At 58.1% G+C, this 57,671-nt stretch carries 42 protein-coding genes and 3 pseudogenes (2 of these 45 running past the window's edge); 16 read left to right on the forward strand and 29 right to left on the reverse strand.

Annotated features, from left to right (window positions below; translation table 11 throughout):
* Together AC13QE_RS22170 and AC13QE_RS22175 are read right to left on the reverse strand one after the other, a co-directional pair.
* On the reverse strand, nt 1–669 hold the 5' portion of the coding sequence (locus AC13QE_RS22170; RefSeq protein WP_488485263.1) for an acetyl-CoA hydrolase/transferase family protein. Its footprint begins 666 nt before the window's first position; the window shows 669 of its 1,335 coding nt (coding positions 1–669); the start codon lies at nt 667–669; the stop codon falls past the left edge of the window.
* Between the two features lie 269 nt (nt 670–938).
* A complete protein-coding gene (locus AC13QE_RS22175; RefSeq protein ID WP_488485264.1) occupies nt 939–2,414 on the reverse strand; it encodes a multicopper oxidase family protein in 1,476 nt (491 codons plus the stop codon).
* A 322-nt stretch (nt 2,415–2,736) separates the two neighbouring features.
* On the opposite strand from AC13QE_RS22175, the gene cueR reads away from it, so the two are divergent.
* Nucleotides 2,737–3,186: a Cu(I)-responsive transcriptional regulator gene (cueR, locus tag AC13QE_RS22180; protein ID WP_488485265.1), complete on the forward strand. Its 450-nt coding sequence runs from the start codon at nt 2,737–2,739 to the stop codon at nt 3,184–3,186.
* Nucleotides 3,187–3,261: 75 nt separating this feature from the next.
* Here the strand turns inward: cueR and AC13QE_RS22185 are convergent, their stop codons facing one another.
* A complete protein-coding gene (locus AC13QE_RS22185; protein ID WP_488485266.1) occupies nt 3,262–4,170 on the reverse strand; it encodes a LysR family transcriptional regulator in 909 nt (302 codons plus the stop codon).
* Nucleotides 4,171–4,337: 167 nt separating this feature from the next.
* Here AC13QE_RS22185 and AC13QE_RS22190 point away from each other — a divergent pair, with 167 nt between their 5' ends.
* Nucleotides 4,338–5,162: an aldo/keto reductase gene (locus tag AC13QE_RS22190; RefSeq protein ID WP_488485267.1), complete on the forward strand. Its 825-nt coding sequence runs from the start codon at nt 4,338–4,340 to the stop codon at nt 5,160–5,162.
* 11 nt (nt 5,163–5,173) lie between these two features.
* Nucleotides 5,174–6,385 (forward strand): MFS transporter, encoded by a 1,212-nt coding sequence (locus AC13QE_RS22195; RefSeq protein WP_488485268.1) that lies wholly within the window; start codon nt 5,174–5,176, stop codon nt 6,383–6,385.
* 114 nt (nt 6,386–6,499) lie between these two features.
* Here AC13QE_RS22195 and AC13QE_RS22200 read toward each other — a convergent pair whose 3' ends face one another.
* On the reverse strand, nt 6,500–7,414 hold the full coding sequence (locus AC13QE_RS22200; RefSeq protein WP_488485269.1) for a hypothetical protein: 915 nt from the start codon (nt 7,412–7,414) through the stop codon (nt 6,500–6,502).
* Nucleotides 7,415–7,707: 293 nt separating this feature from the next.
* Between AC13QE_RS22200 and AC13QE_RS22205 the strand changes: the two genes are divergently transcribed.
* On the forward strand, nt 7,708–8,859 hold the full coding sequence (locus AC13QE_RS22205) for an MFS transporter (protein WP_488485270.1): 1,152 nt from the start codon (nt 7,708–7,710) through the stop codon (nt 8,857–8,859).
* A 156-nt stretch (nt 8,860–9,015) separates the two neighbouring features.
* Here the strand turns inward: AC13QE_RS22205 and AC13QE_RS22210 are convergent, their stop codons facing one another.
* Both AC13QE_RS22210 and AC13QE_RS22215 read right to left on the reverse strand, forming a co-directional pair.
* The gene (locus AC13QE_RS22210) at nt 9,016–10,302 is read right to left on the reverse strand and encodes an epoxide hydrolase family protein (protein ID WP_015343914.1); all 1,287 of its coding nucleotides are present in this window, start codon (nt 10,300–10,302) and stop codon (nt 9,016–9,018) included.
* Nucleotides 10,303–10,778: 476 nt separating this feature from the next.
* Nucleotides 10,779–11,288 carry a cytochrome P460 family protein gene (locus AC13QE_RS22215; protein WP_488485271.1) on the reverse strand — a complete coding sequence of 170 codons (510 nt, stop codon included), beginning with the start codon at nt 11,286–11,288 and terminating at the stop codon, nt 10,779–10,781.
* Between the two features lie 196 nt (nt 11,289–11,484).
* Here AC13QE_RS22215 and AC13QE_RS22220 point away from each other — a divergent pair, with 196 nt between their 5' ends.
* Nucleotides 11,485–12,234, forward strand: a complete 750-nt coding sequence (locus tag AC13QE_RS22220) for a 2OG-Fe(II) oxygenase (RefSeq protein WP_488485272.1) — start codon at nt 11,485–11,487, stop codon at nt 12,232–12,234.
* Between the two features lie 109 nt (nt 12,235–12,343).
* Here AC13QE_RS22220 and AC13QE_RS22225 read toward each other — a convergent pair whose 3' ends face one another.
* A complete protein-coding gene (locus tag AC13QE_RS22225) occupies nt 12,344–13,105 on the reverse strand; it encodes a helix-turn-helix domain-containing protein (protein ID WP_132720279.1) in 762 nt (253 codons plus the stop codon).
* Between the two features lie 170 nt (nt 13,106–13,275).
* On the opposite strand from AC13QE_RS22225, the gene AC13QE_RS22230 reads away from it, so the two are divergent.
* Nucleotides 13,276–15,534: a marine proteobacterial sortase target protein gene (locus AC13QE_RS22230; protein ID WP_488485273.1), complete on the forward strand. Its 2,259-nt coding sequence runs from the start codon at nt 13,276–13,278 to the stop codon at nt 15,532–15,534.
* Entirely contained in the window at nt 15,531–16,151 is a 621-nt protein-coding gene (locus AC13QE_RS22235; RefSeq protein ID WP_488485274.1) for a class GN sortase, read from the forward strand. The genes AC13QE_RS22230 and AC13QE_RS22235 overlap by 4 nt, the downstream gene beginning before the upstream one ends.
* 28 nt (nt 16,152–16,179) lie before the next feature.
* Here the strand turns inward: AC13QE_RS22235 and AC13QE_RS22240 are convergent, their stop codons facing one another.
* Nucleotides 16,180–17,151 carry a nitrilase family protein gene (locus tag AC13QE_RS22240; RefSeq protein WP_488485275.1) on the reverse strand — a complete coding sequence of 324 codons (972 nt, stop codon included), beginning with the start codon at nt 17,149–17,151 and terminating at the stop codon, nt 16,180–16,182.
* A gap of 90 nt (nt 17,152–17,241) precedes the next feature.
* Here AC13QE_RS22240 and AC13QE_RS22245 point away from each other — a divergent pair, with 90 nt between their 5' ends.
* The 4 genes from AC13QE_RS22245 (at nt 17,242) to repC (ending at nt 22,684) form a co-directional block, all read left to right on the forward strand.
* Nucleotides 17,242–18,147: a LysR family transcriptional regulator gene (locus tag AC13QE_RS22245; RefSeq protein WP_488485276.1), complete on the forward strand. Its 906-nt coding sequence runs from the start codon at nt 17,242–17,244 to the stop codon at nt 18,145–18,147.
* 872 nt (nt 18,148–19,019) lie between these two features.
* Nucleotides 19,020–20,243 carry a plasmid partitioning protein RepA gene (gene repA / locus AC13QE_RS22250; protein ID WP_112611006.1) on the forward strand — a complete coding sequence of 408 codons (1,224 nt, stop codon included), beginning with the start codon at nt 19,020–19,022 and terminating at the stop codon, nt 20,241–20,243.
* Nucleotides 20,240–21,274, forward strand: a complete 1,035-nt coding sequence (repB, locus tag AC13QE_RS22255) for a plasmid partitioning protein RepB (protein WP_488485277.1) — start codon at nt 20,240–20,242, stop codon at nt 21,272–21,274. The genes repA and repB overlap by 4 nt, the downstream gene beginning before the upstream one ends.
* Before the next feature lie 186 nt (nt 21,275–21,460).
* Complete coding sequence (gene repC / locus AC13QE_RS22260) at nt 21,461–22,684, forward strand: plasmid replication protein RepC (RefSeq protein WP_488485278.1); 1,224 nt, start codon at nt 21,461–21,463, stop codon at nt 22,682–22,684.
* A 184-nt stretch (nt 22,685–22,868) separates the two neighbouring features.
* Here repC and AC13QE_RS22265 read toward each other — a convergent pair whose 3' ends face one another.
* From AC13QE_RS22265 to AC13QE_RS22280, 4 genes are all read right to left on the reverse strand, one after another.
* A complete protein-coding gene (locus tag AC13QE_RS22265) occupies nt 22,869–23,039 on the reverse strand; it encodes a hypothetical protein (protein ID WP_165915294.1) in 171 nt (56 codons plus the stop codon).
* 564 nt (nt 23,040–23,603) lie between these two features.
* Complete coding sequence (locus AC13QE_RS22270) at nt 23,604–24,101, reverse strand: HIT family protein (protein ID WP_488485279.1); 498 nt, start codon at nt 24,099–24,101, stop codon at nt 23,604–23,606.
* Between the two features lie 639 nt (nt 24,102–24,740).
* A complete protein-coding gene (locus tag AC13QE_RS22275) occupies nt 24,741–26,462 on the reverse strand; it encodes a peptidoglycan D,D-transpeptidase FtsI family protein (protein WP_488485280.1) in 1,722 nt (573 codons plus the stop codon).
* A gap of 282 nt (nt 26,463–26,744) precedes the next feature.
* Entirely contained in the window at nt 26,745–27,980 is a 1,236-nt protein-coding gene (locus AC13QE_RS22280) for an MFS transporter (RefSeq protein ID WP_488485281.1), read from the reverse strand.
* 296 nt (nt 27,981–28,276) lie between these two features.
* Here AC13QE_RS22280 and AC13QE_RS22285 point away from each other — a divergent pair.
* A pseudogene (locus tag AC13QE_RS22285) lies at nt 28,277–28,609 on the forward strand (transporter substrate-binding protein); the annotation flags it as partial.
* On the opposite strand, the pseudogene AC13QE_RS22290 reads toward AC13QE_RS22285, so the two are convergent.
* The 4 genes and pseudogenes from AC13QE_RS22290 to treY form a co-directional block, all read right to left on the reverse strand.
* Nucleotides 28,600–28,917, reverse strand: a pseudogene (locus AC13QE_RS22290) (helix-turn-helix domain-containing protein); the annotation flags it as partial. The pseudogenes AC13QE_RS22285 and AC13QE_RS22290 overlap by 10 nt on opposite strands.
* A gap of 451 nt (nt 28,918–29,368) precedes the next feature.
* A complete protein-coding gene (locus tag AC13QE_RS22295) occupies nt 29,369–29,611 on the reverse strand; it encodes a hypothetical protein (RefSeq protein ID WP_488485388.1) in 243 nt (80 codons plus the stop codon).
* Between the two features lie 78 nt (nt 29,612–29,689).
* Complete coding sequence (glgX, locus tag AC13QE_RS22300) at nt 29,690–31,759, reverse strand: glycogen debranching protein GlgX (protein WP_488485282.1); 2,070 nt, start codon at nt 31,757–31,759, stop codon at nt 29,690–29,692.
* A gap of 96 nt (nt 31,760–31,855) precedes the next feature.
* The gene (gene treY / locus AC13QE_RS22305) at nt 31,856–34,330 is read right to left on the reverse strand and encodes a malto-oligosyltrehalose synthase (protein WP_488485283.1); all 2,475 of its coding nucleotides are present in this window, start codon (nt 34,328–34,330) and stop codon (nt 31,856–31,858) included.
* Nucleotides 34,331–34,421: 91 nt separating this feature from the next.
* On the opposite strand from treY, the gene treZ reads away from it, so the two are divergent.
* Nucleotides 34,422–36,221 carry a malto-oligosyltrehalose trehalohydrolase gene (treZ, locus tag AC13QE_RS22310; protein ID WP_488485284.1) on the forward strand — a complete coding sequence of 600 codons (1,800 nt, stop codon included), beginning with the start codon at nt 34,422–34,424 and terminating at the stop codon, nt 36,219–36,221.
* A gap of 64 nt (nt 36,222–36,285) precedes the next feature.
* On the opposite strand, the gene AC13QE_RS22315 is transcribed toward treZ, so the two are convergent.
* The 11 genes from AC13QE_RS22315 to AC13QE_RS22365 form a co-directional block, all read right to left on the reverse strand.
* A complete protein-coding gene (locus AC13QE_RS22315) occupies nt 36,286–36,636 on the reverse strand; it encodes a response regulator (RefSeq protein WP_488485389.1) in 351 nt (116 codons plus the stop codon).
* A 127-nt stretch (nt 36,637–36,763) separates the two neighbouring features.
* Nucleotides 36,764–38,995, reverse strand: a complete 2,232-nt coding sequence (gene glgB / locus AC13QE_RS22320) for a 1,4-alpha-glucan branching protein GlgB (protein WP_488485285.1) — start codon at nt 38,993–38,995, stop codon at nt 36,764–36,766.
* Nucleotides 38,992–42,285: a maltose alpha-D-glucosyltransferase gene (gene treS / locus AC13QE_RS22325; protein ID WP_488485286.1), complete on the reverse strand. Its 3,294-nt coding sequence runs from the start codon at nt 42,283–42,285 to the stop codon at nt 38,992–38,994. Before treS ends, glgB begins: the two co-directional genes overlap by 4 nt.
* Before the next feature lies 1 nt (nt 42,286).
* A complete protein-coding gene (locus AC13QE_RS22330; protein WP_488485287.1) occupies nt 42,287–45,505 on the reverse strand; it encodes an alpha-1,4-glucan--maltose-1-phosphate maltosyltransferase in 3,219 nt (1,072 codons plus the stop codon).
* A 526-nt stretch (nt 45,506–46,031) separates the two neighbouring features.
* On the reverse strand, nt 46,032–46,856 hold the full coding sequence (locus tag AC13QE_RS22335) for a transporter substrate-binding domain-containing protein (protein ID WP_488485390.1): 825 nt from the start codon (nt 46,854–46,856) through the stop codon (nt 46,032–46,034).
* A gap of 67 nt (nt 46,857–46,923) precedes the next feature.
* Complete coding sequence (locus AC13QE_RS22340; RefSeq protein ID WP_488485288.1) at nt 46,924–47,691, reverse strand: ABC transporter ATP-binding protein; 768 nt, start codon at nt 47,689–47,691, stop codon at nt 46,924–46,926.
* On the reverse strand, nt 47,688–48,428 hold the full coding sequence (locus AC13QE_RS22345) for an ABC transporter permease (protein WP_488485289.1): 741 nt from the start codon (nt 48,426–48,428) through the stop codon (nt 47,688–47,690). The genes AC13QE_RS22340 and AC13QE_RS22345 overlap by 4 nt, the downstream gene beginning before the upstream one ends.
* A complete protein-coding gene (locus AC13QE_RS22350) occupies nt 48,428–49,147 on the reverse strand; it encodes an ABC transporter permease (protein ID WP_488485290.1) in 720 nt (239 codons plus the stop codon). Before AC13QE_RS22350 ends, AC13QE_RS22345 begins: the two co-directional genes overlap by 1 nt.
* 81 nt (nt 49,148–49,228) lie before the next feature.
* Nucleotides 49,229–50,083 carry a transporter substrate-binding domain-containing protein gene (locus AC13QE_RS22355; protein WP_488485291.1) on the reverse strand — a complete coding sequence of 285 codons (855 nt, stop codon included), beginning with the start codon at nt 50,081–50,083 and terminating at the stop codon, nt 49,229–49,231.
* Nucleotides 50,084–50,140: 57 nt separating this feature from the next.
* Entirely contained in the window at nt 50,141–51,817 is a 1,677-nt protein-coding gene (locus tag AC13QE_RS22360; RefSeq protein WP_488485292.1) for a M28 family metallopeptidase, read from the reverse strand.
* A complete protein-coding gene (locus tag AC13QE_RS22365) occupies nt 51,810–53,234 on the reverse strand; it encodes a M20 family metallopeptidase (RefSeq protein ID WP_488485293.1) in 1,425 nt (474 codons plus the stop codon). Before AC13QE_RS22365 ends, AC13QE_RS22360 begins: the two co-directional genes overlap by 8 nt.
* 178 nt (nt 53,235–53,412) lie before the next feature.
* On the opposite strand from AC13QE_RS22365, the gene AC13QE_RS22370 reads away from it, so the two are divergent.
* Complete coding sequence (locus AC13QE_RS22370) at nt 53,413–54,054, forward strand: GntR family transcriptional regulator (protein WP_488485294.1); 642 nt, start codon at nt 53,413–53,415, stop codon at nt 54,052–54,054.
* Between the two features lie 212 nt (nt 54,055–54,266).
* Here AC13QE_RS22370 and AC13QE_RS22375 read toward each other — a convergent pair.
* Both AC13QE_RS22375 and AC13QE_RS22380 read right to left on the reverse strand, forming a co-directional pair.
* Nucleotides 54,267–54,565, reverse strand: a pseudogene (locus AC13QE_RS22375) (type II toxin-antitoxin system RelE/ParE family toxin).
* Entirely contained in the window at nt 54,562–54,870 is a 309-nt protein-coding gene (locus tag AC13QE_RS22380) for a type II toxin-antitoxin system RelB/DinJ family antitoxin (RefSeq protein WP_488485295.1), read from the reverse strand. The pseudogene AC13QE_RS22375 and the gene AC13QE_RS22380 overlap by 4 nt, the downstream one beginning before the upstream one ends.
* Nucleotides 54,871–55,321: 451 nt before the next feature.
* On the opposite strand from AC13QE_RS22380, the gene AC13QE_RS22385 reads away from it, so the two are divergent.
* Together AC13QE_RS22385 and AC13QE_RS22390 are read left to right on the forward strand one after the other, a co-directional pair.
* Nucleotides 55,322–56,554: an HlyD family secretion protein gene (locus AC13QE_RS22385; protein WP_488485296.1), complete on the forward strand. Its 1,233-nt coding sequence runs from the start codon at nt 55,322–55,324 to the stop codon at nt 56,552–56,554.
* Nucleotides 56,536–57,671, forward strand: the 5' portion of a protein-coding gene (locus AC13QE_RS22390) for a glycosyltransferase family 2 protein (protein ID WP_488485297.1). The gene runs 859 nt beyond the window's last position; only the first 1,136 of its 1,995 coding nucleotides appear in the window; the start codon lies at nt 56,536–56,538; the stop codon falls past the right edge of the window. The genes AC13QE_RS22385 and AC13QE_RS22390 overlap by 19 nt, the downstream gene beginning before the upstream one ends.

The raw sequence follows: 57,671 nt of genomic DNA on the forward strand, positions 1-57,671 counted from the left end.
GCAATCACCATCATCCACAAGTCCGGCGATGATAGCACCGATCGCATCATCGACTTGCGAACGAGGCGCGGCAGCAAGCGCCGGAAGGCTTGCGTCATTCTCGACAAGTGCCGTGACGCTTGAGACCGGGATCATGCAATTGCCCCGCACATAGGGCATGCTGGGATTGACTTCGAGGATCAGCCGAGCGCCGGGCTTGCGGGCGACTGCCAGGGCATAATCCGTGCTAGCGCCAAGGCTGAAATTTCCGTCCGCATCCATGGGCGAGACGGTAGCGATCAATGTGTCCACGCCGACATGCTCAACAAGCGAGCGCGGCACCTGGCTGAAATGGCATGGTACGATTTCGGCGGCAGGCAGCATCTCCGCCATTCGCCGCTTATCCAAGGCACGATCTACCGCTCCATGAAAATAACTCATGGGAATGATGCGGTCGCGTAGGTCGAAGTCGAGCACGCTGGAACCGGCGACACCCGTGCAAAGCAGGTAATAAAGCCGGACATTGTCCACCACGCCGGCCCGCGCACGTTCGGCCAGCGCCGCAAGGATGGCAGGCGGCTGGCCGGCGGCGATTGGCATGGCGATCTTCGCACCGGACGGTATTAAGGCAACGGCCTCCTGTGCAGAGCGCACGCGTTCGCGGTATTGCGTCTGATGATTAGCGGCCATCGAGTCCTCCCCTTGAATGCCACCGTCAGCACAATTTGGCATCCACCGCGGGATCGTGGCCGGCCCTCCTCCGAGGCCGCCGCGAGCGCTTGCTGCAGTGGAACTGCGCTTACATAAAAGCGCCTAACCTGCTGTTTGCGCAAGACCCGAACATCGCATTCACACCGGCAAAGGTGAAACCGGCCGCGACCTCATCGAACACAAGTTCCGAGGCCAAGGATGAAGGGAAGGACAATTTTCTCTCCACGCTTCGATGGATGATGGAGGTGTCAGGCCCTGACGTCGACTGTACCCATCATGCCGAGATCTTCATGCTCGAGGATGTGGCAGTGATACATGCGCCGCCCCGGCAAATCCTGCCGCAGCAGGACGCGCACCGTCTCGCTGGCGGCAACGTTCACAGTGTCTTTCCAGGCCTGGTAGGATGGCTTGGTGACCGCGCCATTCTTTTCACGTTCGACAATTTGGAACTGCGTCCCATGCACATGAAACGGATGGTCCATATCCGCCTGATTGACGATCTCCCATAACTCGACCTGACCGACCTTCGAGACCTCATCAATGCGGTTCATATCGAAACTCGCGCCGTTGATGAGGAACTTCATCTCCATGCCTTCCATGAATTCCGTCAACACAAAACGACGCGTGACTGCCGGTTCCGCGAGGCGGTCAATTGTGCGCAGCGTCGCGGGAAGCGGTGGCACGTTGGGTGCAGCCTCCTCTGAAACATTGGCGGTCAGCAGGGTGATGCCGGCCGCTTCAGGCTTGCCAGGCCCCATCCACCCGCGCTCATAGCCAAGCGTGACAAGCTTTGCCGCTCCCGGCCTATCGAAGGAGATGATGAGCTCAACGCGCTCGGCGGGCGCAAGCAGCAAATCGTCGATGCCGACGGGAGCCTCGATAAGGCCGCCATCCGTTCCAGTAAGCACCATGGCGGCATTCTCGAAGGCCAGCCGCAGGAAGCGCGCATTTGTTGCGTTGAAGAGGCGCAGGCGACGCTTCTCCCCTTTCCTCACGATCAAGACCGGATTTTTCTGGCCGTTGACCAGCACATGATCGCCGACGCGCCCGTTCATCACATCGATCATGTTGCTCGCCGGCATGCTTCCATCTTCAGCGATCCGAAGATCGGTGAACATCAAAACAGTATCGCCATATTCCGTAGGGATCGGGTCATCCTTGGGTTTCACCAGAAAGATGCCTGCGAGCCCGCGATAGACCTGCGCGGCGGTGAGGCCATGTGGATGGGGATGGAACCAATAGGATGCGGCGCTGCCTTGCGGCAGATCGAAAGCATAGAGGCGCTCGCTACCCGAGGCGACGGATTCCATGGGATTGCCATCCTGATCGGCCGGCACCGGCATCCCATGCCAATGAACCGTCGTCGGTTCATCGGGAATGCCGTTCCTGAAGCTGATCTCGACCCTGTCGCCCTCACGCGCCTCGATCACCGGATTTCCGCCATTATAGAGGAGCGTGGGCGTGTCGAGCCTGTCTGCGAAGCGAACCAACCCCGGTTCGGCGACAAGCCTTGCCTTGAATAGACCCGCTTCGCCGGCCTCGTTCGTCAGACGCGGCAGCTCCCGCAAAGGCTGTCCTTCCGGCAAGACAGGCTTACCGCTGGTCATCGGCATGTCATGAGCGCCGTTTGCGCCCATATGTCCCATGTCATGCATCATCTGGGCCGCGGCCGGCCCCGAAATCGCAAGGCCTGCCAGCCCTGTCAGAAAATTACGTCGATGCATCGATTGCTTCCTCTTACTCAACGATATCCTCATAGGGCCGCTCACTACCGTGAATGCATCCGGACTAGTCTCAATCCCGGCGTCTGGATCGACAGACTGATTGCCTTGGTGGCGGATCTGGCGCCGCCGCCGCAGGTCATGTTTTCAAGTCTCAGCTCCATGAGAATTCTCATCTATTTCGATCTCACGGTGTTCAAAGTGGAGGTTCCAACCATGGTAAGGTCAAGTGTCCTGCAGCGGAAAATATGCTATTGACCTTCCCATGGTTGGAAGGCCCAGCTTTCATCGGCAACATCAGGCGGTGCCTGTCAGGAGAACATTGATGAATATCGGACAGGCGGCGAAAGCATCGGGCGTATCGGCCAAGATGATCCGCTATTACGAAGAAACCGGCCTTATTCCGGCGGCCGGCAGAACGGCATCGGGCTATCGCGACTATTCGGATACCGACGTGCACATGCTGCGTTTCATCCGCCGGGCGCGCGATCTCGGCTTTGCCGTTGCCGAAATCGGCGAGCTTTTGGGGCTCTGGCGCGACGAAAGCCGCCAGAGCGCTGAGGTTAAGCGCCTCGCTCAGGGTCATATCACGGCACTGAAGAAAAAGATCGCGGACCTGCAGGATATGGAGCACACACTCACCATGCTCGTTAACTCCTGCCAGGGCGACCATCGTCCGCATTGCCCGATCCTGCAGCGGCTCGAGACCGATCGGGAGGACGAAAATCTGTCGATCCTGCCTCGCACCGGCGCCATACCGCGGCCGCTGCAGTGACCCCTGCCCGCCGACGTCTTGGTGGCGGGTTGCCAACGTAAAGCTTGGTGAGGATAAATTCCCCGCAGCGGCCGCTCAGGCGCCCCCGTCCAGAAATTGCCGGAGACGCGGCACGACGAAATCGAGGAAGACGCGCACGCGCTGCGGCATGCGCGCGCCGCCGAGAAAGACCGCATGGATTTGCTCCTCGTCCGGCTCGACGACATCGGCAAGCACCTCGATAAGACGGCCGGCCGCAATGTCGGCCCGTACGTGATAGTCGCCCATGCGGGCAAGCCCCACACCCGCCAGCGCCATGCGCCGGACGGTTTCGCCATTATTGGCAAGCAGCGAGCTCGTCATGGCGCGATCGACGATGCGGCCGCTTTCCCTGATCGGCCAGACGGGTGCAAGACGGCGGAAATTGAAGCCCAGGCAATTGTGCCGCGAGAGATCATCGACACCCAGCGGTATTCCATGGCGATCGAGGTAGCTGGGCGCTGCGACGATCTTGCGGCGGGCAATACCGATGCGGCGGGCAATCATGCCTGAAGCCGGCAAAGCCCCAACCCGAAAAGCAACGTCGGTGCGGTCGAGATAAAGATCGACAATTTCATCGGACAGCGACAGATCGACGACAACATTGGGGTAGGTCCGCCAAAATTCCGGCAAGAGCGGCTCGAGGCCGAGCACCCCCAGGGCAACGGCAATATTGACCCGCACCGTGCCGCCGGTCGTCGTCGCACCCTGTGCCAGCTCCTGTTCGACCTCGTCGAGATCATGCAGCAGGGCTTGGCTGCGCTCATAATAGATCTGGCCCTCCGGGGTCAGCGACAGCCGCCGGGTGGAACGCTCGACGAGCCGCACGCCGAGCCTGCCTTCGATGCGGGAGATCAACTTGCTGACGGTCGAAGGCGTCATGCGCAGCAGGCGCGCCGCTTCCGAAAAGCTACCGGCTTCCACCACACGAAGAAATACCTGCATTTCGCCTGCGCGATTATCCATGGAACACCGATCTTTGATTTAGTTTCACAAATAATGTGAAAACTTAGCCAATTCTCAAGCGAGAACGCGCTCTCTATTTCATAGGCGGAAGAGATTGCGCCATCAAGTCCGGTGCTCGATCCATTCACGGCGGCCGAAGCCGCCGAGGCTTTCAAAAGGAGTTTTCGATGCTTACCGTTACCGCCCATGGCGCAACAATTCCCGCGCTCGGCTTCGGCGTCTTCCGCATGTCGGACGCAGAAGTAGAGCGGGTCATCCCGGCCGCACTGGAGGCCGGTTTCCGCCATTTCGACACCGCACAGATCTATCAGAACGAGGCGGCACTCGGCCGGGCTCTTGCAGCCGCCGGCGCTAAGCGCGATGATCTATTCCTGACGACGAAGGTCTGGGTCGACAATTATAGTCAGGACAGGTTCGCCGCCTCGGTCGACGAGAGCCTCGACAAGCTGAACACCGACCGCGTCGATCTCCTGCTGCTGCATTGGCCGGGCGACAAGGTGCCGGTCGCGGAGCAGATCGAAATGTTGAGCGCTGTCAAAGCCGCCGGCAAAACCCGCTTCGTCGGCGTCAGCAACCAGAATATCGCCCAGATGCGGGAATCGGTCAGACTTTCCAGCACGCCGATCGTCACCAATCAGGTCGAGATCCATCCCTATCTGCCCCAGCACGCGCTCGTTGCGGCTGCAAAAGCAAGCGATCTTGCGATCACCGCCTACTACGGCATGGCCGACGGTGCGGTGCCGAAGGATCCGGTGCTGCAGCGGATCGGCGCCAGATATGGCAAGAGCGCCGCACAGGTCGGTCTTCGCTGGCTGATCCAGCAAGGCCACATCGCTTTGTCCAAGACGGCCAATCCGGAGCGCGTCAAGGAGAATATCGCGATTTTCGATTTCAGCCTCGATGAACAAGACATGGCGGCCATCGCCGATCTCGCACGCCCGGATGGCCGGATCGTCAGCCCGCCCGGTCTCGCGCCCGAATGGGACGCCTAAGGAGCTTCAACATGGACACCAAGATTTCGACGGCCCAAAAGGCCCAAACATCCTCTCACGCCCGATGGGCGCTTCTCGCCCTTGCGATCGGCGCCTTCGGCATCGGCACGACCGAGTTTTCGCCGATGGGACTTCTCCCGGTCATCGCCAAGGGGGTCGACGTCTCGATCCCAACAGCAGGCCTCCTCATCAGCGCCTATGCGATCGGCGTCATGGTCGGCGCCCCCTTCATGACGCTCGCCTTCAGCCGCTTCGGCAAGCGCACGGCACTGATGCTGCTGATGAGCATCTTTACGATCGGAAATCTCATGTCGGCGATGGCGCCAGGCTACTTCACGCTGCTGCTCGCCCGACTCGTCACCAGCCTTAACCATGGCGCCTTCTTCGGCCTGGGCGCGGTGGTGGCGGCTAGCGTCGTGCCGAAGGAAAAGCAGGCAAGCGCCGTTGCCGCCATGTTCATGGGGCTGACGATCGCCAATATCGGCGGCGTGCCGGCCGCCACCTGGGTCGGTCAAGCGATCGGCTGGCGCATGGCTTTTGCAGGAACAGCGCTGATCGGCATAGCCGCCATTGCAGCGCTATGGTTCGCCCTGCCGAAAGGCGAGCGCGGCGCCATGCCTGATATCAGGCGGGAACTTGCCGTACTTACTCACCCCACCGTGCTGCTTGCGATGGCAACCACCGTCATGGGCGCAGGCGCGATGTTCTCGCTATATACCTATGTCGCTCCGGCTCTCACCGAACTTACCGGTGCATCCAATAGCTTCGTGACCCTCGGGTTGGTCCTCATCGGCGTCGGCTTCACGATCGGCAACTGGCTGGGTGGCCGACTGGCCGACTGGTCGCTTGATGGCGCAACCAAGATCTTCCTTGGCCTGCTAGCCGCGATCATGTTCGTGCTGCCGCTGGCAATGACCAGCCACATCGGGGCGGCCATCGGTCTTCTCGTCTGGGGCGGCGCAGCGTTTGCGATCGTTCCGCCGGTACAGATGCGCGTCATGGAAGCGGCAGCCGAAGCGCCTGGTCTTGCCTCCTCCATCAATGTCGGGGCGTTCAACCTCGGCAATGCCTTGGGTGCCGCGGCCGGTGCCGCCGTGATCAGCCTTGGCTTCGGCTATGCAGCGGTTGCGATCGCCGGAGGGCTGCTCGCCGCCGCCGGCCTGGTACTGGTGTTGATCGGCACGCGCAGATCATCGTCGCTGCCGGCAAATTGCAGTGCCTGATCATCCGCCGACGGCCCCTAAAGGCGTCAGGGTTTCCTGATGCCCTATCAACAGAGATCGAGCCGTCTACGGTCCATCGCCGCAGACGGCTCGATTCAATCGAAACAGCCATGCTCAAGGCAGCTTGATTTCGAGCGTGATCATATAATTGCTGTAGTTGGGAGGAGCCGGCGGGGGATTAGGATTAGTGGCCGAGAAGATCGAATAATCGGTTATGCGCGGAGGCGTGGATGGCGGCTTCACGTCCGGTCTCCAAGACGCCTTGATGGTTATCTTGTCCGTGGCACGATAGGAAAGATCAAGCTCGCGGCTCCTGCTTGCACCATCCCGGGAATGCTTGCCCGCCAAGGACCATTTTTCCCATGATGCCGCCACGGTCTCGGTCGTCTCGGTGCCCTTGCGCTCATAGCTGCCGCTCAGCGAGGAATTTTTATCCTTGGTCGACAATTTATAAAGCTGATCCCGGACCTTGCCGTTGAAATCGGTGGTTATCGTGGCGCTGCCTTCGATATTACCATCAGACGACCGTGCGTTGACGTCGAAAATGATCGTCTTGTTGCCGACGTAGACGCCGACGTTCGGATTGAGCCCATTCGTCTTGAAGCCGATGTCGCTCTTCGCCTTTGAATCCAGAACGATCGGACGCTCGGGCGACTGGAAGTATTTTCCAAGCAAATCCTGCTGAGGCTTGGTCGGCCCAACGGGCTTACCCATCGGGTCGAAGGCACCCATGACCGTGCAGCGCTGCCCGCTCACCCAGCTATTGACGGCAAAGATCAAATGTCCGTCATCACCGATTGCGGCGATGCCCTGATGCAGGCTGTTCCTTAGATTATAGCGACCGCAGCAGGACAGTGCGTTGTCGCTCACCGCTTCGAAGGACCGGCCGGAAAAAAGCACGCCGGACGGCAGTCCCGATGCCGCACTACTCCCGAGGATGGGGCAGCTGGAGAGCGGTATCAGCCTGTAGCTGTTCAAATCCGTTTGCGGCGTCTGGCCCGTCGGCCTGGTGAGCGGTGCTAATCCCATATCTGATCTGCCGTTTCTTGATCCGTTGACGAAGGATGAAATTCCCAAATCGCCATGCCGCTGAGAGGCAGCGGGCAATACGATTTATGCGTGTCCAACGGGGGGAGTTAGGTCGGCGACCTTATTTGTCCAGACGGTCGATTTTGTTTCTGGCGGCATGAGGCCGGGCTGACGAAATCGGCTTGTGGCCCTAACCGTCTGATCATTTGATACAGGCTCGTATTGCCAGCACTAGTTGCTTTCGGATAGATCCTCTCCATCTCATCTGTGTTCAGATTCTCCGGAGCATAAAAATGCGTCTTGAACCGCAGCAGCGAGTTTATGTCTGCTTCTTCCTCTTTGCGGTATCGATGGGCGCAATGCTGTCGCGCCTTCCCGACCTGCAGGACGCCTTGCAGATCGACAAATCGGAGCTCGGTCTGACACTGATCGGCGCAGCTATCGGAGCGCTGATATCGCTCACCTTCGCCTCCCCGATCGTTGCGCGTCTGGGCGCGCGCAAGACGGCATTCATCACCGTGCTCGGCACGTCGGCATCCCTGGCGCTCGTGCCCTGGATGGGCGTTGCTCTGCTTGTCTTTGCCATCCTGCTTTGTGAAGGGCTGCTCGCCGGAGCGCTTGAAATCAATCTCAATGTCGAGATCGATCGCATCGAGGCGCAGCTTGGCCGGGGCGTGATGAACCGCGCCCATGGTTTCTGGAGCCTCGGCTTTTTCGTCACCGCCCTCGCATCGTCGGCCATCCGCCAGGCCGGCATTTCGATGCAGCTGCACCTTGCCCTGACATTTACCTTCGTGCTGATCATGGGTTCGCTTGTCATTGCCGGCATGCGCAATGCGCCCGCCCGCCCGGCACAGGATCATCCGGAGGCCGGGCATGTCGCGCTCCCGACGGTCGGCCTGCTGCCTCTCTGTGTCATTGGCATTGCTGCCTTCCTGGTCGAGGGCGCGGGCATCGACTGGTCGGCGATCTATATGCGCGACGTCTTTCATGTCGAGCCGTTCGTCGGCGGTCTCGGATTGACGCTGTTCACCTTCTTCATGGCGCTGGCAAGATTGTTTGCGGACCGGTTCGTCGATCACTTCGGCTCCCGCTCCGTTGCACTCTCCCTACTGCTTCTTTCAACTGCCGGTCTCTGCGCCGTCTGGCTGGCGCCTCACCCCAATGTGGCGCTGCTCGGCTTCGCCTTCATGGGCGCCGGCTGCAGCGCGGTCTATCCGCTGGCGGTTTCGGCGGCCGCCCAACGCACTGACCGTCCGGCCCATGTCAACGTTGCAGCCCTCGGACAAATGTCCTTCGTCGTCTTCTTCCTTGCTCCACCGCTGCTTGGATTCGTTGCCGAACATGCGGGGATTCGCACGGCCTACCTTGTCTGCATCCCGGTCATCCTCGCCGCCCTGATGGGCATCGGCTCGCTTTCGGCCCGTCGCAACGCCTTCGCGTAGGGACTCTGCGATCCGGCAAAAGTCTCCTGCATTAAATTCGCCGGGATCCATTATTCGTTGTGAGGGGGAATCCTGTACGCTTCCCCCTCTTCCGCAGTCGAGCGTGGGGCATCGCTCGCCTGCAGCGCTTTCACCGAGTCAGAAGCCTAGGCTCGCTTAACGCAGCGAGCGGAATGCCGCCCTGACTTCGTTGGTGAAAATCGCCGGCTGCTCCCAGGCCGCAAAATGCCCGCCATTCTCGGTTTTGTTGAAGTAGATCAGATTGCCGAAGGCACGCTCCGTCCACGACTTGGGTGCCTGATAGATTTCTCCCGGAAAGACACTAACCGCGACGGGCACGGAAGGGATCCTTTCGAGAGCGTTGAAATTGTTGGTGTGGTCTTCCCAATAGATCTGGGCTGCCGAGGTACCCGTCTCCGTGAACCAATAAAGAGAAATGTCATCCAACATCTCGTCCCGAGTGAGAACCTTTTCGGGCTGCTTGTTGCTATACGTCCACTCGGCAAACTTGTCGTACATCCACGCGGCCATTCCGATCGGTGAATCGACGAGCGAGTAACCGATCGTCTGCGGACGCGTAACCATCATTTGCGCGTAGGCAGCACTGTCTCGGTAGAAAATCGCGAGCTTGTCGAAGCAAGCGCGTTCGTCCGCAGTGAGACCTGCGGGCGCCGGGGCACCTGCAGCCAAGATCGGCACGATTTCTTTTGGAACGATCGCAGGCATGTTGAGATGAATGCCCAGCAATCCCGGCACCTTTTGATGCGCCATGCGCTCGGAGATGACCGAGCCGCAATCACCGCCTTGCGAGACGAATTTCTCATATCCGAGCCGATTCATCAGCGTGCCCCAAGCACGGCCGATGTGATCGGAGCCCCATCCACGGACGCTGGGTTTGCCGGAGAAACCGAAACCGGGGATCGATGGCACCACGAGATGAAAGGCGTCTTCGGCCTTGCCACCATGAGCAGTCGGATTCGTCAAGGGATCGATGACCTTGAGCATTTCCAAAACCGAGCCCGGCCAACCGTGGGTCATGATCAGCGGCATTGCGTTTTCGTGTGGGGAGCGCACGTGAATGAAGTGAATATCCAACCCATCGATTTCGGTCATGAACATCGGCAGAGAATTGAGCTTCTGTTCCACCTTTCGCCAATCATAGCCGTCGGCCCAATATCCAACGAGATCGCGCAGGCGTTCGAGTTGCACGCCCTGGGAGTCGTCAGCGACATTTTCCTTGAGCGGCCAGCGTGCCGTCGCAAGCCTCTGCTTCAACTCGGCAATCGCGCTGTCGGGAATATGGACCTTGAACGGCTTCACACCGTCGGGCAAGGCGTCCGATGCGGCAAAGGACAGGGCAGGCTTCAGGAGCGAAGCCGCTCCAGCGACAGCGGCCGCAGTCACAAAGGCACGTCTATTCATTGAGAAGGATAAGGGCGACATCAGAATCTCCAAATGTTTGGGAGGTTTATTGAATGCCGCGAAGTTTTGCTTTCGGCGTGTATCCCGGTTGTGTCCTCAACCCAGCCAAATTGTATCCCTCTGTGTCCGGATCGACCGAGGCTACAACGGAACACAGAACTCTGCGTTTTGGCTTTACCAGCGGCAAAATGCACCCCGAAAATATGAAACTTGGCCAAGTAGCCAGTGAAGAAGAATTTTTGGAGAATCTTGGGGTGGGAGATGAGGCAAAACGGGGCCGCCAGGCCCTGCGGCGACCCCATAGAGATGGCGTGGGCTTGCGAAGTTCCTCTTCCATGATGATGGAAGCGGCTCGATGGCTACCTGCTCGAAGCGGCGCTCATCTATGGGTAAAATAGGGGCGGCTATCCTGGCGGGAGGAGAAACCATGGATAGCCGGCCGGCAGCGATATGGTGAGATCAGGCCGGCAAATTTCACTTAATCGCGTTGCAGCGCCTTACGGCGCATAGCGCGTAAAGACGTAGTCGTGATCCCTGACGTTGCCGACATGGCAGCTGAGACAGGTTTCATGTTGGGCAACGTCGACCGGCTTGCCGTCGACGAACCGCCCGAAGCCCCAGCCGTGACTATCGGGATATTTCTTGGAATCCTTTACCATGACCTGCACCGTGGTCGGCGCTCCCGGCACGGTTGCCGGGGCGAACTCCGTCGATTGCATGCGTTTGTAGGCGAGTTTGACGAGAATCGAGCCGTCGGGGAAAGGCAGGGTGCCCTTCTTATAGGCGTCGACGGCGATATCGTTGCCGAGCACGGCGCGAAGCTCGTCGAGCGGCGGAGCCTCCTGCGCCGGCGCAATGAATTTCCAGTCCCGATAGCCTTCCGGTATGGTCACGCCGTAGATCGGCGATGCATTTTCCGGCGGCGTTGCAGAACCTGCCGATTGAGACGCGGCGATGCCGACGGCAAGGCTTGAGACGGCAAATGCGCCAAGGAATGCGAGTTTCATTTTAGACTCCTGCCTGACGGATAATCCCGCAGAAGATCGCCGGGAATTGTGTCCGCGAAATTTCAGGAAACGGCTCGATTGTATCGCAATGTAGCCAGGGAAACCCATTCGTGTGAGCTGCTCATCGGAAATCGGGTGGCTACCGCTCCGGTTCGGACGCTAGGCTTCAGCTTATCACGGCTTCCAAGGACCCGACATGAACACATCGATCTCCACTTCCGCACCGGCTTTCACGGAAAACTCTATAGAGGCTCGGATCGACGCCTATGATTGGCCGTCGCTCGCAAGAGAGCTTGACGGCTTCGGCTGCGCCGTCCTTCCGAAGCTTCTGGCACCCGATGAATGCGCTGCGGTCTCCGGGCTCTACTCCGAGGAACGTCATTTCCGCAGCCACATCATCATGGCGCGTCACGGCTTCGGAAGAGGCGAATACCGCTATTTCAACTATCCGCTGCCGTGGCTTCTCGGTGGATTGCGCAAAGCGCTTTATCCCCACCTCGCCGGCATCGCAAACGGCTGGAACGAACGGATGGGCGTCGAGGAACGCTATCCCGATGAGCATGCCGCCTTCCTGAGGCAATGTCATGAGGCCGGTCAGAGGCGCCCGACGCCGCTGCTGCTGCAATATGTGCCGGGCGACTACAATTGCCTGCATCAGGACCTCTACGGCGAACTCGCCTTTCCGATCCAGGTGGCCATTCTGCTGTCGGAGCCGGAACAGGATTTCACCGGTGGCGAGTTTGTCCTGACCGAGCAGCGGCCGCGCATGCAAAGCCGCGTGGAAGTCGTGCCGCTTCGACAGGGCGATGCCGTCGCTTTTGCGGTCCACAATCGGCCCGTGCGGGGAACGAAGGGAAGCTACCGCGTCAATCTCAGGCACGGGGTAAGCCGGGTCCGCTCAGGCGTGCGCCACACTGTCGGGATCATCTTTCACGACGCCCGCTAGAGCAATTCTGCTTTTCTTCGAATTGCGAAAACGCTCTAGCTTTTTGTTTTTACGCAATTCCGGACGGAAAACCGCTACGCACTTTCCTGAAATTGTTCCAAGAGCGCCGCTATCCGACGAAGCCGGCGTAATTTTCTCCGGTAATTCTGTGCATGATGGCCGAGTATGCCTCGTGATTCTGATCGCCCGCCAAGACGCGCCCGAGCGACGGCTGCGCGAAAGCCGACATAGGCAGGAGGGCGAGCGGCGTCGAGACCGGTGTGAGGTGCGACCCCTGCCCGGCGCGCAATGTCGTCAGCAAGCCGAACATCTCGCCGGTGATACTGGGCCTCGACAATATCGCCATGCGATACTGCCCGGACGAATTCGTCACCAGGTAGATATGTCCCGACAGGTGCGGCACCGACACCGAACCCTGCTGGGAAAAGGAGGCATCGCTGCGCTCGCGCTCCCGGAAGCTCAGACAGGTGCGTTCTCCATCCCAGGCGATCTCGGTGCAATAGGCGAAAATCGCCTTCGCATCACCGAAGGACGGACGAAGCGTCAGGTAAGTGCCCTCCAACCAGGAAACCGAGGCGCGGGAATAGGCACCAAGCTCTTCCGGGGCATGGCCGGGCTTGTCATTGACAACGGTCGCTTGCGTTCCAGCCGGCTCCCGCAGGACAACCCCCATCGCCTGCTCCAGCCGAATGAGGGTCGCGAGCGTGAAGGGCCGGTGGCCGGAAAGGGCTTTCTCCAAGGTCGAAAGGCTGATGCGGGCATCATTGGCAAGGCGTTGCCGGGAAATGCGCCGTCGGGCGATCTCCTCGCGAACCCGCGCCGCTACGGCGCTGTTCTGGCTGTCGGACAAATAGGGGTCGCCCTGGACCATTCCTTCGTTTCCTGTTTGCGTAATTTTCTTCACAATTCCACACATGGCCGTAACCGGCAAGACCGTTTGCGGCAAGATGCGGACGAAACAGGGCAAAGCTTACGCTGGCGAGAAAATAGCCTTTGTTCACAATGGCTTCAGTCATTTAACCAGCGAACAAGGAGCCTGTCATGTCAGCCTCGCCAAACTTCTCGCGCTACCAGAAGCGGCAAAATTTCCTCATCAGATTCGGCCTGCTGCTCTGGTTCAGCAATGCCATCCTGCTGCCGGTGCTTGCCGTCATTTTCGCGCTGCTACATCCCCTGGAATCGCACGCGCAGCCGGCAGCCTTCGTCACGCCGAACGAAATGGGCACTGGCAGCCTTCTTCTTCAGACCAAGGACGAAGGACAATATATCGAGGCGCCCCGCCTTGCGACCGATGTCGATATCGACGTCAATGGGCCGACGGCACGCGCAGTCCTGACGCAAGCCTTCGAGAACACGACCGACAAGTGGGTCGAAGCCCTCTACGTATTTCCTCTTCCGGAAGACAGCGCCGTCTATTCCCTGAAGATGATCGTCGGCAACCGGGTCGTTGTCGCTGATATCAAGGAGAAGCAGGCCGCGCGCGCCATCTACGAGAAAGCGCGCAGGGAGGGAAAGAAGGCGTCCCTCGTCGAACAGCAGCGCCCGAACGTCTTCACCAATACGGTCGCAAACATTGGCCCGCATGAAAAGATCGTCGTTCAGATCGAATATCAGCAGTCGGTCCGCTTGGCGGACGGCCGCTTCTCCCTGCGGGTGCCGCTGGTCGTCGCGCCGCGCTATAATCCGCAGAACGCATCGCCCATCACACAGCAAGCCGATCTTAAGGCCGGCTGGGGTCAGTCCAAACAGAGCCCATCGCGCAAGGTCAGCGACCAGCCCGTCTCCGCGCCCCTGATGGCACCTGGCGGCGACCGCGCCAACCCTGTCACCCTCAAGGTCAATCTCAACGCCGGCTTCCCGCTCGATGACGTCAAAAGCCTCTATCACGCGGTCAAGATCGACAAAGTAAACGACAGCGCACGCCGGATCGTCCTGGATGGCGACGCGACTGCCGATCGCGACTTCGTGCTCGAATGGAACGCAGTCGCAAGCAATATGCCGAGCGTCGGTCTCTTCCGCGAGCATGTCGGTAAGGATGACTATATGCTTGCCTATGTGATGCCGCCGGCGGTGGCGACGCCGCAAAAGGCGGGCCGCGAAGTGGTCTTCGTTATTGACAATTCCGGGTCGATGGGCGGCACGTCGATCGAACAGGCAAGGGCGAGCCTCGATTATGCCCTGTCCCGGCTCGAGCCGAACGATCGTTTCAACGTCATCCGCTTCGACAACACGATGACCAAATTCTTCCCCGATTCGGTCATGGCGACGGCTGAGAATATCGCCTCGGCCCGCCGCTTCGTCACCGGCCTGGAAGCTGCCGGCGGAACGGAAATGCTGCCACCGCTTCAAGCAGCACTCGACGACAGCCACCAGGCCAACGGATTGCGTCAGATCGTGTTCCTGACCGACGGCGAGGTCAGCAACGAGCAGCAGCTTCTCGATGCGATCGCAAAGTCGCGTGGACGCTCCCGCATCTTCATGGTCGGCATCGGCTCGGCGCCGAACACGTACCTGATGAGCCGCGCCGCCGAACTTGGCCGTGGCAGCTTCACCCACATCGGTTCGGTCGCCGAGGTGAACGAGCGCATGCGCGCCCTCTTCGACAAGCTGGAAAATCCGGCTGTCACCGATGTCGCCGCTACCTTTTCGGAGAAGAATGTCAGCCTGTCACCCAACCTCCTGCCCGACATCTACCATGGCGAACCGCTCGTTCTGGCGGCCAGGATGGGAAAGGCAGCCGGAACCCTGACCGTCAGCGGCAAGCTCGGTGACCGCCCGTGGACGATCTCCTTGCCGCTCGATCAGGCAAGCAATGCCAAGGGTATCTCCAAGATCTGGGCACGACGCCAGATCGACGATGCCGAGGTCAATCTTACGCTCGGCAAGATCTCGCAGGCCGACGCCGACAAGCGTATCCTGCAATTGGCTCTCGACCATCATTTGGTCACGCGTCTGACCAGTCTCGTCGCCGTCGATACCAAGCGTCTGCGGCCGACAAACGCGCCGCTGACACAGGCCGACATTCCATTGCAGCTTCCCGCGGGCTGGGATTACAACAAGCTCCTCGGCATCGGTGCAACGCGGGATGCGAAGGCTGACAGCAGGCAGCAGCAGACAGCCGATGAGCTGCAGGGTGCCGATGGAGATGCTGAGCTCGAGCCAATCTCCGCACCGGCTCAGGCCAGCGTTCCGCTGCCGCAGACGGCAACGCCGGGAATGCTTCTCATTCTCCAGGGATTGCTTGCTCTTCTATGCGGAGCTTCGCTGCTGTTCCTAGCATCGCGAAGGAGCCGGGCATGATCGCCGCCACTCGCCTCCAAACCATGGGGAGCGCGCCAGCGCGCTCCCTTCTGACTTTTGCGGCCGGCATTCTCATCGCCGCCGGTCTCTTCCTCGCCGCACAAGGAGGATGGATCTACGCCAAGGCGGCTTTGGCGCAAGTCCTGCTGGAACGTGCCTTTGCCGAGAGCGTGATATCAGGCGCACCGGTCAAGCCATGGAGCTGGGCCGACACATGGCCGGTGGCGCGTATCGAAGTTCCACGCCTTGGCGTTTCCGCTATCGCTCTGAAGGGTGCAAGCGGCCAGGCGCTTGCCTTCGGCCCCGGCCATCTCGACAACACCCCGCAGGCAGGCGAAGAGGGTACGGCCGTCTATGCGGCACACCGGGATACCCATTTTATTTTCCTGAAAGATATCCATGTGAACGACCGTATCGGCATCACACGTCGCGACGGCCGGACTTTTACTTTCCGCGTGAGCCGCATGGCCGTTGCCCGCTGGGATGAGGCTGACATCGACCCCGATGCACGCGGCGTCCATCTCGTGCTGGCGACATGCTTTCCCTTCGACGCCGTTACCTCTGGGCCGCTTCGCTATCTGGTCTATGCCGATCTCGAAGAAACGATGGCGAAATAGACCACGGCCAGCCATATGGAAATCCACCCTACCCGCTGTTGCGGGTAGACTCTTCCGAGTAGCGCGCGTCCATGGGTGCGAGACCGTTGGCGTTGGGTTGCGTCAGGATACTATAAAGCTCGGGACGGCGGCCTCTTATCCAGCGCTGCCCCGTACATTTGTCGAGCAGGGCCAGATCGATTTCAGCGCTTACCCTTGCATCGGTCGCCGCCCAGGTTTCTGCCAGAATCCGACCATAGGGATCGAGGATCATGGCATTGCCGGTGCGCACTTCGTCTTCATCCTGTCCGACACCGTTGCTGAAGACGAGGAACATTCCATTGTCGTGGGCGCGCGACGGCAGCCAGCGCATGAACCACTCCCGGCCGTTCGGACCTCGAAACTCTGCCTCGATCGCCTCGGGATCTTCGTGGCGATTGATCCATTTTTCGACCGGTATCCGCTTCAGCCCGTGCGGACTAACCGAATGGCCGCCGCCGGCCTGATGCGGCGCGATCAGCAATTCGGCGCCAAGCAGCGCCGTGGCGCGCGCATTCTCGATCAGATTATTGTCCCAACAGATCAGGATGCCGGCACGAATTCCCCAAGGTGTGTCGAAGACCGTGAAGGCATCGCCGCTGGAAATAAGGCGATGCTCCCAGGCGTGCAGTTTGCGATGGCAATGGATGTGTCCATCCGGCATGCAGACCACGTAACTATTATAGAGCTTTCCGTTTTCACCCAACTCGAGGAAGCCAGCGCCGATCGCAATGCCCTTCACCCGCGCCAGGGCTGCGACCCGCGCGATCGAGGGACCGGAGAGCGGCTCCGCCAGCGCCTGCAGCGCGGAGCCATCGAGCTTGGGAACATGCCAGTATCCGCAGATGCACATTTCGGGAAAGACGACGAGCTGATTATCAGCCTGAACGGCTTCTTCCGTGAAATGCTCTATACGCGAGAGATTGTAGGCCTTATCATTGGCCCGATGTTGAAACTGCACGGATGAAATTTTGAGCGTCATGTCGATTGCTCCTTTCGTCATGAGCCCATTTGACCACGCACCATCTCTTTCGTAAAATGACTTTATCGATTAAAATTATTCCTAGACGGAATGGAAATAAAGCTCCTCCGATCCTTCATTCAATTGATCGACAGCGGCCACTACGGCAAGGCTTCGGCAAAATTGTTCGTCACCCAATCGACCCTGACCAAGCAGATTCAGGCTTTGGAAGCTGCAATGGGCGGAGCGTTGTTCGAGCGCGGCCGCCATGGCGCCAAACTGACGCCTCTCGGAGAACTTCTGCAGCGCGAAGCACGCCCGCTTCTCCAATTGAACGACGACGTCGACAGGAAGATGCATCGCGCCATAGCCGGCCTTACCGGATATCTCGACATCGGATTTGGAATATCGACGCTTGCCGTCGCACCACGGCTGATCGCCGGTTTTCGGGCGGCGACGCCGGATTGCAGTATCACGCTCAACGACTTGCCATCGCGGGAACAGCATCAGCGCCTGCTCGACGGCCGGCTCGATGTCGGTTTCTGCCGGGCGCCGGAGGAGGATAGCGGCTTGGCTTTCATGCCCGTCGTCGAAGAGTATCTAGCCTTGGCGCTTCCAAGTGGGGTGACCATGCCGGCCCAAGATCGACTGTCGGAGCTGAATGAACTCGGATTTGTCGCACTTTCGCCGTCGCGCGGACCTGGATTGGACGACCAGATCAGGCGCTGGTGTTCGCTTGCCGGTTTCGAGCCTCGCATTGCCCAATATGCCGACGACATACTGACCGTGCACGCCATCGTTTCTGCCGGCCTGGGCGCGGCATTCCTGCCTTGGCGTGGCGTGCGGGCATTGGCGGGGTCCATCCGCACGCAATCTCTCTCAGGACCGGAATCAAAATGGCCGGTAGGAATCTGCTGGCATCGCAAACATACGAGCCCCCTGTTAGCCGGCTTTGTAGATCATGTAACGAAGAATCTGGAATTCGACCACCCGGCCTCCGAGTGGCAATCGAGATAAAGGCCTGGCTTGCATCGGCATTCTGCGATGCAAGCGATCACTCTCGTTGCGGCAATGGGGTTATGCATCCAACCCCTTTGTCCGAAAGACGCTAAACGTGAGACTGCCCGACCTCGTCGTCGGACGGTTCAAGCGCCCTGATGCTCAAAACGAACCATGCAGCCAAAGCATTGTCGGCATACCCAGCACCGCCACTGCAATCATCGCCGAAACTGCCATCTTGATCGCTTTGATGCGCCGTGTCCTGACGCCGCTCCAATCATAGCTCAAAATTACTAACCCTCACAAATCATTAATGATTCGCAAACTAGGGCCGATCCAACTTTCGACAAGGGAAGGCGGTGATTCGTCCACAGCGGATATTTTCAATGTCCGTTACATGAAACTTGTCCAGCCTTTATCCATGGCAGGCGGGCAGCTGCCGAGGGTAGCGAAAGACGGCAGAGCCTGATCCGCTCAACGCTCCAGGCATGCCGAACGGCTATATGCTCGCTGCCTGCACTTGTGCCATGATCGCTGAAAGGGAAAGCTGGAACTCCCGCGTGAGAGCATCCGCACGAAGCCGACTCACACAGCCCCCTTCGGTGATTCCCGTCGTCGAAATCGTTACAATCTTAGCCGGGTAGAGATCGGCAGATCGGCGGCAACGACATTATGCAATCAAAAGTGCAAGCCTTCACCCGCAGCTATTTTTAGCGCGTGGTCGCAGAAAGTGCAGGAAAAGCAGCGCGTTAAACGGCCCGGCCAAAGTCCTGACTGTCACACGCTGACCGTTCATTATCCGTTAATCTCTGGACGGCCTGACAGAATCGTGTTCTATCTTCTGGCGGGCAAATGTCGGCAAACCGGCGACAGGCCGCCAAGAGGGATAAATGGCGATAGCGAACCGCACGGAGACAATAGCTCCTTCAAAGGAAAATGCAGCCAGCAAAATCGCGCGGCATGCAACCGTACTGTCTGGTCAGCTCCAGCAGCTCAGAACGCGTATGTATCCGCCGAAATCCGAGAAGATGCTACGCCAGTTCCTGACCAATGAAGTGTCAAAGCTCACGTCTATCCCAGATTCGACATTGAAGCTGATGTCGAGTGAAGGCCGCGGTCCTGTTCCCAGCCGGTTGGAGAACAATCACCGGGTCTATACGCTTGCCCAGATCAACGAATTGCGGGAGCTGTTTGCCAAGCAGAAGCCTACGGAAGCGCTTCGCTTCCTGCCTCGGCGCCGACCGGGCGAACATCTGCAGGTGATGGCGATTGCCAACTTCAAGGGTGGCAGCGCCAAGACGACGACCTGCGTTCATCTCGCGCATTATCTCGCGCTGCATGGCTATCGCGTGCTTGCCCTCGATCTCGATCCGCAGGCATCGCTTTCGGCCATGTTTGGCGCGCAGCCGGAAATCGATGTCGGCGCCAACGAAACCATCTATGCGGCACTTCGATATGAGGCGGCCGAAAGGCGGCCCATCCGCGAGATCATTCGCAAAACCTATTTCGATGGCATTGACCTTATTCCAGGCAACCTGGAGGTCATGGAGTATGAGCACGAGACCCCTCGCGTCCTGGCTCAAAAATCCGGCTCCGGCGTGATCTTTTTCGAGCGCCTCAAGCTGGCGCTGGCCGAGGTCGAAAGCGATTACGACATCGTCATCCTCGACACGCCGCCGTCGCTCGGATTTCTGACCCTCAGCGCTATCTATGCCGCAACAAGCATGATCATCACGGTACATCCGGCCATGCTGGACGTGGCATCGATGAGCCAGTTCCTGCTTATGATGGGCGACCTGATCAGCGTGCTCAACGAAAGCGGTGCGCAGCTCGATCATGATTTCATTCGCTATCTGGTAACGCGTCACGATCCGAACGATGCGCCACAGTCCCAGGTCGTTGCGATGCTGCGCCATCTCTTCGGCACCGATGTCCTGTTGCCAACGGCGATAGAGAGCACCGCAGTCGAGGCCGCCGGACTTGCAAAGCGCTCCCTCTACGAGTTGGAAATGGGGCAGATCGGCCGAGATACGCATAAGCGCGCGCGTGAGGCCGTCGACGCCGTCAACGAAGCGATCGTGCAACTCATCAATGCAAGTTGGGGACGTGGATGAGCAAAAGCCCGAGAAAATCCATCGTCGCCAGCTTCGGCCTGCTCTCAGCGGAGTTGGAAAGCAGCGAAAACAAAACGGATTCATCGCCGCCGGCCCCTGCGCCCGCGCAAACCGGCCGTGTCGGTGCCGGTGTGATCGGGGCCGCGCATCGGGCGATCGGCGACATACGCGCCGAACGTGACCGGCTGCGCGCCATTGTCGAATCCGGCGAAGGCTGGATACAGGACCTCGATCCTCAGGTGATCGATGCCTCTCCCTACCCCGATCGCCTGCCTGACGATGATCCTCAGGATTTCGAGAGATTCAAGCGTTCCATTGAGGAGGAAGGCCAAAAGGTTCCGATCCAGGTTCGACGGCATCCTTCTTCAGGCGATCGGTATCAGGTCGTTTACGGCCATCGCAGATGGCGGGCTGCTCTCGAGCTCGGCCGCACCGTCCGTGCCATAGAAGTCGAGATTTCCGATCTCGATCTCGTTCTAGCGCAGGGCATCGAGAATGCCAGCCGGCAGGACCTGACATGGATCGAACGCGCCTTGTTTGCCTCACGCATGGATGATGCGGGCATCAAGGCGCGCCACATCTATGCGGCTCTCTCGATCGAGGATGCGGAACTTGCGCGAATGCGGAGCGTCTATCGCGCAATTCCGGCAGATATCATTGAAGCGATCGGCAGGGCTCCGAAGATTGGCCGACCGCGTTGGCTGGATCTGGCGAAGGCCATATCCGCAGCGCCGAATGCTCTTGATGTGGTGCGCACCGCTCTCTTGGATGCAAATAAGGACAACGAAACCTCGGACCAGCGCTTTCAGGTGGCGCTGAAGGCGATCAAGCCTCCGTCCGAGCCGCGCAACACGCAAATTGCGATTTCCGATATATCCGGAACTAGGTTGGGTGTGTTCATGACCTCCCCTCGGGAGGTTCGAATCTCTGCCGAGGGCAAACTGGGTACGGAATTCGTAAGATTTATCGAGGAAGAGCTGCCCGATCTTGTCGAGCGCTTCACTCGTTTCAGAGACAAACGCAACCCCTGACAGCTGTCAGGGTTTTCTGATTGGAAAGGAAACTAGCAAAAGAAAAAAGGCCCCCAAACGTTGCCGTCGTGGAAGCCTTCTCTTCAATGTAGCAACTGAAGAATCGCATTTCCCCGAATCACAGTCAAGAGTCTTTGGCACCGTTTTTGGTGATCGTATTTCTTTTGCCTCTTGAAGGTGAAGAAAATGCAGAACGGAAGTGTGACGACGCCCTTTGGGCGGCGGCCGATGACGCTTGCCTTAATGAGACGGCAGGTCGCCACGTCCGCGATCGAACCAAACAAGACGGCCGATAAATGGAAAGTGTTTCGAGACATATCCGAAGCACGAGAAAAGCTCGGTCTGCAGGATCGCAGCTTGGCGGTACTCGATGCCTTGCTGAGCTTTTATCCCGACAATGAGCTTCGTCAGGACGCCAAGCTCATCGTCTTTCCCTCCAATACGCAATTGACCTTACGAGCCCATGGCATTGCAGGCGCCACGCTTCGCAGGCATCTGGCATTTCTCGTCGAGGCTGGCCTGATCGTCCGCAAGGATAGCGCCAATGGCAAGCGCTATGCGAGAAAAGGCCGAACAGGCGAGATCGAAAACGCCTTCGGCTTCGATATCTCACCGCTGTTATTGCGCGCCGAAGAACTTGCAATCATGGCTCAACAGGTCGTGGCAGATCGGATCGCTTTTCGGCGGGCCAAGGAGAGCCTGACAATTTGCCGGCGCGACGTCCGTAAACTGATTGCGGCGGCTATTACGGAAGGCGTCGAGGGCGACTGGCCCCGGATCGAAGAAACCTATAGTGCCCTCCTCGCGCGCATTCCCCGCTCCCCAACCATGTCTGAGGTAACCTCTACTCTCAGTGATATGGAGCTACTGCGTGGCGAAATCATCAACCTACTGGAAAAACAGCAGAAAATTGAAAATTATAGCACCAATGATGCCCATAGTGAGCGCCACATAAAGAATTCGAATCCCGAATCCCTTAATGAACTTGAACCAGGCTTTCGAACAAAGTTGGAAGCAACATCTCGGAAAACGGACGAGCGACAAAAAGAGCCGATGCGCATCTTCCCGTTAGCTCTCGTGCTGAAGGCATGCCCCGAAATTAGCTCCTATGGCCCTGCAGGCGTGATCAGCAATTGGCGAGATCTCATGTCTGCAGCCATCGTGGTACGATCGATGCTCGGTGTCACGCCCTCGGCCTATCAGCAAGCTTGCGAGACGATGGGGCCGGAAAATGCCGCCGTGACAATGGCCTGCATTCTCGAGCGATCAGGGCATATCAACTCAGCCGGTGCTTATCTACGCGATCTTGCAGGCAAGGCAAAACGCGGCGAATTTTCACTTGGCCCGGTACTTATGGCATTGCTTCGCATAAACGCGGGGTACGGCGATATCGCGTTAGAAGTTTCATGACATATCGGATCGGCTTGCTGAGATGCGCCGGCTCCGAGACACCAACGGTACGCGATCGGAATAAGCCTTCGGGTCAACACAGCACAGAGGCCGCGAGATATACATTTTCTTACGCGATATGGCTGCGGCAAGCCATTCAGCTTTGGCCATCGAACCTTGCCGACGGCCAAAGCTCCACATTGGATTAACGGCAGATGCGCTCCTTGCGAACCACCCAGTGGCCATGAACCCTATGCTTTACGGTCTTCACAAAGCAATTGTGGTGATGGCGATGAAATGGAGCTGCCTGGGAGGGAGCGCTGACGGCAACAACCGAAGCCAGGGCGATGGCAGTGGAGAGAAGCAGGCTTTTCATGTGAAACCTCATAAGCATTGGGGGTGATGCTGCGTGTTTACGCATGACTTTGATGACCGATTAAGGCTTAACCGAAAATGAATAGCACCCTTACGATTTTGTAATGAACTTTAGCGGCAGCTACTCGCTCAACGAATTTTCAAAAGGGGTAGAATTAAGCTCCAGAGAATAGATCCCGGTTTAATCGACAACATGCAGTGCATTTTGTCTCATCGTTATTCCGGCGAGATAGAATCATTGGAACGGTCATAAACGAATGTTGGAATGGAACCGGTGAATAAATGCGCTCGGATTACTCGCTCAAAGGCTGATTTCCCCTCTGCTGAAGAAAAAATCGGCGCTAGTGGGTGCCCATGTAGCAGTCGATAAAAAGTTCAGTCAACGCGATATGGCTTATGGAAGTTAATGCCAATATAGCTTCAGGATTAGAAATTTTCACTGAGAAATCCGGCAGTTAGCCGGTGCCGAATTCGGGTATGAACGGCGAGATATTGCGCTTGTTTTGTGATGTATAGCAAGGCAGGGGAGGGAATGGTCAAGCAAATTGTCGTTCAGCAACATCTTTCAGATAGCCTGCAAACGGAGACGTATTGTCTTGCGCAGAAGGTGGATTGCTTCAGAAACGGTCGGTCCTTCGATAGGAGGCGGCAGCGCACGTTCGCAGAACTCCCGCCAGACGAACAGCGTTAGTTCGGCGCCGTCCGTTTCGCTTTGCTCCTCCCCTTCCGTAAATTGCCCGAGGAGCCGATATCGGGCATCTCGCCAGAACAGTTTCTCGACCCACTCATAGATAGGAATGATATGGAAATGAAAAGCGAGTCCGAAGCTATGACCATAGCGCCCGATATAGACGCGCGGAGCGCGGAGCTCCTCCTTCAGGGCTGCTTGAGATAGCGCCAATAACGGACCGATTTCGCGCAAATCGTCATCGGATAAGTCCGACAGATCATCTGCAGATCTCTTCGAGGCAACAATAAGATAGCCGGGGAGGGCAGAGTTCGTGCGATGACCAACGACCCATCCGTCGGTTTCAGCGATGAAAAACTGTGAAGCGGGCCTCATTTCAAATCTCCACTTCCTGCCATTATTCGCCGGCTAGTTTTCCCCCGCGCCTGGCGCAAAGGCGGTTTGGAATCCGTGAGCATGGGCCGCCCCTTGGTCTGAATGAAGGGGCATACAGTATGGTCCCTCTTCCGTTGCAATTCTTACTGGGCGCCCAGCAGATTACACGGAGGAAATAGATAGCGGCAATGATAGGATGTGACGTTTCTCCAGCGTTGACGGCAGCTCAAGGTCATTTGTCTCGACTTCGGAATAAGCTCTGTCCAGTTTCCGCGCTCGCAACAAAATCCTGACAGCTGTCAGGGTTTTTCAATAAGCGGATGGGGAGACGGCGTGGAGAGGTTTACCCTGCGCAAGGCGAGCGGTCTGAGGAGCGCATATGTCATGCTACCTATAAATAAGCTTGGACCGCAAACCCTGACAGCTGTCAGGGTTTTTATCGTACGGGATCCGGATCCCGAGCGTTGGGGCGCTATGCGATAGAGCAGAAACCTGATTGGTCTTGCTAGAAAGATTTCGGCGGGACGATAAACGGCAGGCTGAATCATGCGAGCGGGCCGCCATTTTATCCCGCGTGGCTACCGCTGCAGCGGCGTCCGACGCCGCACCCGTCGCGACGCTTCAGCGCGAGCGTGATCCTTAATATGCGGCCAGCAAGTTCGATCCGAAATCCGGCTCGACACCGAGCAGTGGCGCGGCGTGTGCAATGATGTCGTGAACCATAGGTGCCGCCGTTTCGGCGGCGAGATTCAGGTTGTGCACGCCCGTCAACGGCTGGTCGATGAAGGCCAGCACCACATACTTCGGGTTATCCATGGGGAATGCCGCCAGGAATGAATTGAAGCTGAGCTTGTGCGAATAGACCCCGTGGATGACCTTGTTTGCGGTGCCGGTCTTGCCGCCGACATGATAGCCGGGAACGTCGGCCGCTCGGCCTGTGCCCTGTTCGCCATTCAGCCGGAAGAGGTAACGGATGGTGTCGCTGGTGCTTTTCTTGACGACCATCGTTTCGGTCTTCTCCGCCTCCTCCTGCGTGCGCGGAAGAAAGGACGGCTCGATCAGCTTGCCGCCGTCAATGAGGGCGGCACCCGCGACGGCGGTCTGCATCGGTGTCGTGGCGACGCCATGGCCAAAGGCAATGGTTATAGAGTTGAGCTTTTTCCAAACCTTTGGCTGGCTCGGCGCTTTCACCTCTGGCAGTTCCGTCTGCATTTTCGACAGCAGTCCGAAGCGGGTCAGATAGCTCTTCTGGATGGCCATGCCCACCTTGTCCATCATTTTGGCCGTGCCGATGTTGGACGAATAGCGGAAGATTTCCGGGATCGACAGGACACGCCGCGGCACGTCGCGGTCGTCATGGATGGTGAAGCCGCCGTAGTGCAGGGGAGAGCTGGCGTCGAAGGTATCCGTCAGCTTGACCATGCCCGTATCGATGGCCATCGCGATCGAGAAGGTCTTGAAAACCGAGCCCATCTCGTCGGTGCCGTTCGACATGCGGTTCAGCCAGCCTTTGACATCAGTCTGCGGGTCGTTCGGATCGAAGTCGGGTGCCGAGGCCATGGCCAGGACTTCGCCGGTGTGGATGTCGAGAATAACGGCGCCGGCCGCCTGACTCTGGTAGCGGCCGATCGCATCCGACACCACGTCATGGACGATGTTCTGAACGCGCAGGTCGATCGAAAGCCGCACGGGCTCCAGTTGGTCGCGGCTCGTCAGGCCCGTCGATGCGAGATCCGACAGGCCCTGCATGTCGAGATATTTCTCCATGCCGGCAACGCCGTGATTGTCGATATCGACATAACCGAGAATATGGGCTGCCGTGCGTCCACCCGGATAGAAGCGTTTGACCTCAGGCCGAAATCCGATCGCCGGAATGCCGAGCGCCAGGATTTCGCTCTGTTCCTTCGGCGTCAGCTGCCGGCGCAGCCAGGCAAAATGCGATCGGCGATCGGCGAGCTTCTTATAAAGGGATTTGCGGTCGATATCGGGAAAGATCGAGGCGATTTTTTCCACTGCCTCGTCCGGATCGATCACACGGTTGGGCTCGGCAAACATCGAAACGGTGCGGATGTCCGTTGCAAGCAATTCGCCGTTTCTGTCGACGATATCCGGGCGCGCGGCGCTGACATGATCAGGGGGAATTGCCGAGGTGTCGGTCCTCGGTTCCATGTCGAAATAGGTGAGCCTGGCGAAGATCGCCACATAACAGACGAGGAGCCCGCCCGCGAGCATCATGATGCGCGCTTTGGCGAGTTTCGCCTGGCCCGTTGCCCGCACCGGCGGGCGCTCGCGACCCCCAGGACCAAAGGTGATTCTGATGAGGCGACCGCTATTTGCGCCGAGTGCGTGGATGATCGACATGAACGATAATTCGCAAAAACTGGGAGGGCGGGTTTGCCTCTCGATTAACAATCTTTAAACGCAAGATGGTTAACAGGAGTCTAATCACAAGCTTCCATTACCAATCCTCGCGCATGAAAAAGAGTGCACCAAGCGGACTTCCAGCGGGCAAGTGATAAAGTGGAAATGCTGGTGGGAAGGGACACTTTCTAGAAAGCGACGATTGGTGCCCAGAGGACAATAGTTAGGTCCAAGCGCCTTGCAGTAGTACGCGAGGCAGAATTTGGGGACTAGTAGCCCCCTCTACCTGGCGTCTACACCTTCGTCTCTCGTTCCCATCCACCGTCTTACAATGAGCAACGAACATGCCAGAAAGGCCGTAGCATAGCCGCTGATCAAATATGGTGCAGATATTCCAGCAAACTCGGCCAGTGCGGCTCCAAGCGGAGGGGCTGTCGTCATCGCTGCCGCGCTAAGTCCCTCGCCTACCGCGGCAACGCGCCCCAAAAGCTCAAGCGGCGTCTCCTTCTGCAGCACCACGCGGTAGGGGACAAAAAAGCCGGCGCTGGCCAAACCCGTAGCAAATAGGAGTGCGCAAAAACTTATGGCAGACATCTCCATATCGCCGCGTCCGACGTGGCCCATCAAGGCAATTAACAGTCCGCCGACAAGGCCTGAACCGATCATCAGCTGAAAAGGATCGCGCCGCCCGAAGAACTGCCCTAGAAGCAAAGCGCCAATTACTCCGCCGGCTCCTGCGGACGCAACGGAGGCTCCGAGCAAGGCGCTCGAAAGTCCGATCTCCTTGACCAGGAGTGCGATCAGCCCGTCGTACAGGAAGATTAGAAAATAGCCGAGAACCATAGCCACAATGGCGGTAGCCAGGACTGGCTTGCGGCGAATGTGTCTCAGGCCGTCGGCAAATTCCTCGCCAAATTTTCTCTTGGCGGCTTCACTGCGATCTGCGCGCAATCCGCCAGGCAAGCCAAAGAGAACCAATGCCGCGATCAGCGACAGGCCCGCGTTCACCAAGAAAATCTGCTGTAGGTCGAGAAATATCGTTAGAATTCCACCCAAGGCCGGGCCGACAATCTTGGTGAGCTGATTAATGACGTGGCTGAGGCTATTTGCCGCCAATAATCGATCAGGGGTCGTAAGAAGTGGAATTGCCGCCTGCTTTGCCGGCGTGAACAAAGCGTCGGCACTGGATTTGATGACAACGCATCCGAGGAGCACAACAAGATTTGGTGCGAGAACAAATGCCGCCGTTGAAATGGCACGTATGACGTTACTCGCTACCAGGAGCGTTCTTTGATCGGCGCGATCCACCAAGACACCAACGGCGGGAGCGAGAACGACATAGGGTAACGTCAGCGCCAACGTTAAACTCGCGATCGCTACAGGTCCAAGCTGCCATTGGAATGCTACCAGCGCACTTAGCGCCACAAAGTCCAACCAATCGGCTAGATCGGAGGGGATCTGGGCGAGGAGCAGTCGCCGCAGTTTCGGCACGGTGAGCGGCGCGAGGCTATCAGGCAAGCGATGCATTGCGACCGCGGTTAATATCGAACCTCGTCATGGAGCCTCTTCGTTACTCACCTCAACCATCTGCTCAACCACAACCACGGATTATGATCGAGGATGGGGAGTGGCACAATTGCCGATCTAGCGACACCGCCCCCAAATCCGCTCTTTTTACCTTGGAGTGCCAGTATCATGCCGCAATGCAAGGCCTGTTAATAGATTGAAGTACATATATAATTTCTCGATATGGAAGTATAATCCATGATAGTTTCCGCCCGTGATTTTGCGCGGTATCGAGCAGATTATTGCAAGGCTCCGAATTTGCCCTTCACGATTATCGCCGCAATGGTGGCCGGAAGGCGGAGCTCGTCTTCTTCGATCCGCATGCGGATCTGGCCGCCTATCTCGAGGGTGCGCGCAGCTTGATGCGTGACGGCGGTTGCCGGCACATCGTCGGCACGATCACATCCGCCGCCCGCAAGGAAGTCATTCCGCTTGTCGAGAAGCATGACGGCCTGCTGTGGTACATGTGTCCGTACGAAGGGTTCGAGGCGAACGAAAACGTCATCTATATCGGTGCCTGCCCCAATCAGCATCTCATCCCGCTGTTCGAACATCTCATCCCGCGTCACGCAAGGCGACCGGCAATCTGCTCCGGTGACCAATAGGCCTTCAGGCGATCAATGACCAACTCGCGCAATCTTGGATGCCGCCTGAGCTTACGCAGTCTTCGACGCCGTTCCTTGGCGATGTCATCGGCGATCGTATCGAAGTAGCCGCTGTACGCGGGGAATTCACGATCGTAGAACATGTTACGCTTGAGCTCACGGCAGATCGTTGAACGATGACGTCCGAGTTAGCGGGCGATCTCGCCAATCGGTACCTTCCACTCTCCGAGATGATAAAGACGGCGCCGACCGGCGAGGGTGAGCTGCTGATAGCAAAGCGACATGCCAAAATCTTTAAAGTGAAGCCATTGAAATCATTGGCATGTCGCACTTGAAAATAGAATGTACCCGGCTACAACCAAAAATCAGATAATTTGTATTATGGAACAAGGAATGATTCTCACTTGCGATATCGCTGTAAAACGGAATTGCGCTTCTTTCTTTTCGCCTGCTGGAGATCGCGTAGTTGCCGCGCATGGGAGTTATCGAATGACAGCGAGCTTGTTGCAAAGCAAAGTCTAGATTACTCGGCTCCCAAGCGAGACGCCATCCCAATCAACATTCGGCCTTAAACCCCAGTATCCGGCTCAAAACCGACACGTACCGCTGCCTCGATGATCCGGTCGGTGTGTCGGCTGTATCACCGGTGACGCCGACTGCCCGATAATCCGGTCCTTGTCGCGCAGGAGAATGCCACCCGGTAAGGGAATGAAAACGCCTGCCGCCTGCGCAGGGTCATGAGGTAGCGAATTTCACCGCTACGCCGCGCTGCCGAAAGTAAGCCGGCATAAGCTTTCTACCCGAGCGATTGTTATGCGCGACTCGGGCCGGATCGAACACAGCTTCCTTTAAATCCGCCCCCGCCAGGGCTGTCTTGAGAGTCGCGATATGCAAGTCGATGTAGGCATTGTCCGCCTGAAGCGATTCATAAATGCGGTTGATTGCATCTGCTACGGTCGGTTCGGTTGACTCGAGAATCGGATCGAGATTTCCGTTATCCGAGCTTCCACACTTTAAAGACCTGCGATGAGCATTGTCATTTCTCCCACGCTTGTTTCAGGCTGGCCGCAAAAGCGAGAGGCTGTGGGCTTCAAGTTTAAAGAGCTTCTTGTCGACCATGCCTCGATTCGGCTCATCAGGATCGGATGTGGACAGTTCCGGCGCCCAGCGTTTGTCATCCGGCAAGGTAAAGTCGACATCTCCATCACGAGGGTTGAACAGGATCAGAACATCATCCCAGCCCTCTTCGAATGGCTGCTCACGCAATAGGCGCAAACCGATCGCCGTATTCGCTTCATCGTCCCATTGCTCATCCGTCCGCTCACCACCACCCGGATTGAGCCAGGTGACAATCAGACCATCGCGCCAATTTTCCCGTCTGAGAATGGAATGTGCCTGACGCAAGGCGATAAGGCGTTTGACGAAAGTATAAAGCGCTTCGGCGCTGCCATATCGATCGTCCCAATGCAGCCAGCTAAGTTCGTTGTCCTGACAGTAGCCATTGTTGTTGCCCATCTGGCTTCGGCCGGATTCATCACCCGCCAGCAGCATCGGGGTACCATGCGAAAGAAAGAGGGTCGTGAGAAAATTGCGCTTTTGGCGCTCCCGAACGGTATTGATGGCTTCATCGTCCGTCGGACCTTCAGCGCCATAATTGTAGCTACGGTTGTCGTTGTGGCCGTCATTGTTATCTTCGCCATTCGCCTCATTATGCTTCTCGTTATAGGAGACGAGATCATTGAGCGTGAAGCCATCATGGGCGGCGATGAAATTGACGCTCGCCCATGGGCGGCGGCCGCGAAGATCATAAACATCGCCTGACCCTAAAATGCGGGCGGCAAAATCCCTTGTCATGCCGGGAGTGCCCTTCCAGTAATCCCGTACCGTATCGCGATATTTATCATTCCACTCCGCCCAACCCGGCGGAAATCCTCCTACCTGATAACCGCCGGGACCAATGTCCCACGGCTCGCCGACAAGCTTGACTTTGGCAAGCACCGGATCCTGGCCGACCGCATCGAAGAAGCCGCTGCGTTGGTCGAAACCCTGGGGCTCGCGGCCAAGAATGGTGCCGAGATCGAAACGAAAGCCATCGACATGCATTTCTTCGACCCAATAGCGCAGCGAGTCCGTCACCAGTTGCAGCACGCGCGGATGCGACGTGTTGATCGTGTTACCGGTGCCGGTGTCGTTGATGTAGTAGCGGGGCTGATCCGGCAGGGTCCGGTAATAGGAGAAATTGTCGATGCCTTTGAATGAAAGGGTCGGACCGAGTTCGTTGCCCTCCGCGGTGTGATTGTAGACGACATCGAGGATGACCTCGATACCGGCATCGTGAAAGGCACGCACCATGTCGCGAACGCCTTCAATGCCCTTTGGCCCATAATAACGAGTTGCCGGCGCGAAGAAGGCAAGGCTGTTGTAGCCCCAATAGTTGCTCAAGCCCTTGTCGAGCAAATGACTGTCATCGGGAAAGAAATGAATGGGAAGGAGCTCGATCGAGGTGATGCCGAGGCTCTTGATGTAGTCGACGATCGCCGGATGCCCCAGACCGTCAAAGGTGCCACGCAACAACTCCGGAATTGCCGGATGCAGCATCGTCATTCCCTTGACGTGCGCCTCATAGAAAATGGTCTCAGGCCATGCGACAGTCGGCCTTTTATCGGGCGCTTGGTTCTTGAGGTCGACGACACGGCATTTCGGCATCTGTCCGGCGCTGTCTGTCTCGTCGAAGGAAAGATCCTTCTGCTCGTCATCCAGACCATAGGCGAACTGGGCTTGCGACCATTCGATGTTGCCCACAAGCTCGCGGGCATAGGGGTCGACGAGCAATTTGTTCGCATTGAAGCGATGGCCTTTCAACGGATCGAACGGGCCGTGGACGCGGTAGCCATACAAGGCACCCGGCTTCAATCCAGGAACATAGCCATGCCAGATTTCATGGGTATATTCCGGCAGAGCGATCCGGTCGATCTGCCGCGTTCCACTTTCGTCGAAAAGGCAGAGTTCCACCTTTTCCGCATAGGCGCTGAAAAGTGAGAAATTGACACCTTCTCCGTCATAATTCGCTCCCAGGCGCGTGTAATCTCCAGGCTCGATCGCATGCCTCTTGCCGCCTTCCGTCATGGAATCCTCGTGATGTTGCTGCGCAGCAGAAACACCCTGTGAAGCGCTTTGTTCCGGCCTTCGGGTTGGAGTACACGTGGATCCGCGCCAGGTTCCTCACCTATTTCCCACGAGCAGGGATAGGGGATGATCGGCAAACAGCTGCGCTGCGAGAAGATTGTCGGCTGAGACCGGCCGATCCGTGAAGAGATCATACAGCGGCCCCTTGAACTCTCGCGGCATCATCACAGCGGTGTCCTTCCAGAAATCCGATGAAGGCATGCCAACCAAGCGCGGCACGATCGTAACCGTTATTTCGCGCTCGTGAACGCGTGCGAAGGCCACGAGATTCGACGCACGTGTCCCTCTGGTTTCCAAGGGCACGTATTTTCCTTCAAGGAAAAGAGAGGGGTGCTGATTGCGGTAGCGCAGCACCTTGCGGATGATTTGCCGTTTCAAGGAAGCCGAATCGGATGCAAGGGGATCGGCTCCTCCCATGTCAGTCCATAGATGGTCGACCGGCCTTCGATTGTCCGGATCGACCAGGCTGAAATCGAGACCTTCCGTACCCTGATAGATATCGGGAACGCCGGGAGCCGTGAGTTTGATTAGCAACTGGGACAGGCTGTTGCGGAAACCAAACTCCACGAAAGGGCGCAGCGTCCGGTCGAAATCACGAATGAACTCCTGATTATCCTCCGAAAACAAGGCGGCAGCATAGGCTTGGACTGTATGCTCATACGCCGGATTTTCATCCATCCAATCCGTCCGGAGCTTGGCTTCTCGGATCGCTTTCAAGGCATAGGCGCAAAACCGCTCCTTCAGTTCGTTCCGATCAGCTCCTTCGACGTCCTGCGGCCAAATGCCGGCAAGCGCCTGGTAAAGCATCCATTCGATATTGGGCTCAGGCGCAGGCCCATCGGCAAGGCTCGAGCGAAAAGAAGAATTCATGTTGCGCCACCGCTCGACACCGGCAATCCAGGCACCGGGATCCTGCGTCAGACTGTAGAGGCGGGCGCGGGCGTCCTCTCCTCGCTTGGTATCATGCGTCGATGTCGAGGAAAGGCCGCGGCGTTGTCGCTGAAATCGATCAGTCATGAATTGATGAAAGGCCGATACCGAGCCCGGCGGCACATGCGGCTCGCCTCCGACCTCGTTCAATGCGATCAGACGGTTGTACCGATAAAACAGCGTGTCCTCGACCGCCTTTGCCATTATCGGGCCACTGAGCTGCTGAAATCTGGCTCGAAATTCCAGAGCTTCAGCTGCAGCAACATCCCCTTTTAAAAGACGCCTGAGCCCATCAAGGGCATCGATGGTCGGCAATCGGCTTCGGGCCGTCTCGCAGGCATTCTCGATGACCGCGACGTCATCGGACGATGCAGCTTCCCGATAACTGTAGGTACGGTAAACCGGAAAGGCGACCAGCAGTTCGCGAAGCGCCGACGCTATTTCCTGCGCGTCGAGATCGGGAAAAATCGAACATGCCAGGCTCGTCAAACGCCTCATCTCGCCGGCAAAATTGCGCTCGACCATCAACAGCTTCGCTCTGCGCAAACCTGCGGCGAAGTCGGCCTCCTCCTCACTGACGGACTTGTAGGCTTCATCCAGCTTGAGCAAGCCCTCCTCGTTCACGAAGAGATCAGCCATGACGGCGATGAATTCGTAGCCGGTCGTCCCCGACACCGGCCAATCCACAGGCAGCGTCTCGCCGCGGGCAAGGATTTTCTCGACTACGATGAAAGTGTCTGGACCAACAGCCTGCCGCAAACGCTCGAGATAGTTCTTCGGGTCGGCCAACCCGTCGATATGGTCGACGCGTAATCCTTGGACCTGTCCGGCGCGAACCAATTCGATGATCAGCCGATGCATGTCGTTGAAGACCCGTGCGTCCTCCACCCGCATCCCGACCAGGCCTGCCACCTCGAAGAAGCGCCTGTAGCTGAGGTTTTCGGCGGCGTCTTTCCAATAGAGCAATTGCCAGTGCTGTTCCGCAAGCAGTTTTCTCATCGCGGCCGCATCGTTCGAAAATGCGCGCAACCGCTCCGCATCCGTTCCTATGTCCGCCGTCAGCCGCTCGGCACTTTCGATCGAGAGCGGAAGCAGATCGTCGAAATAGACCAAATAGATGCCCCCACCCGCAGGCTCGTAGCGAAGATGGAACTCCGCGGCGGCCAGGCTTTCCTCGAACGGCCGCCCGAGCAGCGGCAAGGTGAGCTTGCGGCGCCAGTCAATATCGAAATGGCCGGCATAGGCGCTGCTCGATCCACGCTGCAGCACGTCACGCCACCAGGCGTTTTCCACGGAAGCGGCCATATGGTTGGGCACGATATCGAGGATCAGGCCCAGCTTCGCCTGCTGCAAGGCCGTGCAGAAGGCATCGAACCCGGCGCGGCCGCCAAGCACCGGGTCGATCTCGTTCGCATCCGTGACATCATAGCCATGTGTCGATCCCTTCGTGGCTGCAAAGATCGGCGAGGCATAGACATGGCTGATGCCGAGATCCTTCAGATAGGGAACCAGTTCCGTTGCCCTGTCGAAGGTGAGATCTCCGCGAAACTGCAGGCGATAGGTAGAGGTTAAGACAGTCATAGCTTCCTCGCTGCGTCGGGCCGCCTTAACGAACGGGACTGGAAGAGATCTGTTCCCACCTCGGGAACCGTTCCCAGCAAGATGCGTTGGAATGCAGGAAAATTTCAGCGCCATCGACGGACGGGATGTCATGCAGCACAGCTTCGCATTTGGGCCACAACTCAACGAGAATGCCGTCCTGTTCCGCCTGTGGGCGCCGTTGACGGAGCGCGTGCTCGTCCGCATCGAACAGCGTGGGGAATGGAGCATGCGGCGGAGGCAGGACGGATGGCATGTCGTTGAAGTCAAGGATGCGCAGATCGGCGATCGCTATAAATTCGTGCTGGGCGACGGGTTTGCCGTTCCGGATCCTGCCTCGCGCTTTCAACCCGAAGACGTCCACGGCCCGAGCGAGCTAATCGATCCAATGTTTGAATGGCAAACGCAGGCATGGAAGGGACGCCGCTGGGAGGAAATCGTCATCTACGAACTGCATGTCGGCGCCTTCACCGAAGCTGGTACGTTTCTAGCGGCTATCGAAAAGCTCGACCATTTGCAGCGCCTTGGAATAACGGCCATTCAACTCATGCCGCTTTCGGATTTTCGCGGCCGATATGGGTGGGGTTACGATGGTGTTTTACCCTATGCACCGGATAGCAGCTATGGTCGCCCCGAACATCTCAAAATGCTCGTCGATGCCGCACATGAGCGGGGCATCTGCGTCTTTCTCGATGTGGTCTATAATCATTTCGGGCCGGATGGGAACTATCTGCCACGCTACGCGCCGATCTTTGGCGACCGGCACGAAAGCGTCTGGGGCAAGGGGCTGAATTACGATGGCGACGACAGCCGTTTCGTCCGGGATTTCGTCATCGAAAATGCAATCTATTGGCTGAGCGAGTTTCGGATTGATGGTTTGCGGCTCGATGCCGTACACGCGATGAAGGACGATAGCGATCCGCATATCCTTCTCGAACTTGCCGATCGCGTCAGAAGCGCATTTCCCAAACGCCAAATCCATCTGATCGTCGAGAACGAGGATAACGACTCGGCTCTCCTCGCTCGCGCCGAAGATGGCAAGCCGCGCCATTTTACGGCGCAGTGGAATGATGACATCCACCACGCTCTTCATGTGGCGGCCACGGGCGAGACCTTCGGCTACTATCAAGATTATGCCGATTGGGGACCACCTTTGAGCCGCGCGCTTGCCGAAGGCTTCGCGTTTCAAGGAGAGCACATGGAGTATCGAGGCCGGCCAAGGGGATCGCCGAGCGCTGGCTTGCCGCCATCGGCCTTTATCTCATTCATCCAGAACCATGACCAGATCGGCAATCGGGCGCGCGGCGATCGCATGATTTCCTCCCACCCGATCGAGGCGATAAAGGCCGTTGCAGCGATCTATCTTCTCTCGCCGCAGATCCCCATGCTGTTCATGGGTGAGGAATGGGGCGCTGCCGATCCCTTTCCCTTCTTTTGCGACTTCGACGAAGAACTCAACGCCAAGGTAAGACTTGGCCGCAAGGAGGAACTGAAGCGCCTGCCCGGCTTCGAAGCGGAGGACGCGTGCGACCCGACGGCCGAAGCCACCTTCCGCAGCGCCAAATTGCGCTGGGACAAAATGAATGAGAACCCGGCAATTGGTGACTATTACGAGCAGTTGCTAAAGCTCAGACATCAGGTGATCGTGCCGCTCCTTGGCGACGCACGTAGTTGTGTGGCAACCTACGATCCAGACGCCTCGCCCCTCCGAGTGCGCTGGCAAATGGGGTCCTCAAACCTTCATCTGACAGCCAATCTGTCGAACACGTCTGTTGTTTTGAAAAGCCCCATTGAGGGGCAGGTATTTTTTTCGTCGGACGGCATGGCAAACAACGCGATCGGATCGTGGAGCATTGTTTGGAGCCTGTCATAAGCCACATTGTGAAGCTGAATGACGAGCTTGCGCCGCTCTTCGAAAGACTTCGAGCCTCGCCGGCTTAACCTTGTAGGCGCTGCGCCTTTTCCAAGGCATCGACGATCATTTTGTCGGTAAATGGCTTGTCGATTACTCCGACTGCTCCTTCGAGGCCGTATCCAACCCGCTCTGGGCTGCCGGTCACAAAGATCACTTTTATCCTGAATCGATCCGTCAATCGGCGAGCGAGCCCAGCTCCGCTATGGCCATCGGCTAAGCCGAGATCCACGAAAGCCACCTGTGCCTTTGATGCATAGGCCAAGGCCTGCTCTGCCGTCATGAAGGAGCCAACGATTTCATGACCGGCTTCGGTAGCGATACGTTCCAATTCGAGTGCCACCAAGGGCTCATCCTCGACAATCATAATCTTCATCACAACCTCCTCATGCAATAAAAGATAGATCAAATTGGAAGAAAGACGATGTTCGCTACCGGACGGTTCTGTCGAATGCGCAGCCACGATAGTATCGTCTACTTCCCAAGACGGCAGGCCTTCAGGGTCACTCACCTCCCGTCATCGCTTCTCCATCCTCAAAGAGAAACATCGCCGTTGAAAGAGGGGCAAAATCGAGGAGAAGAGACTGGCGGCGCCCATGCGCGGGAAGATCGTCGGTAAGACGATCGCCAGAGCCCATGCCTGCTCCGCCATAAACGAAATCATCGGTATCGAGTATCCGCCGCCAGAGGCCGGAAAAAGGGACGCCTATCCTATATCCACCTCGGAAAATCGGAGTGAAATTCGAGATGACTAGAATGGCCGACCGTCGCCCCGCATCGAAGCGCAGCATTCCGAAAATCGACTGTTCGGCATCATCCGCGACCGCCCATTCAAAGCCGTCGGGCACCATATCGCCATGCTGCAGGCAGGGAAAATGCCTGTAGATCCGGTTCAGATCGCGCACTAGCCGCTGCAGGCCAGCGTGGGACGGTTCATCCAGGAGATCCCATTCCACGGAACTGTCGTGGCTCCATTCCGACCACTGACCGATCTCATCGGCCATAAAGAGAAGCTTCTTACCCGGATGTCCCCACATGAAGCCGAAAAGAGCGCGGAGATTGGCCATCTTCTGCCAGGGGTCGCCGGGCATCTTGGCGAGCATCGAACCCTTTCCATGCACGACTTCGTCATGCGAAAACGGCAGGATGAAGCGCTCGCTATAGGCATAGATCATGCCGAAGATCATCGAGCCATGATGATACTTTCGATAGACCGGATCGTCGCACATGTAATGGAGCGTGTCATGCATCCATCCCATGTTCCACTTCATGTCGAAGCCGAGCCCGCCTTCCGCGGTGGGTTTCGTGATGTTCGGAAAAGCGGTCGATTCCTCAGCGATCATCAGCGCATGCGGAAAGCGTTCGTGAACGATGCTGTTCAGATGCTTGAAGAATTCGATGGCCTCCAGATTTTCGCGCCCGCCGTAGCGGTTCGGGATCCACTCTCCTTCCGGGCGGCTATAGTCGCGATAGAGCATGGAGGCGACGGCATCGACGCGCAGTCCGTCCACATGATAGCGGTCAAGCCATTCGAGCGCGCTTGCAATCAGGAAGCCTTTGACCTCGTTGCGGCCGAGATTATAGATCAGCGTATTCCAGTCGCGATGGAAACCCTCCCGCGGATCCTCATGCTCATAAAGCGCGGTTCCGTCAAAACGCGCCAATCCCCACACATCCGTCGGGAAATGCGCCGGCACCCAATCCAGGATGACACCGAGCCCTTCCTGGTGGCAGCGATCGACGAAATAGGCGAAGTCTTCGGGCGTGCCGTGGCGCCCGGTCGGCGCAAACAGACCGAGTGGCTGATAGCCCCACGATCCCCCAAAAGGATGCTCCATGATCGGCAGCAGTTCGATATGGGTGAAACCCATTTCGCTGACATAGGGAATGAGCCGCTGCGAGAGTTCGATCCAATCCAGCGCGCGGCCGCCATCTTCCATGTCGCGCAGCCAGGAGCTGGCATGAACCTCGTAAATCGAGAGCGCCTTAGCGAAATGATCGGCGTTTCGGCAATTGTCCATCCAGGTATGATCGTTCCAGCGGAAGGGTTCGGACGACGCCACCACGGACGCCGTCGATGGCGCCGGCTCCGCTGCCCGGGCGACCGGATCGGCCTTCTGCGGAAGCAGGTTGCCGACCCGGTCGACAATCTCGAACTTGTAACGTTCGCCGACCGTGATATGCGGAATGAATATCTCCCAGACACCCGCCTGCGGCCGCAGTCTCATCGGATGGCGGCGGCCGTCCCAGGCGTTGAAGTCGCCGACCACCGATACGCGGCGTGCATTTGGCGCCCAGACCGCGAAACGCACGCCCGCGATATCGTCAATCGTCATCGGGTTGGCGCCGAGAGCCTTGCTCAGGTTGTAATGCGTGCCTTGCGAGATCAGATGGAGATCCAGATCGCCAAGCAACGGCGCAAAGCTGTAGGGGTCGGCCGTCACCTGGATTGCATCGGGCCATTGAATCTTCAGATAATAGGCGTTGCGTTCGGCAAGTGTGACGCCGAACAGGCCGGCGGGATGGATAAGATCGGCCGACGCCAGAACGCGACCACTGTCTCGATCGAGGATTTCGACGCGCAAAGCCCCCGGCAGATAGGCTCTAACGCTGTAGCGGCCGTCCACACCTTGGTGCATGCCGAGGATGGAAAAGGGATCTCCATGCTGCCCCTCCACCAAGGCCTGCATGGAACCCGCATCCATTCCGCTGAGAATGTCGGCAACATCGCTCATGAGCGGCTCTCCGAAAGGCGAGCTATGATGGCGGCAAGTCCGTTTAGCGGGATCGGAAGCCACTTCGGCCGGTTTCGTGCCTCGTAGGCGATCTCATAGGCGGCCTTCTCCAGAAGAAAAATATCGATGATCCGCCGAACTTCCGCAGACTCCTTGGGCAAATCGGGCGAAACCGCCAGCGCCTCGATATAGGAGGTTAGAAAAATGCGTTCCGCATTTTCCGCGAAGCGCCGGATCACCTCGCGGCGGCGGGCATCGTGATGATCAGAAATGGCATCGTTTTCGAGCATGGCGGTAGCTGAGAGATAGTCGAGCGACCGCAGCAGACCGGCAGCGTCGCGCAACGGGCTCGTCTTGGCGCGGCGTTCGGCAAGATTGCGCGCCGGCTCACCCTCGAAATCGATGATAACGGCATCGCCTTCCGTCACTAGGATCTGGCCGAGGTGGAAATCGCCATGCGCGCGCGTCAACAAGGTTCCTTTCGCTTTGCCCGCCACCGCGCTGGCAAGCGCGATGATCCTGTCGCGTTCGGCAAGCAGCAAGGATATGCGCTCCGCGATCTCAGGCTCGACACTGTCTTCAAGGTCGGTCAGCTTGGAAAAAGCATAGGTAATTTCGCCTGTTACGGTTTCGCGAATGGCGGCGACATCGCGTGCGTCCGCCCGACGCGGCGCGAAGGCTTCGTTGTCGGTCGGCTGCGCCAGCAAGACGTGCAGTTCTCCGAGGCGTTCGCCGACCATGGAAATAAAATGCAGAAGCGGACGCAGCTGTTCGTCGGCCGCCTCGACTGGAGATTCGGTGATAACGATCTCGTCAGCAGCGCGGCGCAGGTTCGACAGCATCCAATTCCAAGCATCGCCCTGATTGCGGATCGCTCCTTGCACGATGATCAGCGTCGAACGGCGACCTTCGCCGTCGGTTCGGGCGACCTCGCCCAAGAGAGGGGCGGTATGCTCATAACCATGTTCCGTCAAATAACGCGTCATCTCGACTTCCGGATGGACGCCGACGAAGACATGGCGGATCAGCTTGATCATCGCCAAGTCTCCGACGAGCAAGGAGCTGTTGGATTGTTCGGCCGAAAGCCAGCGGATCGGCATATCCTCGGTCAAGGCTAGGCAATCGAGCCGATCGGTGCCGATGAATTCGATCATGCCGGTGCGCCCGCTGACCGTCGAGCGATCGCACAAGCCTTGAAGGATGCCGCGTGCCATCATCTCGACGGCAAATCCATCGGTCAGAAATCCAACCCGCCTGCCCTGCCGAATGCGGGCAAGGGAAAGCTGCTGGGCGAGCACGTTGGGCGTCGTATCATCCCACTCGGCTGCAAGCGGCAATTGATAGCTCTCCACATGATCCGACAGCACAACCTCGATCTCGCCGAGCACGATACCGTCAGCAAAGGGTATCGGTGTCGCGGAAACGAGTCTCGCTTCCTGCAGGGCCTGGTCCTTGGCGCCGAACCAGCGGCGCTTCGAAAGGTAGGCCGGCAGAATATCCCTACTCAGCACCGCAATATGATGCGGTAGTTCGGCAAGCTCCGTCAGGCTGCGCCTGATAACGATCGTCAGCAGATCGACAAGTTGCTCCGGCGGAGCCGTGCGCCAGGTTGGTCCGTCGGCCTCGACATTGAGCTGGAACCAGAAGAAACCATAGGGAGGCAGCGTGAGCAGATAGGTGAGCTGCCCGATCGGCGGGAACGGCGACATGCCGGTCAACTCCACAGGAACCCGCCCTTCGAACTGCTGCAGATCGAGCTCGACCGCCTGGGGAACGCGCGACAGGTTTGCGACGCAAAGAATGACCTCGTCGCCATATTCGCGCAAATAGGCGAGAATCCGCCGGTTCGCCGGTGTCAGAAAGCGCAATGAACCCCGGCCGAAGGCGCTGTGGCGACCGCGCAGCGCCAGCATGCGCCGTGTCCAATTCAACAGCGAATGTGCGTCCGACACCTGTGCTTCGACGTTCAACGCCTCATAACCGTAGAGCGGATCGGCGACCGGCGGCAATACGAGGCGTGCCGGATCTGCGCGCGAAAAGCCGCCATTGCGATCGGGGGACCATTGCATCGGGGTGCGCACCCCATCCCGGTCGCCGAGATAAATATTGTCTCCCATGCCGATCTCGTCGCCGTAATAGACGATCGGTGTTCCGGGCATGGACAGCAACAACGCATTCATGAGCTCGATCCGGCGGCGGTCGCGTTCCATCAATGGCGCCAGCCGGCGGCGGATGCCAAGGTTGATGCGGGCGCGCTTATCGGAGGCATAGGTCTCCCACAGATAATCGCGTTCAGCGTCAGTGACCATTTCGAGTGTCAACTCGTCGTGATTTCTGAGGAAGATCGCCCATTGGCAGATTTCGGGGATATCAGGCGTTTGACGTATGATGTCGGTGATCGGGAAGCGGTCCTCCTTGGCAATCGCCATGTACATGCGCGGCATCAGGGGGAAATGGAACGCCATGTGGCATTCGTCGCCGTCGCCGAAATATTCTCGCGTGTCCTCTGGCCACTGGTTTGCCTCGGCAAGGAGCAGCACGCCGGAATGTGTCGCATCAAGCGCCGCACGGATCTGTTTAAGGATCAGATGGGTTTCCGGCAGGTTTTCGTTGTTGGTGCCTTCGCGCTCGACAAGATAGGGGATTGCATCGAGCCGGAAGCCATCGATCCCGGTCTCAAGCCAGAAGCGCATGACATCGATAATTTCCTTCATGACCAGCGGATTATCGAAATTGAGATCTGGCTGATGCGAATAGAAGCGATGCCAGTAATAGGCGCCCGCCACGGGATCGAATGTCCAGTTCGATTTTTCCGTATCGAGAAAAATGATGCGGGTCTCGGGAAATTTCAGGTCGGTGTCCGACCAGACGTAGAAGTCTCGTTCGGGGCTTCCGGCAGGCGATTGCCGCGCGCGCTGGAACCAGGGATGCTGGTCCGACGTGTGATTGATGACAAGCTCGATAATGACGCGGATATTGTGTTCATGCGCCGCCGCCACGAACTTCCGGAAATCCTCGAGCGTCCCGTAGTCCGGGCTGACGTTGCGATAGTCGGCGATGTCATAGCCGTCATCGCGCCGCGGCGAGGGAAAGAACGGCAGGAGCCAAATGGCATTCACGCCAAGTGCAGCTATATAATCAAGCTTCTGGTAGAGGCCTTCGAAGTCGCCGATGCCATCGCCATTGGCATCGTAAAAGGACTTGATGTGCAGCTGATAGATGATCGCATCCTTGTACCATAGCGGGTCGTCGGCCAGCTTATCGCTCTCGGCCATGTGAACAGTGTCCATCTCAGACCTCCCCTGCCCTGACGCGCCAAATGGCAAAAGGCAAATAAGCCGGATCGAGGCGGATCATCTGCCACTTCCCCGAACGACTGAATCTTTGGCCGCTGACGAGATCCTCGAAAGCGAGTGTGCCATCATCTGCCAAGCCGAACCGCCAGAGCGGAAATTCGATATTGCTTTCCTCTATCGCGTGCGGATTGAGCGTCACGGCGACAAAAAGAACGTTGTGGCGTCCGACGCTTGCCTTCTCGAAAAACATGACGTTGGGGTTCGATGAGGGCAGAAAGGTCAGGCCGAGATGTGAATGCAGGGCTGAATTATTCTTGCGAATGCGGTTGAGCATCGAGATTTCCGCCTTGATGTTGCCCGGTCGATCGTAATCCCAGGCGCGGATCTCGTATTTTTCACTATCGGCATATTCCTTGCGCTTGGCATCCGGCCGTCCCTCGCAAAGTTCGAAGCCGTTATAAACGCCCCAAAGGCCGGACAGCGTGGCAGCCAGTGCGGCCCGGATCAAATAGGCTGAGCGCGGCGCGTTCTGCAGGAAGTCCGGATTGATATCATGGGTGTTGACGAAGAAATGCGGACGAAAGAATTCGGTGACCTCACCTTGAGTAAGCTCGGTCAGATATTCCTCCAGCTCCGCTCTTGTGTTGCGCCATGTAAAGTAGGTGTAGGACTGGGAGAAGCCGACCTTCGCCAGCCGGTACATCACCTTCGGCCTTGTGAAGGCTTCCGAAAGAAACACGACCTTCGGATGACGCGCGCGAATATCGCCGATCAGCCACTCCCAGAAGGGAAAAGGCTTGGTATGGGGATTGTCGACGCGAAAGATTTCTACGCCTTCCTCGATCCACATTTCGACGATGTCGCGCAGTTCGGCCCAAAGTGCCGGCACCGCCTCCGGTGCGTAGAAATCGACATTGACGATATCTTCGTATTTCTTCGGCGGATTTTCCGCATAACGGATCGTACCGTCGGGGCGCCAGTCGAACCACCCCGGATGTTCCTTTAGCCACGGGTGGTCGGGAGAGGCTTGAATCGCCAGGTCGAGCGCGATCTCCAATCCGAACCGCCCTGCTTCCGAAATCAGATGCTCGAAGTCATCGAATTGTCCAAGGAGGGGGTGGATCGCTTCATGCCCGCCGGCTTCCGAACCAATTGCGTAAGGACTGCCCGGGTCCGTGGGAGCGGCGACGAGAGAATTGTTCCGGCCTTTACGGTTGGTGTGGCCGATCGGATGGATCGGCGGGAAGTAGAGCACGTCAAAGCCCATATCCCGGATTGCCGGCAAACGTGCGATGACGTCCTCGAACGTGCCATGGCGATGGGGGTCACCGCTCTGCGAACGTGGAAAGATCTGATACCAGCTCGCAAAGGCGGCCTCTCGGCGCTCGGCTTCCACACCATAGATCCGCGAGTGCGAGGCAAAGGGACGGCGGTCGGCGAGCGCCATGAGTTTGTTTGTGCGTGTGGCAAGCAGCAATTCAAGCTTGCCCGGCCCGTCGCGCCTTTCGAGCTCGGCAAGCAGCGCACCGAGCTCCGCCCTGTCCTCATCCCTCATCGGTATGCCGCCATCGGCTGCGGCATCGCGGATCAACTCTTCGCCTTCGATCAATTCCAGCCGCAGATCGAGCCGCGCCTCGCTCTTCTTGAGAAGCTCGTGGCGGAAGATGGCGAAGGGATTTTTCCAGGCTTCGACCATGAAATCGAAGCGGCCCACGCGATCGAGAAGGAAGGCGCCCCGCCAACGATCGTTTTCGGAAAGGACCATTTTGGTTTGACGCCAATCCAGCTCATCGCGGGTGCGGTAAAGGAGAGCGGCCGACAGCAGATCATGGCCATCTGCAAAGATGTCCGCCTCAACGACCACGGTATCGCCGACGATGCGCTTGACCGCAAAACGGCCATCGTCGACCTGCGGCGTAACATGCTCGATGGCGATGCGCGGAGAAGCTGTCGCTTCAGCGAGGGACAATTCCCCTTCGTCAGCCATGACGGCGGAGCGGGCCTCCGTTGTAACAACACATACCTCGCCTGGAGCGATCCTCCGGTGACTAAGCATCGCCTCTATGGGCAGGAAAGGCGAAGCCAAGCGACGCATGATGTCGTCAGGCAGTTCCGCGGCACGACGCAGATCTCTGTTGACAGCGAGAAGCCGCGCCTGAGTTGCACCCCGTAATGCGGGCCGATCAGCCTGGGCGATCACCGTCACTTGGCTCGTTGTTTCACATTGAAGAAGCATCCATTGAGTGGGCGCGCGTGAAGCAGAATTCAGGTCGCGTATATCGGCCGAGATATCGTAGGCTCCCTCAGCTTTGAGGATACGCAGACCCTGTCCATGACCATATGTCGGATCGAGCGGCAGGGTGGCGCCAAATTCGAAACCCATTGGCACCAGCAATCCGTCGCCGAGTTCGGCCGCAAGATGGAGGGCGCGGCGTGATTTTCGCTCGCGGATTTCCCTGCTTTCGGTACCATGTGCCAAACGCCTTCCAAACGGCACCTCTGGAAAGGCGATCTGCGGTCCGAAAGGAAGCTGCAGGTGATATTCCTCCAGGAACCAGCTTTCGCGCAGATCCCACCAGGCAAGCGAGGAAAAGGCACCATCGAAGCCGCAGTCCTGTAATGCTGAACGCAGAGCGAAATCGGTTCCCGGCGTGTACGCAAAAAACCTGGTTCCCGGTCGTGCCGTTTTCGCGCTGGTCATCAAGCGTCGCCAGCCATCGGCAGGCACGCCGGCGAGCCCAAGGACCCGATAACCGGCGATCCCACAGGACGCAAGCTCCGTCAGCCGCGCTTCCCACTCGTCGATTACCGCGGCCGGCAATAGCGCTATAGGCTTAGTTGAAGAGAGGGGCGACCGCCGTGGGTCGAGCGGGGTAACGTCGGTTGTAGTCCCCGCATCATACGCGGTAACCACAAAATCCAGCATGAGTTCGATCCCCGATGCTCGCGCCTCCTGCGCCAGCATGGAAAGAGCCTCTTTTGCATCTCCTTCCAGCTCGAGCGCCGGATCCAGATGCTCGTAATTGTCCGTGGAAAAAAGACCAGTGCCTGTCTTTTTGCGAAAGGGCGGAGCCGAGAGCACGATGTCGAAGCCGAGCATGCTCGCGTGATCAAATACCTCGCTCCATCGGTCTCGCCCCGCCAGCAGCAATGGATTCACATAGTAGATCCGCGGATGGTTGAATGCGGTATCTGACTGAGCTGCGAGTGGCATCAGGCAATTCTCCACGCGTGACGCGGCAGTGAATTATTGTTTCGACAATCACCGAACCTAACCTACAGGCAGCTTAGTTGTTCCAATGCGAGCAACTTGCACTTGAGTGAATAGCTTGCCCTTCGAGATCACAAAGGATCTGTGTTTCGGCGATAATCGATGGAAAGCCGCGGCTTTTTCTGCTTTCCAAATCTTTGGTCGCCTGAAAAATCAGTTGCACGAGTGCAGCTGATGACGACCTAGCGGGCAGCAAACGAGATCAGTCAGGCGGCCTATCCTGCCCACAGGCCCGGCACGTTTGGCAGTAATCTTGGACGCGGGGCTTCTATATTCCAGTAAAGAGCTTGGCCTGAGTACTAAGACGACGCAAAACTCGATAAAGCCGAGTTTCCCACGCCGGAACATGGAGTGGGAAAAACGTGATGTGAGAATCTCCGCAAAACCGAAAGCCGTGAAATCAGCGTAAGTGACACACCTGCTTCAATGTCCGTGCAGCCCCGCATAGGATCGGGATGTCAGTAGCGTTTCACTTCGGCGTCACGTCAAAACCGAACCACTTCTGAGAGAGCTTAGCGATCGTGCCGTCGGCCTTGGCTGCGGCGATCGCATCGTTGAACATGGCTTTCAGCTCCACGTCGTCCTTGCGCAAACCGACGGAGCTGCCGCGACCGAGCATGCCCCCCTGGAAACGCGGGCCAGCGACGATCATGTCCTCATTGCCCGGCTTTGCCGCTGCCGTCGAAAGATAGGCCATGGACGCCATGATGATATCGACGCGGCCGGCCTTCAGATCAAGATCATGCTGTTCGGTGGTCTTGTATTCGCGGATCTCGGCAACGCCCTTCAGGTATTTATCCAGGAAAGTCGCAGCGATCGATGCGGTCTGCACGCCGATCGTCTTGCCCTTGAGCAAGGGTTCAAGCTCCTTCACCGCCTTGGCGGCGCCGGCTTCGTCCGTTGCGAGCGAAAAGACTTCGCCCTTCAAAGGCAGGTTGGCAAGTGGGGAGTCTTTCAATGTCGCAAAAGTCTGCCCGGTCGTACCGTAGGAATCGCTGAAGGCAATGACTTCTTCACGCTTGGCAGTCGCCGACATGCCGGAAATGATCGCATCGAACTTGCCGGCATTCAGCGCCGGGATCATGCCATCAAAGGGCTGGATCACGGTCGTGCATTCAACCTTCATATGGGCGCAGAAATATTTGATCAGCTCGATTTCATAGCCGTCGAGGCTGCCGTCAGCCTTGGTAAAGTTCCACGGCCGGAAAGCGCCTTCGGTCGCGATCGTCACATGTGTCCATTTCTTTTCCTCAGCGCGTACCGCCGTCGAAACGGCCAAGGCGGCGATCATCATGAACGCCGTCAAAATTGCAGTCAGGTATTTCATGCTCGAGTTCCCCTTCTTGATTGAGCGTGATGCGTTATTGGCTGATGAACTGGCGGAAGCGCTCCGATTGCGAGTTCGAAAAGACGTCCTGGGGCTTGCCGTCTTCCTCGACGACGCCCCTGTGCAGGAAGATGACGCGGCTGGAGACGTCGCGCGCAAAACCCATCTCATGCGTGACGACCAGCATCGTGCGCCCTTCCTCGGCAAGAGAGCGCATGACGCGCAGCACTTCGCCGACAAGCTCGGGGTCGAGAGCCGACGTCGGCTCGTCGAACAGCATCACCTTCGGGTGCATGGCGAGAGCGCGGGCAATGGCGGCGCGCTGCTGCTGGCCGCCGGAGAGATGGGCAGGATAGAAATTGCGCTTGTCGGCAATGCCGACCTTGGCGAGCAGGGCTTCGGCTTCCTCTATACATTCGGCGCGCGAGCGGCGCTGAACGTGGATCGGCGCCTCGATCAGGTTTTCGAGGATCGTCTTGTGAGACCAGAGATTGAAGCTTTGGAACACCATTCCGAGCTGCGAACGGATCCGGTCGACCTGCTCTCCATCCGCCGCACGGTGCGCGCCTCGGGCGTTGCGCTGCATGCGGATCGTTTCGCCCGAGACGGTCACCTCACCGGAATCCGGTGTCTCCAGCAGATTGATGCAGCGAAGAAATGTCGATTTCCCCGAACCGGACGAGCCGAGAATCGAGACGACATCGCCTTCCATCGCATCGAGGGAAATGCCCTTGAGGACCTCGACAGGCCCGAAGCTCTTATGCATGTCGCGCACGCTGAGTGCGATTGGCATGGCCGTCATTGGGATTCTCCTGCAGGGGTCGCCGTTGCGGCACTCTCTCGCGTGACGAGCAGAGGAGCGCGCAAATGCGGGCTCAACCGGTATTCGGCAAATTGAATGAGACGCGTCAGCACGAAATTGATGAGGAGATAGATTGCTCCGGAGACCACGAAAACTTCGATTGCCCTATAGGTTTCCGAGATGATCTTGGCGGCGACGCCCGTTACCTCCATCAGCGTGATGATCGAGGCAAGCGACGTCGCCTTGACCATCGATATCATTTCGTTGCCATAGCCGGGCAAGGCTTGGCGGATCGCCAGTGGCAATATGATCCGGCGAAACATCAGAAAGCGATGCATGCCGCAAGCACGAGCAGCCTCGATCTGACCGTGCGGTACCGAAAGCAGGCCGCCGCGAATGATTTCGCTGGCATAGGCCGCGGTATTCAAGGTCAGCGCCAGAACAGCGCACCAGTAGGGATCGCGCAGGAACGGCCAGAAAATGCTGTGCCGTATGGCCGGAAACTGGCCGAGGCCGTAATAGATGAGAAATATCTGCACCAATAGCGGCGTGCCGCGGAAGATAAAGACATAGAGCCGCGCGAACCAATCCAGCACGGCGATGCCGGAAAGGCGCGCCAGCGCCAGCAGCAGTGCCAGGATGGCGCCGAGGCAGATCGACGTTACGGCAAGCTCGATCGTCAGGGGGATCGCGGCGATCAGGCTCAGGAATGTTTCTGCGAGAAACTGCCAATCCATCAACGCCTCCTCACGCCGCGCGACAACCGCCGCTCGGCCTGTTGAAGGATGAGGCTCGAAGACGTCGAGATCATCAGATAGATCGCGCCGGCGATCAGATAGAAATCGAACGGAAGCCCGGTCGAGCCGGCACCGACCTGAGCCTGACGCAAGAGTTCGGCAACGCCGGTGATCGATACCAGCGCCGATTCCTTCAGCACGACCTGCCAGACATTGCCGAGGCCTGGAAGCGCATGACGCAGGGTCAACGGCGCAATGATCCGCCGCAGGCGAAGCCAGCGCGGCATGCCGCAAGCAATGGCAGCCTCGATTTCACCGGGATGCACCGCCTTGAACCCACCCCGCAGCACCTCCGTGAACTGGGCACCCGAGGTGACGCCCACGGCAAGCGAGCCGGCAAGAAATCCGGGAAAACCAAGAAAGCCTTCCGCCCCGAAAAGCTTGCCAATCGCCGTGACGACAGCGCTTCCCCCGAAATAGAAGAGATAGATGACCAGCAGATCGGGAATGCCGCGCAATACGGTCGTGTAGGCATCGGCCACCGTGCGCGCAAAGCGATTGCCGGCAATCTTCGCCCAGGCACCGAAGGTCCCAATGAAGGCACCGACAGCATAGCCGGCAATCGCGACCAGGACCGTCATCCATGCCCCGGCGAGAAGGGCATGCCCCCAGCCGTCCGGGCCGAAGCCGGCAAGTTCGAATATGCCTGGCTGGTTCATGATGCTGCCCGGGTAAAGCAGATTCTGGCAAATCGTATCATTGTCTAAGCCTCAGCTAGGGACGATGTCTCGCGAGGGCGTTCAATTGGCGTCGAACGTCGGCGTCAGGTCGATCTTGCTCCATTTTTCCGAGAGCTGTTTGATCGTTCCGTCCTTGGCGGCCTGCTTGATGGCCTCATCGAACTTGGCCTTCAGATCCGTTTCGCCCTTGCGCATGCCGAGCGCCACTTCCGTCGCAAGCATCGCGCCCTTGACCATCGGGCCCGACATCATCAGGTCCTCGTTGCCCGGCTTGCCGAGGACGGAGGTCTCATAGACGCCGCTGTCGAAAGCGGCATCGATACGTCCTGCCTTCAGGTCGAGATCGCGTTCGCCGGAGTTCTTATAGGCGCGCACGGTGACATCGGAGCCGAAATAGGCGGTGATCAACTGCTCCTGGCTGGTCGATTGTACCACGCCGATCGTCTTGCCGTTCAAGGACTTGCCGATCGCCGCCATAACCGGATCCGCCTTCGCCTTGTCGTTGAGATTTAGCCGCTCACCCGTCATCGGCAAGCGTGAAACCGATCCATCCTTGACGAGCAGGAAGCTCGCGACACCGCTTGCATAGGGCACGGTAAAATCGACCACCTGTTTGCGCTTCTCATTGATGCCGAGCGTCATTACCAGATCGAACTTGCCGGCATTGAGGCTCGGGATCATCGCATTCCATTCGCCGGCAATCAGTTCGCAATCGACCTTGGCGCGCTTGCAAAGGTCATTGATGAGATCGACGTCAAAGCCGGCCAGCTTGCCACTGGAATCCATGAGGTTCCAGGGCGGAAAAGCGCCTTCGATGCCGACCTTGACATGCGTCCACTCCTTGGCGCCGGCCGCAAGCGGAGCGAGGAAGGCAATGGCGCTGAACACGGCAGCAAACAGGTTTCTATTCCTCATTTTCAGTTCCCTCTTTTCGGCCTCGAAGTGCCTTTTTTAGTGTGAGATATGACTGCGTCAGTCCTCCAGGCCTGCACGTAATGCTGCGTTGGCTTGCCTCAGCGCATGGGCGAGGCGATTTCTCACCTGACGGGCATGGACGGCGTAGAAAGCTGTCTCTGGCGATGCCACGGGTAGGGCCGCCAGCGCTCGCAGCCCCTCCAGCGACGGCCATGCCGCGTGCGGGAGGGCGGGATCATGATGGAAGCGCTCGCCGCTCGTATAGTTCAGCGGCACGAGATGGCGGCTGGCGCGCATGAGCGCGGCATTGATACGCGCCGCCGTGGCGGCGGATAGGTCCTTTGCCTGCAATATGGCTTTCGCGTTGATGCCCAGCTCGTCGATGGCCTTTGCAAGAACCGCGATGTCAATGCGGCCCGCAAGCTCCGTCTGCAGCTGAGCGACCTGTTTGCCGAGGGCATCCGCATAAACGGTATAGTCCAACGGCAGGATCGGCGAGGTCAGCAGGCGCCAAAGTATCTGAAGCACGATCTGCGTATCTCGATAGAGATTGTCGGGATCGATATGTTCTGCCGTGTCGTGCGGTGTATGCCACCACCAGCCGAGCGCCGTCAGCATCTTGACGGGACCGGGCGGTTGATGGCTGAGACTTCCGAACATCGAGGGGATGCCGACACCCCAGAAGGATTGATCCGCGGCTCTGCCGTGACGTCTGCCGGCATGCTTTTGCCCGGTCAGCCGCTCGATTACCTCGGCTGCCAGAGGCTTCAATTCATCGATGACACCGGAATTGGTGAGGATAGTCGCGCCCTCGCCGCCGGTGGAATCGACGTTGACGTGGGCCATGCAACGGCGATCGAGCTCGTCAAAATATTCGTCGGCATACCAGGCAGAACCGGAGTAGCGTCCGTGCGAATGGCCCGACCAGAAGCAGATGCGCAAGCCGCGTTGCCAATCCCTTGCCTGAAGCGCAAGCAGGCGCGCCGCCTCCAGCATGGTCGCGTTGGCGCCGCCATTGTCCATGACACCGAAATGCCAGGTGTCGTGATGGCCTGAAAACAGCACGAATGGCTCGTCCTCACCCGCCGGCTGAAGATCGGCCACAAGGAGCGGCGTCTTGCGCCATCCAGTGTCGACCTTTGCCGTGAGCGTTGCGCGCACCTTTTCACCTCTGGCGAGCCGTTCGCGCAGGCGCACGCCATCTTCCCTGGCAATCGTGCAGATCACGGTCTTCGGGAGTTGGGCCCGCGTATGTTGCGACGGGCTGCCCCAGACCGGCGACACGCACATTTCGTAGAGATGTTCGTTCGGGCTCACATGAAGCTGGCCGCAAGCGCCAGCCGCACTCGCAAGTGCAGCGACTTCTTCCGTGGCAATTCCATCGACCAGAACGATCTTGCCGGCGACGTCCTTGCCGACGAAATCGGCTTCCGTACCTTCGCCGACATAGGCGAGGTCGCCGCTTATACCTCCTGCCCAGCTCGAAACAGACATCGAATGGGTAATGCAACGAAGACCTTTGCCTTCGATCTCAACTTTTGCCGCGCCGGGCAGGCTGATAAAAGCGTCGTGCGACAGCAGCTGTGTGCGATATCCGTAACTGTCCATCTGCGCCTGAAGATAATGAAAGCTCTCAAGCTCCTCCGGCGTTCCGGATAATTTCACCCGGAGGGCGAACTCGCGGATATGCGCCATCAAGCGTTCGCGATCTGGCTGCAGGGTCAAGTCAGGCATGGGCCTTCTCCGGCAGCGGCGGCTCGACGTCATCGGGGATCGGGTTGACGAACGGCGTTCCTTCAAGGCGAGCTTTGTGATCGGCCTTGGCGGCTTCGATCAACTCGGGATTACGGATGAGATCGGCCGCCGTGCTTGCCATCACCTTGGCGGCGTGCTCGGTCCCCTTGTGAGCAGCCGGCAGCTTGCCTTGGGCGACCAGCTGCCAGGAATGACCGGGCGTGCCGATGGCATAGGTTGCGCCGCGCATCTGCACTGTTGGGACCACCCAGCTGACGGTTCCCACGTCGGTGGAGCCGACCAGTGTGCCATCGCCGGCATTCAGCGGGAAAATCTCCTCGCAAAGCGGCTGATCCTTCTTCGGCTTCAGCGCGAAACGGCCATAGGAGGCTGCGATATCCTCCGCATTGAAGGTCTGCTGAAACTTGCGGGCCGTTTCCCGGTCGGCATCATCGAATACCGGCGGCCCGAGCCGCTGCAGATGCGAGAACATGCATTCTTCGAGCGGCGTGTTGCCGACAAGATTGGCGTCGCCGCTGATGATCTCGCTACGAACCGTCGTCTCGGTCATCAGCGCCGCACCTTCGGCAACTTTCTTGACGCGAGCAACCAGGGACAGGAGCTCCGGCAAGGTTCTCGCTCGCACGAGGTAGCGGACGGTTGCGCGCGCCTGCACGACGTTGGGCGCCGCGCCACCTGCATCCGTGATGGCATAGTGAATGCGCGCGGTCGAAGGCATGTGTTCGCGCATATAGTTGACGCCGACATTCATCAACTCCACCGCATCGAGAGCGCTGCGGCCGAGATGAGGCGTGGCGGAGGCATGCGAGGCGCGGCCTGAAAAATGGAAATTGATTTCGTTGCAGGCGAGCGAGATGGGATTGTTGACGCCGGCAAAGGCGGCCGGATGCCAGGAGATTGCGATATCGACATCGTCGAAAACACCGGCGCGGACCATGAAGCCCTTCGAGGAGCCGCCCTCCTCAGCGGGACATCCATAATAGCGCACCCGCCCCTTCAAGCCGTTCTCCGCAAGGAAATCCTTGACGGCGGCGGCAGCGAGCATCGATCCGGCACCGAGCATATTGTGACCGCAGCCATGACCATTGCCGCCGTCGACCAGCGGCCGCTCCTCGGCAACCCCCGCCTCCTGGCTCAGCCCCGGCAGCGCGTCGAATTCACCCAGTATCGCGATGACCGGCCCACCCTCGCCGGCCTCTCCCATGACTGCTGTCGGCAAGCCAGCAAGTCCGCGCTCGACGTGAAAACCTTCAGTTTCCAGCAGGCGTGCATGCTCTTCGGCGGATTGGTACTCCAGGTAATTCGTCTCCGGAATGTCCCAGACCCGGTCACTCAGCTCAAAGAAGGCCGCGCGCTTTTTTTCGACGATTTCCCAGACCGCATCGGAATTTTGCATGGATTTACAAGCCGCCTCATATAATGGTATCCAAATTGGCGCCAATTTATGCGCCAATTGAAATGGGTGCGCAAGAGATGTGCATGAATATTTTTTCAGCACCGAGATTCGGGCTCGTTGTGAAGCAAAGGATAGCTATGATAGTCGTCGCCGAAAACGGAAGGCTGGGGAGAACTGCATGAATTCGCTGGAAGCAGAGGCGACTGCGCGAGCACACGAGGCGGAGACGCCGGATGTGACCGAGCTCATTCTCCAGGATATCCTCGCCGGCAGGCTTCCGCCCGGAACATGGCTGAAGCAGATCGATCTCGAACGACGATACAACTGCACCCGTCCCGAGGTCCGCCGGGCGCTTGACCGGCTGGTGCAGAAGCGCCTGGTGGAGCATGTTCCCAATCGTGGCTATCACGTCCATGAGCAGGACGGACGCCGGGCTCAGGAGGTCAGCGACATTCGCGTCATTCTCGAGGTCGCGGTCAGCGACCGTATCGTTGCGAACGCGAGCGCGGCGGATATCGCGAATTTGCGGGTTCTCTCCTCACGCTTCGACGATCTGGTTCTGAACGGCACCATGCTTGAGCTTTACGAAGCCAACCTTGCCTTCCACCGCCATTTGCTCGCTCTCGCCGGCAATCAGGAACTCGTGGAACTGATCACGGAAATCAGGCAGCGAACGTCTTCGGCGCCGGTGTCGCAGTGGCGAACGCGCGCCCGCATAGAGCAATCCGGTCGCGAACACCAGCAGATGGTTGATGCGATAGAGAGAGGTGATGTCGGTCACCTGATGGAACTGACGCGCAGGCACATTCTTCAGGCCTGATTGGCTGTTAGCAAAGGGCGCAGATTGCGTTGCAGTTGATGGGAATCGAACCGGAAGCCCGATACTTTCTGGGCATTAAGCTAAGGATCTTGACCGACAACTAACGGCAATCCCTACCTGATGCGAACCTGCGGCGATCTCACGAGATTGCCAACTATGGCTCGATATGGAGGCGGCGGTCATCGCAGAGGACCTGAAGGCAGCGCGTCGGGCTAGAAGTCAGCTATCGGCAAAATCTCTGGCCATTCCTGCGAGCCGTGGAGGACGCGAAGGACACGAATTGCCGTCTCCGTAACGGCATATACCGCGATATAAGGCGTTCCCTTGATCGCCATTCGCGCATCCCTGCAATTCTTCCAACGCGACCGCTTGTGGGAAAATCGGTCAAGCGGTGAGTGGCAGCCATGATCCGTTCGTCGATCATGACAGCGGCTGAAGGATTATCTGCCTCGATGTAGGTGAATATGGCGTCGCGATCCGACAGAGCGAACGCAGACCACGTCAGCTTCACGATTTGCGGTCATCCGCTCTGAGGCGTGCCGTAGCTCGACGCTTAGCGAAATGTGCCTCGACTTCATCATCCGAAATATCGGGCCGAGTATCGTTCAACGCTTCCAACACCTTTGTGCGAAACCAAGCGTCGTGAGCTTCACTGCCTGAGAAAAGTTCAAGTGGCAGAGCACCCTCATTGGCCGTCCGGGTGAGTAAGATCCGAACCGCGTCCGATACCGTAAGGCCCATCCTCTCAAGAACGGCTGAGGCACGATCGCGAACTTCAGCATCAATACGTGTTTGGACAAGTGCGTTGGCGGCCATGACGATCCTCACATTCAGCACAAAGATAATGCATTTGAATGACAATATCCACAGCGAGTTTTCGAACCCTCTCCAAGATTCCTTTCATTTTTATGCTCTTGAAGAGAGCCGAACCGACGACTCTAGCGTTACAAAAGGGAACCGTTTGAAATTCCTAAATATCGGACATCGGCTTTGACGGAACGAGCAATGCGGGGCGGATAGTGGACTGGCAGCTCCAGGGGTGAATCTGTATCCACTCGGCGACGACATTTTCCGGCAGGTGGACGTCGGCGCCCGGGCCTCCGCCGGCCACTAATGAGACAGCGCCTTCCGATTCATTAACACCAACGCATCGCGGCCACTTGCCCGTTAAATTCCTTCAAGCTAAATTACACAAGACTTAGTTGCATTTCTGTCGGCCGAGGTCGGCGGACCGATCACCGCTAACCCGATGGTCTAATAAGCTGACATGATTTGGAATCATCGCATTACCCGTGTCACCGTCGGCCTCTTGCTGCTGGCGCTTGCAATTGTCGTCTCCCTACCGGCAATCACCGGCTATACAAGCCGAGATGGCACCGTCAACGCCCGCCTTGCGCTCCTCAACGCTCCTATCGATGGCGTGATTTCAGGAGAGCCAGTAAAGGTCGGCATTCCTGTCAAAGCTGGCCAGGAACTCATTGAAATCAGCAATTCACGCGTGAACCGCGCAGTTCTCGCGTCCCTTGAGGCAGAGCGCAATACCGCCCTTGATCGCGTCGCAGCTTTGAAGAAAGAACGCGACGATCTCACGCAGCTTCGCGATCAACTGGGAAATCGCCTGGAAATCTTCAAGAAGGCGACGATTTCCAATCTTGAGCGCGAAGTTGCAATTTTACGAAAGAGGGTCGAAGTCTCACAGGCTCAAGATCTCGCCGCGCAGGTCGATCTCGGCCGTCGTGAAGAACTCGAATCCAAGGGTATTCTCACGCAGCGGATGGTGGATGCAGCGCGCGCCGCTGGCGCAGCGACCGGGGGCGAGGTCCAGGTCAGCAATCTGACCGTTGATCAATTGCAGCAGCGCCTAGACGCTGTTCGGCAGGGCATTTTTGTCTTCGGAGATGGGCAAAATGACGTCCCCTACTCACGGCAGCGCCAGGACGAGGTCATAGTTCATATCAGCGACCTTAATTCCCGGATCGCGGAGAACGAAACGCGCGCCGCCGAAGTCGAAAAGCAACTGACGGAGGAGGGCATCCGCGTCAGCAGCCTCGAATCCGCCACTGCGACGGCTCCGTTCGACGGAGTCGTATGGAGCAGAAGCATCGTCAATGGCTCCAACGTCGTGCTCAATAACGAGCTTATGCGAATCCTCGACTGCCGGGAACTGTTTGTCGACATCCTTGTCCCCGAGGTCGATTATGACGAAATCTATCCAGGACTGGCCGCGCAGGTCCGTTTGCTTGGACGCAGCGACGTTTTCAAAGGCTCGGTCGTCTCCGTAAAGGGCAGCTCGGCAACCACGGAAACCGATTCGTTTGCGGCCAGCCTGCCGGTTACAGCGCAACGCAATGCCCGCATCAGGGTTCGGCTCGAACCTTCCTTCATGAACAGTGACTTCGAAAATTTCTGCCAAGTGGGACGTTCGGTCCAGGTCCGCTTTCCAAGACATGGATTCGGTTTTTCGAATTGGGTCAAGAACCTGTGGTTCAGTATCTTCTAGCACTTGCTCCGACCTTTCTTGTGATGGCCTTCTTTCTTCTCGGACCATTCAATTGGTCGCGCCATCATAGTTGGACGAGGGCCGTCACCTGTGGGTTCGTCGCGTTCGTCGCATTGCGCTACATGCTTTGGCGATTCACGCAGACCGTTCTTCCTTATCCATATGGCGGAGCCAACTTTTATTGGGTATGGCTCGTTTTTATCGTCGAGCTGCTGGCATTTTCCGACGTTGTGCTGTTCCTCATCCTCATGAGCCGCTACGTCGACCGGAGCCTCGAGACGGACGAGCTCGGCAAGGTCTTTTTTTCGCATGACGAACGCGAACTGCCGACAGTGGACGTCTTCATACCTACTTACAATGAGCCACTCGACGTTTTGGAACGAACAATCGTCGGCGCATTGTCGCTCGATTACCCTGCAGACAAACTCAAAGTCTACGTTCTCGACGACCAACGTCGGGATTGGTTGAAGGCCTTTTGCGACCAGAAAAATGCCATCCACGTAACGCGCAGCGACAATGCCCACGCCAAGGCCGGCAACATGAATAACGGTCTCAAAGTCAGCTCGGGCGAATTCATTGCCGTCTTCGATGCGGATTTCGTGCCCTACCGGCACTTTCTTCGTCGTACACTGCCCTTCTTTTCCGACGAGAGCATCGGTATCGTCCAGACGCCCCAGCACTTTTTCAATGCCGATCCGGTTCAGACGAACCTGGGGTTGGAGAACATATGGCCCGACGAGCAGCGTCTGTTTTTTGACGAGATCGCGCCCAGCCGCGATGGATGGGATGTCAGTTTCTGCTGTGGTTCATGCTCGATCGCTCGGCGCAAGGCGGTCGACGCGATCGGTGGTTTTCCGACAGAGTCGATCACCGAGGATTTGCTAACCACGCTCTCCATGCTCAACGAAGGCTATAAGACGCGCTACTTGAACGAGCGGCTGTCAATGGGGCTCGCTGCGGAAAACCTGACCGGCTATTTTGTGCAACGCGAACGCTGGTGCCAAGGCGGCATTCAGACGCTTTACTTGCACAATGGCCCGTTGCGCGGCCCAGGCCTGTCTTTGTTTCAGCGAATCATGTTCCTGCCTATTTCATGGATAGTCCAATATCTGGTTCG

The organism is Martinezella sp. CNPSo 3957 (assembly GCF_057784395.1).

Coding starts and splice junctions, on each gene's coding strand:
- AC13QE_RS22175 (WP_488485264.1), bottom strand. CDS start 2,414: ATGCATCGACGTAATTTTCTGACAGGGCTGGCAGGCCTTGCGATTTCG.
- cueR (WP_488485265.1), top strand. CDS start 2,737: ATGAATATCGGACAGGCGGCGAAAGCATCGGGCGTATCGGCCAAGATG.
- AC13QE_RS22185 (WP_488485266.1), bottom strand. CDS start 4,170: ATGGATAATCGCGCAGGCGAAATGCAGGTATTTCTTCGTGTGGTGGAA.
- AC13QE_RS22190 (WP_488485267.1), top strand. CDS start 4,338: ATGCTTACCGTTACCGCCCATGGCGCAACAATTCCCGCGCTCGGCTTC.
- AC13QE_RS22195 (WP_488485268.1), top strand. CDS start 5,174: ATGGACACCAAGATTTCGACGGCCCAAAAGGCCCAAACATCCTCTCAC.
- AC13QE_RS22200 (WP_488485269.1), bottom strand. CDS start 7,414: ATGGGATTAGCACCGCTCACCAGGCCGACGGGCCAGACGCCGCAAACG.
- AC13QE_RS22205 (WP_488485270.1), top strand. CDS start 7,708: ATGCGTCTTGAACCGCAGCAGCGAGTTTATGTCTGCTTCTTCCTCTTT.
- AC13QE_RS22210 (WP_015343914.1), bottom strand. CDS start 10,302: ATGTCGCCCTTATCCTTCTCAATGAATAGACGTGCCTTTGTGACTGCG.
- AC13QE_RS22215 (WP_488485271.1), bottom strand. CDS start 11,288: ATGAAACTCGCATTCCTTGGCGCATTTGCCGTCTCAAGCCTTGCCGTC.
- AC13QE_RS22220 (WP_488485272.1), top strand. CDS start 11,485: ATGAACACATCGATCTCCACTTCCGCACCGGCTTTCACGGAAAACTCT.
- AC13QE_RS22225 (WP_132720279.1), bottom strand. CDS start 13,105: ATGGTCCAGGGCGACCCCTATTTGTCCGACAGCCAGAACAGCGCCGTA.
- AC13QE_RS22230 (WP_488485273.1), top strand. CDS start 13,276: ATGTCAGCCTCGCCAAACTTCTCGCGCTACCAGAAGCGGCAAAATTTC.
- AC13QE_RS22235 (WP_488485274.1), top strand. CDS start 15,531: ATGATCGCCGCCACTCGCCTCCAAACCATGGGGAGCGCGCCAGCGCGC.
- AC13QE_RS22240 (WP_488485275.1), bottom strand. CDS start 17,151: ATGACGCTCAAAATTTCATCCGTGCAGTTTCAACATCGGGCCAATGAT.
- AC13QE_RS22245 (WP_488485276.1), top strand. CDS start 17,242: ATGGAAATAAAGCTCCTCCGATCCTTCATTCAATTGATCGACAGCGGC.
- repA (WP_112611006.1), top strand. CDS start 19,020: ATGGCGATAGCGAACCGCACGGAGACAATAGCTCCTTCAAAGGAAAAT.
- repB (WP_488485277.1), top strand. CDS start 20,240: ATGAGCAAAAGCCCGAGAAAATCCATCGTCGCCAGCTTCGGCCTGCTC.
- repC (WP_488485278.1), top strand. CDS start 21,461: ATGCAGAACGGAAGTGTGACGACGCCCTTTGGGCGGCGGCCGATGACG.
- AC13QE_RS22265 (WP_165915294.1), bottom strand. CDS start 23,039: ATGAAAAGCCTGCTTCTCTCCACTGCCATCGCCCTGGCTTCGGTTGTT.
- AC13QE_RS22270 (WP_488485279.1), bottom strand. CDS start 24,101: ATGAGGCCCGCTTCACAGTTTTTCATCGCTGAAACCGACGGATGGGTC.
- AC13QE_RS22275 (WP_488485280.1), bottom strand. CDS start 26,462: ATGTCGATCATCCACGCACTCGGCGCAAATAGCGGTCGCCTCATCAGA.
- glgX (WP_488485282.1), bottom strand. CDS start 31,759: ATGACGGAAGGCGGCAAGAGGCATGCGATCGAGCCTGGAGATTACACG.
- treY (WP_488485283.1), bottom strand. CDS start 34,330: ATGACTGTCTTAACCTCTACCTATCGCCTGCAGTTTCGCGGAGATCTC.
- treZ (WP_488485284.1), top strand. CDS start 34,422: ATGCAGGAAAATTTCAGCGCCATCGACGGACGGGATGTCATGCAGCAC.
- AC13QE_RS22315 (WP_488485389.1), bottom strand. CDS start 36,636: ATGAAGATTATGATTGTCGAGGATGAGCCCTTGGTGGCACTCGAATTG.
- glgB (WP_488485285.1), bottom strand. CDS start 38,995: ATGAGCGATGTTGCCGACATTCTCAGCGGAATGGATGCGGGTTCCATG.
- treS (WP_488485286.1), bottom strand. CDS start 42,285: ATGGACACTGTTCACATGGCCGAGAGCGATAAGCTGGCCGACGACCCG.
- AC13QE_RS22330 (WP_488485287.1), bottom strand. CDS start 45,505: ATGCCACTCGCAGCTCAGTCAGATACCGCATTCAACCATCCGCGGATC.
- AC13QE_RS22335 (WP_488485390.1), bottom strand. CDS start 46,856: ATGATGATCGCCGCCTTGGCCGTTTCGACGGCGGTACGCGCTGAGGAA.
- AC13QE_RS22340 (WP_488485288.1), bottom strand. CDS start 47,691: ATGACGGCCATGCCAATCGCACTCAGCGTGCGCGACATGCATAAGAGC.
- AC13QE_RS22345 (WP_488485289.1), bottom strand. CDS start 48,428: ATGGATTGGCAGTTTCTCGCAGAAACATTCCTGAGCCTGATCGCCGCG.
- AC13QE_RS22350 (WP_488485290.1), bottom strand. CDS start 49,147: ATGAACCAGCCAGGCATATTCGAACTTGCCGGCTTCGGCCCGGACGGC.
- AC13QE_RS22355 (WP_488485291.1), bottom strand. CDS start 50,083: ATGAGGAATAGAAACCTGTTTGCTGCCGTGTTCAGCGCCATTGCCTTC.
- AC13QE_RS22360 (WP_488485292.1), bottom strand. CDS start 51,817: ATGCCTGACTTGACCCTGCAGCCAGATCGCGAACGCTTGATGGCGCAT.
- AC13QE_RS22365 (WP_488485293.1), bottom strand. CDS start 53,234: ATGCAAAATTCCGATGCGGTCTGGGAAATCGTCGAAAAAAAGCGCGCG.
- AC13QE_RS22370 (WP_488485294.1), top strand. CDS start 53,413: ATGAATTCGCTGGAAGCAGAGGCGACTGCGCGAGCACACGAGGCGGAG.
- AC13QE_RS22380 (WP_488485295.1), bottom strand. CDS start 54,870: ATGGCCGCCAACGCACTTGTCCAAACACGTATTGATGCTGAAGTTCGC.
- AC13QE_RS22385 (WP_488485296.1), top strand. CDS start 55,322: ATGATTTGGAATCATCGCATTACCCGTGTCACCGTCGGCCTCTTGCTG.